Here is a 54,508-nt window from a genome sequence, read left to right as displayed (position 1 = left end):
AAACGAAAACTACGAAACCCTCCTAAACCTCCTCGAAAAAATACTCAAAACAAAAACCTAAACTAAAAACGTGGTAGATTTGTCAGCTACACAGTGGGCTCCAACAGCTTTTTGGACATCATCATGTGCACCCCTTTTTCGCGATTTACTGTCTGCGTGATCCGCAAATCCCCGGCAAGCGAACACAACATGTAAGCTTCTTCTCGGCTTATACCTGCCCGTTCAGACACCAGCGAGATCATTCGGCGCAAGGCAATTTCAACGCATCTGTCCAGATCGGCATGCATCCCCATCGTAAGCAGATGCTGCGCTGTCTCTGCCTGGGGATAGGTCAGGTCGAGATCACGGCGGACGGTCAGGCGAAAGCGTCCCTGCAACGCCGTTTCAATCGCAGTGACACAGACCTCGCCATCGCCTTGCGCCCCGTGCCCGTCGCCGCAGGAAAAGAGCGCCCCTTCGTTGAAAACAGGCAAATACAAGGTCGTTCCGGCAACCAGTTCCTTGTTGTCGAGATTTCCTCCGTGGGCGCGCGGCTCGATCGTCGAGATGCGGCCCCAGCCCGGCGGAGGAGCAACAGCCATCACGCCAAAGAATGGGGCAAGCGGTAACCTCAAACCCCAGGGCATAACCGCTTCGTTCCGGGCGGCATCCAATGGGATCGTGGTCGCATGTGTTTCCGGGAAATCCTGCGGCAATGTCCCCACAAGCGGGCGTATGACATTGTACCCCCAGTCCTGTCGCAATTGCACATCAAGGATGTCAACCTGCAAGACATCTCCCGGCATGGCACCGGCAACGGCAACCGGACCGGTCAGAAGATGCCCCGGCATCGCGGGCACGCCGGACGCATGAATTTCAAGCAGTTCGGGCGGCACATGGTATCCAGCACCCGGCAGGACCTGCGGTGGTCCTGAAACCGTGTTGATGGTAACTTCCTGCCCACTCTCGATTGTCATCACCGGCGTGAGCGCCGCGTCGAAAAAGCCCCAATGGCAAGTCGCAGGGCTGGCTTCGATGATCATGCCGGCATCCTTTCTTCGACAAGACTGACCCAGTAAGAGCATCCCGTCGGGATCACCTCATCGTTGAAATCATATGCCGGATGATGCAGTCCCGGCCCTTCGCCAATTCCAAGCTGGATGTAAGCGCCTGGACAGGCTTGCAACATATAGGCGAAATCCTCGCCACCGGTCGTGCGCGGCGCGTCTGTGATGCAGGTGCCCGCCACGGTTCGTGCGGCGGCCACACAATGCGCCGTTTCTGTCGCGTGATTGGCCATGACAGGATAGGGCTCTTCGTCAAAACCCAATTCGGCCTCAGCGCCGTAACTTGCGGCAGTAAGCTCTGCAACACTTCTGATCCTTTCGAGCGTCTGGGCGCGCACATCCATATCGAAACTGCGTACCGTTCCACGCAAAACGACATGTTCCGGGATCACGTTGAAAGCTTCGGATTCAGTGCGAAACGACGTTACCGAAACGACCAGTGGCTGCTGCGGATCGGTGTTGCGCGAGACGACGGACTGCAACGCCATGACGACGGCAGAGGCTGCCAAGGTCGTGTCCACCGTGTTATTGGGGCGCGCGGCATGCCCGCCTTTGCCGCGAAGGTTTATATGAAAACTGTCAACGGCTGCGTAAAAAGCACCGGGCCGGATGGCGAATTCGCCCAACGGCAGCAGGGGCGAATTATGCAAACCGTAAATCTCAGAGATGTCGAATTTCTCAATCAGACCATCTTTGATCATCGCTTCGGCCCCTGCCCCGCCTTCTTCCGCAGGCTGGAACACCACCGCCACGGTACCATCAAAATTGCGCGTCTCCGCCAGATACTGCGCGGCCCCAAGCAGCATTGCGGTATGCCCATCATGCCCACAGGCGTGCATCTTGCCGGGGATCGTTGAAGCGTGATCGGCACCTGTTGCCTCAAGGATTGGCAGCGCGTCCATATCAGCCCTCAAGCCGATCACCTTGCCCGATTCCGTGCGCTTGCCATGGATCAGCCCGACGACACCCGTTTGGCCAATGCCGGTAACAACCTCATCACACCCAAACGCGCGCAATTTTTCCGCCACGATCCCGGAGGTGCGCGGCAGATCGTATTGCAACTCCGGGTTCTGGTGCAGATCACGGCGCCAGGCGGTAATGTCAGCATGCAGCTCGGCAAAACGGTTTCGAATGGGCATGACGGGGCTCCTGTAGACTTGGTGCAGTTAAAACGGTGATTTCATGCGATGCGCGGATCAAGCACATCCCGCAGGACATCGCCAAAGATGTTCAGGCCTAAGACCGTTATGGCAACAGCCGCGCCGGGCACAAGCGCTGTCCAGGGCGCGATATCCAGGTAGTCGCGGCTGGCCTGTATCATGAGGCCCCAGCTGGCATCGGGCGGTTGCGTTCCCAGCCCGAGAAACGACAGCCCCGCTTCGGCAAGGATGGCAAAAGCAAGGCTGATCGTCGCCTGCACAATGATCGGCGGCATGATATTGGGCAGTATATGGCGCAGGATCATCTTGGTATGGGAGGTGCCCAGTGACCGCGCGGCTTCAACATAAGGCATTTGCGCCACGCGCAGCGCCTCCCCCCGGATGATCCGCGCCAGATAGGGCGTGAATGCTATCCCGATGGCGATGATCGTGTTGGTCAGGTTCGGCCCCAACACAGCGGAGATGGTCAGCGCCAAAAGCAGCGCAGGAAAGGCCAGTAGAGTATCGACAAGACGCATCAGCACGTTGTCAATCCAGCCGCCAAAATATCCCGAAATGACACCAAGCGGCAAACCAATCACGAGGCTCATGAGCACTGCCGTCCCGGCGATCATGATGGAGGTTTGCGCGCCCAGCAGCATCCGGTACATCAGGTCGCGACCCAATTGGTCGGTGCCAAGGGGGTGCGCAAATGTCGGCCCTGAAAGCCGGGCGCGCATATCCATCTGCGTCGCCCAGGTCTCGGGGACCAACAAAGGCGCAAAAAGCGCTGTGGCAATCACCAGCAGCAGGATGCTGCCGCCAAATACACCCTTGCCGGTCAGAAATCGCATCATGACAGTTTGATCCTTGGATCAACCAGCGTGTAGAGGAGATCTACGATCAGGTTGGTCAGCATCACCACCGCGGCAATCACGAAGACCGTGCTCTGGATCAGCGGAATGTCGCGGTTCAGCAGGGCCTGATAGGTCAGCCATCCCATTCCGGTGAAGTTGAACAGGCTTTCGATCACGATAATCGACCCAAAAAGATAACCCACTTGCAACCCGGCAACGGTCATCACCGGCCCGATGGCATTGGCCAGTGCGCAGCGCCAGATGACGGTGCGTTCGCGCAGCCCTTTGGCGCGGGCCATACGAATAAAATCCTGACCCAGCACAGACATCATGGTCGAACGGGTCATCCGGGTCAGATGCGCCATCAAGCCCAGACCAAGCGCCAGAGAGGGCAGGAAGGCATGACGCACGGCCCCGAGGAAATCATCCGCGGGATGCACGAAACCCGAAGACGGCAACCAGCCCAGATAGCGCGCAAAGAGCAGTATCAACATGATACCAAAGAAGAAATCCGGCAAGCTGACGCCAAAGAGTGCCGTGGTAGAAGCGGTATTGTCCTGCCATTTGTCACGATGAACAGCCGCCCACACACCCAAGGGGACCGCACAGGTCAGCGCGATCGCCATTGACATGATCACAATCAGGGACGACGCCACGACCTTATCCGCGATCAGCGGGCCGATGGCCTCCTTGAACACCAGTGAATTGCCCCAGTCCCCGGTCAGCAGCCCGATAATCCAACGCCCGTATTGTACGATCAGCGGATCATTGAGCCCCAGACTTTCGCGCAAGCCGGCCAGAGCCTCCGGGTTCGACTGCGTGCCCATGATCACCATCGCCACGTCACCGGGCAGGATGTTGGTGACCATGAAAGTGATCAACGAGATCAGCAGAAGTGTCAGCGCCACTGACAGTAATCTGTTGACAAGGTAGGTCATGGGCCCCTCCGAAAAGTTGGGTCCGGGGAGCGGCAAGCCCCCCGAACCGGGGTATCAGGACTTCAGCCAGACCTTGTGGAAATTCATCTCTGAACCATTCGGCTGCACCACTGAATCAAGACCCATGACGTTTGGCTGCGCGCCGATCGTGCCATTGCGGAACCACAGGATCACATCAAGCGTGTTTTCGTTGATGTATTTCTGCACGTCCTTGTAGATCGCCATGCGCGCGCCATTGTCCACGGTCACGCGCGCCTTTTCGAGCATTTCGTCCAGTGCCGGCTCCGAAATCTTGCGATAGTTGAACCCGCCCGTGGAGTGGTAAAGCGAATAGTAGAGGAAATCCGGCTCCCAAAGGGTGAAGAAGTTCATCATCGTCACCTGGAAATCCTTGTCTACCCAGACCTGACTGAGCCAGTCCGACCATGTGAGCTGCTCAATTGTCATGTCGACACCCCCGGCACGGAACCACTCCAGCATGATCTGCGCGCTGTCCACATGGTAGGGATAGTTGGTGGTGACCTTGAAGACGATTTTCAGGTCACCCGGGCCATAACCGGCCTCTTGCAGCAAGGCCTTCGCCTTCTCGAAATCCTGCGGACGTTGGCTGATCGCGTCATTGTAGGACGCAGATGTCGGGAAGCTTGGCGACGCGGATGTCGAACCTTGACCCCATAATGCGCCTAGCATCAGGGTTTCCTTGTCGATCATCAGATCGAAGGCTTCGCGCACGCGCGCGTCTTTGAAGGGCTCAAAAGTATGATTGAAGTTCACGAAATCCCAGTTGAGCGGGAACCAAGCGACAGTCTGGAAATCATCATTGCCTTCGAATTCGCTCATCCGGTCAAGCGGAATGTCATTGATCATGTGCAATTCGCCGGTACGCAAACCGGTCAGGCGCACTGTGGGCTCTGTGATTTCGCGCGAGATGACCTTGTCGAGATAGGCCGGGCCCCCGAAATAGTCGTCAAAGCGCTCCAGCTCCACCTCGTTGCCAAATTCGCGCCGGACGAATTTGAAAGGGCCTGCGCCAATCGGTGTCTCGCCCTGTATGTCACCGGTGCCAGCGGGCATCACCACCCCGGCACCGTTTTCAGCAAGGCGCGACAGGAAGGGTGCATTGACCGATCCTAATGTCACTACGACGGTCAGGTCATCCGGTGTCTCGATGCTTTTCACGGCGTTGAAAACCTCGAAATTCACCGCCCCGGTCTCGGGGTTCATAACCCGCTCGAAAGAATACTTCACATCAGCAGAGGTCATCTTTGACCCGTTGTGAAACACCACATCGTCACGAAGCGTGAAAGTATAGGTCAGCCCGTCATCAGATTGCGCAAAACTCGCGGCCAGATTGGGGATGATGTTGAAATCCGCATCCGCTGACACAATGCTCTCATGGACATTCTGCAGCAGACGCCCGGTAGAGGCCGTCCCGGTCTGGTGCATATCGAGGTTCTGGGTTGTCTCCGAATGCCCCCAGATCAGCGTGCCACCGCGCACCGGTTCCTCCGCCGCAACCGCAAGGGGGGCACCAGTCATAACAACCGCCCCCATGATCGCTGTTGTGGATTTCAAAAATTCTCTGCGTTTCATCTTGTTGTCTCCATGTCAGGCGCAGGGTCTGCGCGGTTTGCAAGTAAAACGGCCTGCTTTCTGCAGGTCTTCTTTATTCGGGAAAGCTCGGGCGCTCAGCCGCCACGCCAAGGGCCGCCTCCAGCGCCATGCCAAGGTTTAAAACTGGTCCCTCGTCGAACAGCTGCCCCCATAGGGATATCCCCTGCGGCACGCGGAAGGAACGTGCGCCTTCCGCTTCACCGGTAGTCAGCTTGCCCGCGCCCAAAGATGCAGCCGAACGGGTGGCGATCTGCTCAAATCCTGCGCGCAAGTGAAGACAGGGGTGCCCGGTGAAATTGCTCGCTACCAACATCGGTCCGGTCATAAAGGGGCCGATCAGCGCATCAACCCCGCCCATCATTTCACCCACAGCTTGCATGACTCGGTACCGCAAGCGATCAAGGTTCACATGATCAACCGCAGACAGGAAACGCGCTTTGCGCATGGTGTTGGGCCAGGCACCATCATCCTGCCATTTGAGCGTGTCATCGGCGTCGGTGAGTGTTAGCTCTTCGAAAGCGGCTGCCGCTTCGGCATAGACCACATTCATCAAAGCACCATAGGGTAGGTCTTCCAGGCTGACCTCTTTAACCTCGATGCCAAGGGTTTTAGCGGCCTCCAGCGCAGCCCGGTCGATATCGGTTGCGCCTTCTTCGAAGGCTTCGGGCAGGTATCCCAGCGTCATGCCGTCAATGCCGTGCGCGGCATCAAAGACGAAAGGCGCATCTATTGATCCGCGATCCATGGCGTCAGGGCCATTTAACACCGCCAAAACCAGGGCGGTGTCCTCTACCGAGCGACAAATCGGCCCGACCTTGTCCAGTGACCAACAGAGCGCCATGGCACCTGTCCGACTGACCCGCCCGAACGTCGGCCGCAGCCCGGTTGTGCCACAACGTTGTGACGGCGAGGTAATCGAACCGAGCGTTTCAGTGCCAATGGAAAATCCACACAGGCCCGCTGCCGTTGCAGAGGCAGACCCCGCGCTCGATCCGCTCGATCCTTCGTTCAGGTTCCAGGGGTTGCGGGTCCAGCCGCCATACCAAAGGTCATTGTAAGCCAGCGCGCCCAAGGTGGTTTTCCCCAACAAAACAGCGCCCGCGGCGCGCATTTTTCGGGTAACGGTGGAATCTGCGTCTGGCACCCGGTTTTGAAAAGGCTCCGCACCCCACCCCGTCGTTATTCCCTTGGTATCAAAGAGATCTTTGAGGCCATAGGGGATGCCGTGCAAGGGGCCAAGAGACACACCCGCCCGTGTGAGACTGTCCATCGCATCGGCCTCCGCAAGGGCAAGCTCGGCGGTAACGGTGGCAAAACACTCCAGCTTCGGGTTGAGCGCCGATATCCGCACAAGATAAATCTCTGTCAACCGGCGCGAGGTGATCTGCCCGTTTGCAACCCAATGAGAAAGACTGGTCAACGGCGCAAAGGCAATGTCCTCTTCCTCCTGGGGTAAACCGTCTGAGACGATCGACAGTCGAAGGTCACTGGCCCCATGCGGCATCGCGAACCCGGGCAAGCGTGGATCGAAACGACTTGCCATCGGTGTCGCATTGTCCAGCGCCACCTCTCGTCGGGCTTGCGCTGACAACAACTGTCCCTGCAGGTTGTCCAGCATCTGCGCACGTTCTTCTGTCGTGTAACTGACGCCCAGCAGTTTTTCAGCTGACGCAATGTCAGAGGGCGATATCTCGTTTGTCATGTCTCTGTCTCCGCTGCGAAGAAGGTGTTTCCTTCGGTCTTGACGGCTCTGTCTATCTCTCCGGCAAGGGCCTTGAAACGCGTCTCCAGATGATCCCGCATGGCCTGCCGTGCCGCATCTGCGTGTCCCAGACCAATGGCGTCAATGATGGCCAGATGTTCAGAATGGGTGACTTCCAGCGACGCCCCGTCCCGAGCCCGGGCCCGGATCGTCACCCAATCGGGATTGGAACGAATTTTGTCGAGCAAGGCATAGGCCGTCAGCAGCGGGCGGTTACGGGCACATTGTGCGATCAGGCGGTGCAATGCGCCATCCCATAGTTCGGTCGCCTGCGCATCTGTCGCTTCGAACTGACGCTGTGCCAGATGCCGCAGCCGCGCCACTTCATCCGACAACATCCGCACCGCGCACAATGCGGCCAGTTCCGGCTCGATGCACAAACGCGCCTCCATCACTTCCAGTGCATTCGTCTCACCGGTAATTTTTGCCGCCAGATCGCCCATGGGGTCCGCGGGCTGGCCAATGAAGGTGCCTTTCCCCTGACGACGCCACACCAGGCCTTCTGCTTCCAGGGCATCAAGGGCCTGACGCACATGTCTGCGACCGACGTCAAATCTTTCCGACAGTGCCCGTTCGGTTGGCAACTGACCATCGGCCCGCCATTCACCCGACTTGATCAGTGCCAAGAGCTGGCTCCGTACTTGCATCGATGTCTTGTTCAGCACCGTTTCGCCCTCACTTACCCAAATTCCACCGCATGTGATCTGCTGCCTCTGCCTTCCGCTTTGCGACGCGCCTCAGCCATCGCAATCTCTTCGTCAATCTGATGGCGCGTCGGCGTACCGGAAAATCGCGCCCTGTCCGGCATCGCATTGGCGAAATGAACGAAGCGTTCTTGCGCGACATCCCAGAGTCGAGAAAGCTCATTCAAAGGGTCGGCGTGGTCGTCCACGCGCAAGTCAAGCCAGGCATGGGGCTGGCCACGGTGTATGACGAGCCCCGCCGCCTGACGACCGCGCTTGTCTCCGCCTGCTGCTTCTCCGGCTTGCATTGCACCGATTAAACGTGCGGCAAAAGGCAAATCTGCGCCCGCCAGATAAGCGGCCGACGTGGCTTCAATCACGTCCGGACCCGCCAACATGTTCCCCGCAACCGAATGCTTTACTCCCAAAAGGTGGCCGGCCCAGTCTATGCATTCCGAACCTGTATGAGCCGCAAATTCCCCGTATTTATCCATCATGTGAGCTTGTCGAATGGCCTGTCCCCTGTCTCGACGCACAAAGTCGGTCAGAACTCCGGTCGAGGCCTCACCAACCGACAGGCGCAAGCGTCCTTCTGTCCCCCAAAGCGGGTTGCAAAACGCTTGGGTGGCCACGGCGGTTTCGGCATCCACATAGGGAACAACGGCACCGCAGGCGAAAAACTTGCTCGCCACGATCACTCCGATGCTGCCATCGACATCCTTTGCGATCAGCGACCAGGTCATCGACCCACCGCATAGGCCTGCATCAGACGCGGTGTTGCCGCCGCGCGCAGAAGACCGTCCTTTTCACGCATTGCCGCAGTCATCCGGCCCACCGTCCAAGGTTCAGCGACGGTCACCCTATGCCCGCGCGCCCTGAGATCCGCGATCACCTGTTCACCAACATTCGGTTCAATCATCATCTCACCCGTGCGCACCTCTCGGGGAAAGAAGGAGCCTTGAAAATGCATCGAGTGGAATAGCGGGGCATCCATGCATTCCTGCAAGCCCAGGCCGAAATGCACAAACCGCAAAAACCAGATAAGTTGCCATTGGTCCTGCTGATCGCCACCGGGCGTTCCAAAGACCAACCGCGCGCCATCCTTTTCCGCAAGACTGGGCGTAAGGGTCGTACGCGGTCGTCGGCCGGGGGCCAGTGAGGTTGGCAGACCCTCTTCCAGCCAGAACATCTGCGCCCGTGAATTGAGTGCAAATCCCAAACCGGGAATAATTGGACTGCTTTGCAGCCATCCCCCGGAGGGCGTCGCCGCGACCATGTTTCCCCACCGGTCGATCACATCCAAATGCACGGTATCGCCGCGTTTTTCGGTCAAGTGGGACATCGTGGGTTCCTGCGCCGCCACGGGGCCCACGTTGAAATCCCGCTGACTGCGTTCGATATAGGCATCTGCGAGATGCTCAAATCCCGGAACTCGCCCGGGACGTTGCTCCAGCGACGCCCTACTGGTAATCAATTTGCGCCGTGAAGCATTGTATTCATCGCTGAGCAACACATCCATGGGGATGTCACTTTGCGCGGGATCGCCATAGTAGGCCTCGCGATCTGCATATGCGAGTTTCATTGCTTCGATAACCGTATGGGTGAAATCCGCGCCCGTCGGATTCATCTTGGAGAGATCAAAACCTTTGAGGATCGCCAGCGCCTGCAGCATGACCGGTCCCTGGCTCCAGGCATGTGTCTTGTGCAGCCTCCAGCCATGGTAGTCGTAGCTGAGCGTTTCTTCGTAGCTTGCCCGCCAATCGGCCATGTCATCCGGTGCCAGAACGGCAGAATGCGGCGCGTCGGAGACATCCATCACATGCGCGTCCTTGAGATAATCAAAGATCGCCTCAGCCACGAAACCTTCGCGCCATTGACGCCGCGCCTCGTCGATTTGAGCTTCGCGCGTCGCGCCTTCGGAAGCGGCCAGCCGGTCGTAGGTCTCGGCCAGATCCGGGTTCACGAACAACGCATGAGGCTTCGGCGCTGCGCCGCCGGGCGTCCAGACTTCCGCAGAACTGGGCCATTCCTTCGCAAAGAAATCCGCAAGCCCCGCGATGGTATGCGCGACGCGTGGCAACACCGGATGCCCATTGCGCGCATAGTCAATCGCGGGCTGCATCACGTCACGCAGGGACATGGTCCCGTGATCACGCAACATCAACATCCAGCCATCAAAAGCACCGGGCACCACCGTTGCCAACAGTCCCGAGCCCGGCACCAGGGTCAGCCCCTGCTGCCTGTAGCTCTCGACCGTTGCCGCCGCCGGGGCCACCCCCTGCGCGCACAGCACTTCTGTCTGACCGGTTTTTGCGGAATGGAAAATCGCAGGCATGTCGCCAGCAGGCCCGTTCAGATGCGGCTCGACCACCTGCAAGGTCAACGCGCAGGCAACGGCCGCATCAAACGCGTTACCCCCCTTTTCAAGGATCGACATCCCGACGGCGGATGCGATCCAATGGGTCGATGTCGCCACGCCAAACGTCCCTCTGATCTCGGGTCTTGTGGTAAAATCGGACATATCTACTCCAGACTGATCAGTGTTCGCGGGGATCGAGCGCATCGCGCAAACCATCCCCAAGCAGGTTGAACCCCAGGACCACAAGAAAAATGGATACCCCCGGCCACATGGCCATCCAGGGGGCTTGATTCAGGAAGTTTTTCGCCGTGTTCAGCATCGATCCCCAACTGGGTGCCGGGGGTTGCTGGCCCAGACCCAGGAACGATAGCGAGGCCTCCGCAATGATCGCGGTTGCGATGGTCAACGTGGCCTGCACCAAGATTGGTGGCAGCACGTTGGGCAGAATATAGCGGCTGAGAATACGGTAGGTGGGCAGACCAATGGCGCGGGCGCTGTCCACATAATCTTCGGATTTGATGTTGATCACCTGACCGCGTGTCAGCCGAATGAAAATAGGGGTTGCCGAAATACCAATGGCAATCATGGCATTGGTGAGGGAAGGACCGAGAAAGGCGGCAAGAGCAATGGCGAGGATCAGAAATGGGGCGGCCAGCAAGGCTTCGGTACAGCGCGATATTACAGCATCCGTCCAACCACCGAAATAACCCGCCACAAGCCCTAAAGGCACACCCATCATCACCGCAATACCGACCGAAACCACACCTGCCAGCAATGATGCCTGCGCCCCCCAGATCATCCGTGCCAAAACATCACGCCCGATCTCATCCGTGCCCATCCAGTGATCCCAGCTGGGCGCCTTGCGCACCGCCCCCCAATCAGTTGCGGCAGGGTCTGGAATAGGAAGAATGGGTGCCGCAAGCGCGATCAGCACGAAAAACGCGACCAACACACCGCCCAGCAACGCGCTGCCATGCCCGCGGAACTTCTTCCAGACGCGGTTCTCAGGCGGCGCTGTCAACACCGGGTCGAGGGCAATGTCGGGCACGGCTGTGTCCTTCATTTCACTGCCCCCTCAAACGCGGATTCAGGACAAAATACATCATGTCTGCCAGCAGATTCATAAAGATGAAGCCCACGGCTGTAACGAGAACGATGCCTTGCACTACCGCGTAGTCACGATTGAAAACCGCATCGACGACGAGTTTGCCAAACCCTGGTATGGTGAAAATCTGCTCAGTCAGGACGGCGCCTGCAATCAGCTCACCAAAGAGCAGTGCGGTCAGGGTAACGATCGGGGTCAACGCATTGCGGAAACTGTGTTTCAGGATCACCACGCGTTCCGACAAGCCTTTGGCGCGCGCCGTGCGCACGTAATCGGCGCTCAATACCCCCAGCATCGCAGAGCGTGTGTGTCGCATCAATGTCGCGGCAAGTGCCGTGCCCAGGACGAACGCAGGCATCACCATCGTACGCAGCGATTGCCAGAAATCTTCGGACAGCGGGACATAACCAGATGCAGGCAGGAGTTGCCATTTCACCGACACCAGCAAAATCAGCATGATCCCCAACCAGAAATTCGGGATCGACAGGCCTGACAGTGCCACCACATTGGCGACGTAATCTGTCACCGTCCCCTTTTTGACGGCCGACAGAATGCCAGCAGGGATACCGATGACCAGCGCGAAGATCATCGACATAACCGCGAGCTGAATCGTAACGGGCAGCTTCTCTGCCATTAGCTCGGTCACCGGTTGATTGCTGCGCAGGGACGTGCCCAGATCCCCCTGCAACGCATTGCCGATCCACGCCAGATATTGCACCGGGATAGGGTCGTTAAGACGGTACTTCTCACGCAAGAACTCCAGCACTTCCGGATCACGTTCTTCGCCCGCAAGTACCAGCAAGGGGTCGCCCGGCAGCAGTTTCTGCAAGGCAAATACGAAGATCGAGATCAGAATGATGGTCGGCAGTGCGATCAGCACGCGCCGCATCAGGAAATGCAGCATGAAAGGCCCCCCAGGCAAAGGTGAAACCGCGCCACCAACCGGGGCGGCGCGGTCCGTGGGATCACTCTTCCCAGGTCACATTTTCCAAACGGATCATGCCGTCAGGATAGGGCGTGTAGCCCTTCATCTTGCTGTTGTAGGCCCAAATCCAGTTCTGGTGGTAGAGGAACAGGCGTGGCAGCTCGTCCAGCATAATGACTTTCGCCTCGTCATAGAGCGCCTTGCGCTCCTCCGTGGACGGTGCCACACGCGCAGCGTTCATCAGTTCATCCATCTTCGGGTCGGAGAATTTACTGTCGTTGATGCCGCCTCCGGTGGTGACGAACTGGTGGTTGTTACCATCCGGATCGACACGTCCCGACCAACCGATCTGACTGGCGGTGTAGTCGCCCGCGGATTGATCAGCGAGCAAGGTCGCGAACTCTTTGGAGGTCAAAGAGATATTGATCCCGGCTTCAGCGGCCATCGCCTGTACCACCTGCATCACTTGCAGCGGCACGGTTGTGTTGGGCACCTGAACTTCCAGATCAATGCCGCCTTCGAACCCGGCTTCGGCCAACAGTCCCTTTGCCTTTTCGACATCACGGGACTGCAACGGCAGGTCCTTGTTGTACCAGGGCGATGTGGGTGGGAAAGCTTGGTTGCCCGGCGCAAACGCCCCTTCGAACACAACCTGATTCAAGGCTTCCCGGTCGATGGCGTAGCTGAGGGCCTGACGCAGACGCTTGTCATTACCCCAAGGGTTGTCGCCTTTTTCACCGTTGTCGATATTGAAGGTTATGCCCTGATACCCCAAGGATACGGCACTATCCACGACGATATTCTGGTCCGCCTCGGCTTGTGCCAAATCGGTCGCGGCCAGCCGTTCCAGCATGTCGATATCACCAGACTGCAGGTTTGCCAGCCGCACGGTTGTGTCCGGGATCGGCAAGAAAGTGACACTGTCAAAATGGATTGCACCGGCATTCCAATAGTCATCGAATTTCTTCAGGACGATCTTGTCTTGCGCCACCCGTTCCTCGAAAGCAAAAGGACCGGAACACACCGGATTTAGTCCAAAGTCCGCCCCGGCGGCAGCCGCCGCCGTAGGTGATACCATCATCCCTGCCCGGTCAGCCAATTGCGCAATCAGCGTGGCATCCGGCCCCGCGAGCGTCAGGACAATCTCGTGTTCCCCAGTCACTTCGGTTGCGGTGATGGATTTCAACTCCGACTTGCGGCGCGATTCATCCAATGTCTGTGACCGCTCGATGTTGGCGGCAACGGCTTCGGCATTGAACGGTGCACCGTCATGGAAAACCACCCCTTCGCGCAGTTGCATGGTGACCTGCGTGCCATCAGATGACGTCTCCCATGAGGTCGCCAGTTGCGGAATGATCTCTAGGTCAGGTGTGATATCCACCAGCTTATCGCAGAGCGACGCGTAGACGATGCGCCCGACAAAAGTGCGCGACTGGTCAGGATCGAGCACATCGGCATCTGATTGCAGAGCAATCCGCAAGTCCTTGGCAAAGCCTGGCGCCGCACTCAGCGCGGTCGCGCCCATTACGGCCGTAATGATCGCAGTTTTGACGTGTTTCATCGGTCAGTTCCTCTCTGGTGGTTCTTGATTTTGGTGAATAACTGTGCCGCCGGTGGTGGCAGCCTTGTAAAGCGCGAAACGGGCTTCGACCGCATCCGTCTTGGGGCGCAGCGTTGTAGGTTTACGGGCCGCCGCGATGTCTTGCCAGAAGTGGCAGGAAACCTGATGCAATTGACCTTCCAATTTTGGGCTTTCTTGCTTGCACTGCGCCCGGGTATACGGGCAACGGGTATGAAAACGGCAGCCTGACGGCGGGTCTGATGGGCTGGGCATCTCTCCCAGAACGGCAAGCGCCTGGTGCTTTGACGGCACATCCATGGAAGGGATCGCAGATAAAAGAGCTTGAGTGTAAGGATGCAATGGCGTGGCAAATACTTCTTCGGCAGTACCCATTTCGACAATCCTGCCAAGATACATCACGGCCACGCGATCGCTCATGTGCCGGATCACGCCCAGATCGTGTGCGATGATCACCAGCGTCAGACCAAGGTCGCGGCTGAGGTCACCCAGAAGATTGATCACTTGTGCCTGCACCGAGACGTCGAGCGCCGAGACCGGCTCGTCTCCGATAATCAGTTTCGGACCGGCTGCCAACGCACGCGCGATGCCGATGCGCTGACGCTGGCCTCCGCTGAACTCGTGCGGATACCGTCCAGCATGCTCCGGGCGCAGACCGACTTTGCGCAACAGCTCGGCCACTTTTTCGCGACGTTCTTCTGCGCTGAGTTCAGGTGCGTGCACTTCCAGCGGCTCACCCACCAATTTGCCCACGCTCATCCGCGGATTGAGCGATGAAAACGGGTCTTGAAAGATGAATTGCATCTGCCCGCGCAGAGCTTTGAGTGCGCCGCCGCTTGCATGCGATACATCCACTCCGTCAAAGGAAACACGACCAGCCGTGGGCTCCAGCAAGCGCATCAAAAGGCGCGCCAGGGTGGATTTGCCGCAACCTGATTCCCCAACGATGGCGAATGTCTCCCCGCGTCGGATTTGCAGCGACACACCATCCACGGCCTGAACCGGCGACTTGTGCGATAACCATCCGCTACCAGCGCCAAAATGCTTGACCACCTCATCGGCCTCAAGGATCACCGGCGCGGTCATGCGCTCACCTTTACATGCGTTTCCAGCGGCGCAAAATGGCAGGCCACCTCGTGTTCTGAGGCGACATCCCTAAGCTTGGGGCGTTGCGCACACGCCGCCGTTGCAAAAGCGCATCGCGTTCGGAAACGGCATCCCTCAGGCATGTTCGAAATCGTGGGCACCGTACCGGGCACAATCGCCAATCGCTCGCCGGGTCTGTCTAACCTTGGCATCGCGCTCATGAGGCCAATGGTGTAGGGATGTTGCGGGTTGTTGAATATCTCCGCCACTGGCCCCTGCTCTACGACCTGGCCGCCATACATGACCGCCACGGTATCCGCGACTTCAGCAACCACACCCAAATCATGTGTAATCATCAAAGTACCCATTCCGGTCTCGTCACGTAGATCACGGATCAGATCGAGAATCTGCGCCTGAATGGTTACGTCAAGAGCAGTCGTTGGCTCATCAGCGATCAGGATCTGTGGATCATTGGCCAACGCCATTGCAATCATGACGCGTTGCCTCATACCACCGGATAATTGGTGCGGATAGGCACGCAGCCGCTGTTTTGGATTAGCAATGCCGACACGTTGCAGCATGACCTCTGCGCGCTCCAAAGCTTCGGTTCGACTGTTCCCACGACGACGCTGCACAGCCTCGGCAATTTGATCACCAATGCGAAAGCTTGGGTTTAACGAGGTCATCGGTTCCTGAAAGATCATCGCAATCTCTCGGCCTCGCACTTCAGTCGGCAAGCAATCCGTCGCCAAATCCCAGTCTTGTGCCAAAAAGGACAGTTTTCCAGAAGAAATCTGCGTGGCTTTGCCAGGTAGAAGCCCCATGATCGCCATCGAAGTCACGCTTTTTCCGCAACCCGATTCTCCGACCACGCACAGGACTTCGCCTTGCCGAACACGCAGGCTTACGGAATGGACAACATCGTTTGTTTGACCCTTGAAGCGCAATGTAAGATCTTTCAGGGTTAACAACGCATCAGCCGATGCCAAATCTTGTGATTTCGCCGTCCCCGAAACCGGCATTTAATCACTCCCCACAAGCGCATTGATTCGTCCAAGTTGAACCAATCATAAATTGGTTCCTCGATTTTAGCGAGAAGTTTACGCAATTGCTTGGCAACATCAAAAATCGACAATATTCCAACGTGCCGATCTGCGGCCCCGCCCCAAGCACCTAAACACCCCGGGATGAAACATGGTGTACCAAGTAGCTCCCGGTAACCTGACGTTTCAGAGGCCGACGTGGTTCTGGCCCTCAATGACAATCCCGGTGTCGCGAGAATTGCTGCCAAATGCATATTCGAGCGCAGAGGTCTCGGTGATCGAGATCCCCATGTTAGTCACATAGCCTGGCAAAAGTTTTCTCAATTTGGAACCAAGTTGTTGGTTGATCGAAGTTGATTGGAAACAATTTCACACGAAGATGCATTACGAATGACGGCGAGAGCCATCACACTGAAAGCACACTCATGACGGCGGTCTTGGAAATACAACTGTTCCCGGGGGACATTCTCTATCGCGAGGGCGATGGTAATGATTGCGCCTATGTTATTGAGTCTGGTGAGGTCATTCTTTACCGCGGGAGTTCAGGAGAGCGGACGGATGTTGAAAGGCGGGGCGCGGGCTCGATTGTTGGTGAGCTTTCAATTCTGACCGGGCAACCACGCGCCGTCACGGTCGAAGCACTGACGCAGTGCACGGTTTATCAAATATCGGCCGATCGTATTCAAAGCCGCTTTGAAAAAATTGACCCGATTCTGCGCGCTTGCATAGATACTTCCATTAACTTCACCGCCACATTTGCCAAACAGACGACCAACTCGTCAGAAAGTGTCGCCACGGCGGAGAGCACGTTGCGCAATTCCGCCGAGCTTATTGAACAGTTCCGGCTGGAGACAGATATCGCAAAGGGGCTAGAGAACCGAGAATTCGTCATGGTTTTCCAGCCAATTGTGCGCCTCGCGGACGGCAACATTATGGGCTTTGAAGCACTCATGCGCTGGCAGCACCCAAAATTGGGCAACGTTCCCCCGGAGCGTTTCATTGAAGTTGCAGAGGCGACGGGTTCCATCAAGCTTCTCACGGAATTTGCCATCATGGAAACCTGCGCCGCGATGCAGCGTTTTAAAGCACTTGAGGGCGTTTCAGAACAACTTTACGCATCGGTAAACGTTTCAGGGCAAGACATAGGCAGAAAGGGCTTTGTCGAGTTTCTGGCGTTCGTCTTAGAGGCGAACGATATACAACCAAAGTACATTAAACTCGAAGTGACCGAAACGGCATTGATCCCGGATCTGGAAGCCGCAGACCGGAATTTCAAACACCTTCAAGCGTTGGGTTGCGGTATTTCGATTGATGATTTCGGTACTGGGTATTCCAATTTGGCCTATTTGAAATCCTTACCGATCACATCATTGAAAATTGATCGCGCGTTTACAGAAGATGCGCGTACAAATTCCGTATCACGGAGCATCGTTAGACTACTGGTCCTGCTTGGAAAGGACTTGGGCGTAGATATCATCGCCGAGGGCATGGAGACCAAACACGGTGTCGAAATCATACATGATCTCGGATGCAGCTATGCCCAGGGGTTCTATTTTTACAAACCGATGCGCGAAGCTGAATTCGCGCTGTCGCTGGCAGGAGCACAACCAGACCGGGGCGTCGCCTGATCAGATTTTAGTCGATATTATTTGCATTTCTAGACGTGCAGTATCGTGATCAAAGCTGTCGCTGTGTCTTCAAGTTGGATAGTTCGTTTTGACACAAAGCGGCATTTGGCAGGCAGATCAGCTGCCAGGCAAGTTTCACTGATAAACTCTCAATCCAATATGACGATACGATCAGCAAATTCATGAATGCGTTTAGACTACGAATAAGCACATGTCGCGTAGGGAATTGCGATGGAGCTGCCGCACCATTCTGGTTCCCTACTTTGTGCCGAGATGTTCAGCCAGCAGATCGAACACCAATCGAATTCTGAGGTTTGTCTTCAGCTCCCGGTGCGCGACAAGCCAGGATTCTATCTTTAGAGGTTCGAAGTCCGGATAGGGATTCATAAGTTCGGGATAAGCCGCACCGACATCGACCGGCAAAATTCCGATCCCCAACCCTTTGCGTATGAGTTCTAGCGACATAGTCACACTTGCGGTGGAATAGTTGAAATTTGCAACGGTCAGATTGAGGCCCCGCGACGCCATCATCCCGAGCAGGCGCTCTGGATACTCACACCCAACGAATTGCAGCTTGGCAATATCCGAGGAATGTGACGGACGACCAACCGCATCGAGATATTCTGACGACGCAAAAAGATGCGCGGTTGTGTCCCTCAGGCGTTTGGCGAAGAGGTTTTCATCCTGCGGGCGCGCATGCCGGATCGCAATATCCGCTTCGCGCCGCCGCAGGTCACTCATCTCATTGGACGCGATAATTTCGATCTGAAGGTCTGGCGCGGTTTCTTGAAGTTTCCTGAGAATCTCCGGCAGGTAGAACGTTGCCATTCCATTCGTGCAGGCAATAGCCACATGTCCTGTCACCGCTTCGGATTGCCCTGTTGCCGCGATGGAAATCCGGTTTGCAGCCTCACCCATGCTTTGGAAATGCTCAAGCAATTGCGTCCCGGCCTGGGTCAGCAAGAGCGCTCGCGCAGTCCTTTCGAATAATGTCACACCGAGGGTGTTTTCGAGACTGGCGACCTGTCGGCTGAGCGTGGGCTGAGTGAGCCCAAGCGCCCTCGCGGCAGCGGACAGCGACCCTTCCTCGGCGGTGGCGAGAAACGCCCGCGCCTGGTTCCAGTCAAAAGCTGATCTTCGCCACTCCATGATTTTCGCATATCAGAACTACGTAAATATGCAATTTTATAATCCCATCGGGCAAAGTAGATGGGTGTGAGAAAGACGCATCAATCAAGGAACTAGCCCATATGCATATCCGCAGGCAATCGGATGACGCGGTGATTGATCCATCAAATCAGCAGACAATTCCCATGACCAATTATCGGTTTGGCTCATGGCAGGTTACCATCAATCGGCAACCGAGAGCCAAAGAGGATCTGGCCAGACAATACGATGCAGCCTCCCGCAATTGGCAGCAAAAGATACGGCGGTACGGGCTTGCGGCAGCATACCGAAGATCGCTGATGGCGTCCGGCGCAGTGACCGCACTTGGAAAAGTTGGATCGCAGGCGCGGGTGTTGGATTGCGGCGTCGGAAGCGGAGCGCTTTCGACTGCACTTAGCAGCATTCTCTCCCAATCCCTCAACTTCTGCGGCATCGATCTCTCAGCTGAGATGCTGGCCCGGGCTGATGTTGAGATGCGGCAGGCGGGTTTGGCACCAGACCTGAGACAGGCAGATATTCTGTCGATACCTTATAACGATGCCACCTTTGATGTCGTGATGGCCGCTCACGTGCTCGAGCACTTGCCAAATCCCCAACTCGCTTTGAACGAGATGATCCGCGTACTCAAGCCGGGCGGCATGCTCTTCGTGTGTCTGGTGCGGCGATCCGGCTTCGGCGCATTCATCCAGATGCGATGGCGAACATGGGCGATCACAGAACGGCAAGGCGTCGCTTGGCTACGCGCATGCCATCTGGAAAACATCGGTTGCCAGCCCATCCGCTTGGGGTCCTGCGCGGGCCAAGCCAGCACCGCATTCTGGGCGCGTCGATCGAGCGGACCGGGACGGCCTCCTGAAACCGCGTCGGCAACAGAGAAGCACGAGGGCGACGCTTGAAAATTTTGAGAAAATCCGAGTGGGCTATCCTTGTCCTCCTTTTCGTCTATTCGTTCATACCAACCTTTGGCGGCTTGTCCCGCGTGCTCGAACTGGCAGGCGGGCCGGCAATCGCCCCAGCAAACCCGCGGGCATCCTCAATGCCCCTCCCCATCGTTCTGCACATTCTTGGCAGTTTCTTGTTTTGTCTTCTTGGCGCAATCCAGTTCCTGCCAAGGATCAGACGGAAATATCCTGCAACCCACCGCATTTTTGGCCGAATTGTTGCGACGGCTGGCTGTCTTTCTGCCGGAAGCGGATTGTGGATGACCCATTTCTACAGCTTTCCGATCAGCCTTCAGGGGAACTTGCTGTATTGGGCTCGGATCACCCTGGGCTTTCTGATGATCTTCTTCATCGTTTGGGCTGTTCTTGCTATCAGGTCGCGGAATACCTCTAGGCACAGCACCTTTATGCTGCGTGCCTATGCAATTGCTCAGGGTGCGTCTACGCAAACCTTCATCGGCATTGGATGGCTAATCTTTTTCGGGACCGAGGCGACAGGCCCGTCGCGCGACGCCATTATGGTCTTCGCATGGGTAGTTAATCTGCTGATCGCCGAGGTTTTCATTTGGACGATGCTGACGCCAAAACAGCGGTCGGCAGCGTGTGCCTCGGACGAGAAATCAGCCAGAACTGGGCAATAAGATGATCGGCTATGTGACAATTGGGACGACTGATCTGGACAGGGCGATCAAGTTTTACGACACGTTGCTGGCGACGATTGGCATCCAAAGACTATGGCAGCATGGGGACATGGCGGCATGGGGACTGTCACGCGCCGAGACCGCCTTGTGTTTGGCGCGCCCGTTTAACGGCCGGGCAGCAAGCGCTGGAAACGGCGTCATGGTGGCATTCAAAGTCGACACCGCTAAGCAAGTCGATGCTTTTCACGCCAAAGGCGTTTTACTCGGCGGCAAGAATGAGGGCCGCCCAGGGCCACGCGGCGAGCATGGTGTTTACGCAGGCTATTTTCGGGACTTGGACGGGAACAAACTGAATGCGTACGTCCCTGAGCAAAGAAACTCACATTGACCTAGCAATACCATTGACCCTTGCTCACATCTTTGAGATGCGGAGCGATGTTGCCATTCGCTACGGCTGCCTTAATCTCCGCATCGCGACCTGACCTAGCACTCCGGACCGCGGAGGTTGTATCTGAACGTCAAATGCGCGTCATTCTCTGCACAAGGCTATCCCAATGTCCTCCACATCGCCAACCCTGCATCTGCTGTGCGGAAGAATTGCTTCAGGAAAATCAACGCTGGCTAAACGGCTTGGCAACGCGGAAAGAACAATCATCATCGGTGAAGACAATTGGTTGCGCGCGCTCTACTCAGAAGAGATGTCTTCGATATCCGATTATCGGCGTTGCACAGTGAAACTTCGGAAAATCATTGGTCCTCACGTGGCATCGTTGTTAAACGCCGGGGTCTCGGTCGTTTTGGATTTCCAAGCGAACACCACCGAAGCACGCAGCTGGATGCGGAGAATACTTGATCAGACAGACGCGGCTCACAAGCTTCATGTACTCGATGTTCCCAATGATATCTGCATTGAAAGACTGCGCGCTCGTAACATGCATGGCGATCATCCGTTTACTGTCACTGAGGAACAGTTCTGGCAGATTTCCAAGCATTTTGTTGTGCCATCTTCAGATGAAGGGTTCAACATAGAGCGGCACGAATCTAGCTACTACTCTCGATGAGGAGCACACGTTAACGATTGAGCGCAGCAACTGGGCTGGCTGGCAAACAGCGTCGTTGGAGAAATCACTAATTCGTTACAGATTTTGCATTCCTCAGATCACTACAAACTGCCTCATCATCCCACAATCCTCGTGCTCCAAGATGTGGCAATGATACATGTAGGGCGTGTTTGCCTTCGCCTCATAGTCGAACTGAACCAGCACATCAGGCCAAGTTTCTTCTACATGAACCATAGCTTTCAACCCATTAGTATAACGAGGCGGTTCGGCACCGTCTTGGCAAATAATGCGGAACCAACATCCGTGGATGTGGAATGGATGCAGCATATCATCGACCGAAATCTGCCCGATCTCGGTGTTGCCTTGTTCACGCCTTCGTCAATGCGATCCATGTGCATGGGCCACCTTTGAAGGCAGTTTCTGGGACAGGTGAGCGCATGTTTAGGACCTAATGCGATCGGACACGTTTGTATTGTTGGGGCCAAGTATCGATGACGGTCTGTTTTTGTGGTGTAGAACCATTCGGTATTCAGAACTTCACGGCGCAATGTGCCGTTAAAGCGTTCGTTGTAACCTTTTTACCATAGCGATCCCGGGTATATCTGGGTCGGCTTGATCCCCACCTTTCTCAGCCAATCTTGCAGTGCTGCCACGATGAACTCTGAACTATTGTCCGAACGAGCGCATTCTGGTTTCCCACGTTACAAAAACAAAGAGTAGAGCGTCCAAGAAGTCTGCGTTATTCATCTTCAACTTGACCGCGACGCATTGCGGCTCGCGGGCGTATTCATCAAGCAACGTCAGCATCTAATACGGGCGTTCGTTGCCAAGCTTGTCGTGAACAAAATCAACGCTCCATATGTGATTGACCGACCATCCTTCAATGCTCAGTAGCACTGTGAGTTTACCGTAGCGCCCATATTGTTTGGCCGACCGGATCAGCGCGAGGCGCAAAGCTTCATCATCCTTGGGGGCAACTCGATATATTTGCGTACTCCGCGCCATGCCCGTCATCCGGCACGTACGGCGTTCGAAAGCCGCCAGCTTTTGTCGGATATCCACCACGGCCTGACGAAGCTGCTTTGTCCTCAGGCCTTAGGCTTCAAATAATCGAGGCGTTCTTTGAGGATCAGCTTATCCAATTCTAAACTTGCAACGATCCGCTTCAATCGATCATTCTCCTTCTACAACCCCTTCACGTTGGCTATCTCGGATCGCCACATCCCAACAAACCGTATGCGCCAAGCTCAATAAGCCGCATCGCTCATTCCACCTTCGTACAAGCAGTCACCACATCCGAACCAGAGGCAAGTCTCAACTCAATCTCACGCAAAAGCCGAAGAAATTCTTCATCCGAATACCGTTTCTGCGCCATCAACCCCATCTCCAAAACTAAGACCAATTTGGCACGGTCCTAGGGGGCTAAAACAGCCATCTCAACGGACTATGAACTCAGCATGTAATGCGCCAGCCGCCTTTATGCTCTTGAGAATATCGATCATGTCGCGAGGTGAAACGCCAAGGGCATTTAGCCCTGCAATAACCTCGGACAATGACGTGCCACTGGGAATCTCTGCCAAACCTATTCCTGGTTCTTCCTCGATTTCCGCATTGGTCCGCGGCACAACTACCGTCTCTCCGTCAGCAAATGGGTTTGGTTGCACTGCTACCGGTGCTTCTTGAATTCTGAGGGTAAGATTGCCTTGAGATACCGCAACTCGCGAAATCCGCACATCCTCCCCCATCACAATTGTTCCTGATCTCTGATCAACGACGACTCTTGCTTTTCGCTCAGGTTGGACGGATATATTTTCGATCCTTCCCAAAGCGTGTGCTACGGAGGCCATTCTTGTTTGTGGAATGTCGAGACGTACCGTCCCGGAATCCAGCATGAACGCCACTGGGCGGCCAAAATCTGAATTGATGGCCTGTTCGATTCTCGCAGCCGTTGTGAAATCAGCATCACGCAGCGCCAAACGCAAATTTGTCAAACTAGCCAAATCGAATTCGATTTCTCGTTCGACTCTAGCTCCAGAGGGAATCACCCCCGAGGTCGGAACTCCTTGCGTTACATTCGCACCATCGCCTTCGGCGACCGCACCCCCGGCTATGATCGTACCTTGGGCGACAGCGTAAATTTGGCCATCAGCTGCATTCAATGGGGTCATAATCAAAGTGCCGCCTAAAAGGCTGTTTGCATCACCTATTGCAGAAACGGTGACATCTATTTGTCCACCTCCTCGAGCAAATGGTGGCAACGCGGCGGTTACAAGAACAGCGGCGACATTCTTTGGCCTGAACTGTTCGCCAGCAACATTCACACCGAGCCTTTCAAGGATATTCGACATGATTTCTTCGGTGAATGGCGCGTTTCGCAACCCGTCGCCGGTCCCGTTCAATCCCACGACCAACCCATAGCCTACCAGATCATTGCCTCGAACGCCGTCAAACTCAACGAGGTCCTTTATTCTCACCGGACCAGCGGAAGCCGAATCTACCATTGCGCATATCAATAAGATCGCCGCGACAAATTTTTTCATAGGAAATTCACCAAAGATAGCTGAGAGCTTCTTACAGTTACAGAGTAAAGGCTTTGCAAATGGAATTGTACGCTTTCCAATTCAGTCGCAGTTTCAAATGGATCGGCTGCCAATAAGGCATTCCTTGCGAACTCCAAGCTGGTTTCTTCGGCCTGATTCCGCGCGGAGATCATCTCTATCCGCTCCTCAGTGAAACCGATGTTTGCGCGCAGGCTAGTAATGCTATCTTGGTTTGATTGAAGGCCAATCCCAGTGATCCCAAACAGTTCGGATTGTTGGGTAACTGTTAGTGCGAGCGCCGGATCATCTGCAATCGCTGCAACCGTCGTGTGGAGCAGCAATTCCTTCAGTGCATCGTCGTTCGCTCTTACATCTAGGTTCACGCGTTCGGTGTCAGATAGGACAAATGGCGCGAGGGCCGTCGCAGATCCTGCGTAAGATACCGTGTCAAAGCCGGCGGGGTCTGAAAACCAGGTTTCAGCAGCGTTTACAATGTCCTCAGGCGTCGTTTGCCCGGTAACAACGGCGAGAACTTGAGCGATGAGCGTGTCTGCGTCAGGCAGCGGGGCTTGATCTGTGGTGGTGCCGGAAAACAGGCTGCGTCCCGCAATGTCATCATTAAGAGAATTGATTATACCCTGCAATTGGGTGCGGGCATTGTCGGAGGGATTTCCCGCAATGACGCCGATGGGCCCACCGCTGGCAAGCAACAGATCGAGCCCTAGGGCCCCGCCAAAATCCTGTACACGTTCCAGCGCGTCTTGCATCGCACCAGTGTAATATGTCGCCTCGGAGTTCGCGACAGAATAGCCTTCCAACACCTCCAGCGATCTTTCCAGCCCGGTCAAGTAGTTATGATTGCCGTCAAGAACCTCTCTGACATCGGAGACCTTGCCGCTCGACAATTCATCGGTCAGTCTCGTGAGATCTTGTCTCAACGCAACGCTCCGGCGCTGGAGCATGAAAGATTGTGCCAAGTCGCCTAGTGAAATCGTGCTCATAGCTTACAACCTCAATATAGTTTGCATCATTTCGTCAGCGGCTTCGATCATTCGAGCGTTGGCCGCGTAGGTTTGCTCAACGAGCAGAAGGCGTTGCAACTCCTGATCGGTATCAACACCCTCTGCGAGAACCAGTTGGGTTAACTCGTTAAACTGTGTCGACGTAAAACTCAGACTTTGATCAGCTTGTGCGCGATCAGCGCCCAACTGAGATGTCAAGGTCGCTGCAAGATTAATTGCCGAAAAAGCCCCGGCTCCAAAGTCACCGGATGCTGGCACCTTGTTGGCATTCAAAGCGGTCGTCAGCCCTTGCAGCAATCGCGAGTCACCCACATCACCCTGCACCAAAGCATTGATACCATCCCTGATACGCCAGGCTTCGCCGCCCTGCCGTTCATCAATCGCTGCATTGATGGACAGGCGGGCGGAAATGCCGACCTCGTTCAGCGGATCAAAAGCAGCACCGGCGTCTGTGAAAATGCCTGCGTCCCCTACAGCCAGAGTTGCGTCTACTGCGGGGTCTTGAAACCGTTCGATCAGATCTCGCGAAAGGGCATCTAGTTGGGTTTGTGCGTCCGTCCCCAGTTCATCCCTGATCTCAAACTGAGCACCCAGCGAGCCTCCACCTAGGGTGCCACGTTCGCTATCGGTCCGAACGCTGAACCCATTGATCGTCAGGCCTGACAACTGGCCTCCTGCAAGGGTCATGTAGGGTGTGACCTGATTGACGGGCGTGAATTCGATCTCGGCAATGCCGCCATCCAAAAGGATCGCACCCCCGGTGGAGTAAAGCGCAATCTGCCCGTTGTCGCGAGAAATCTGACGTACAGGGACAATTGCGCTGATTTCGTCAACCAAAGCCTGTCTGTTGTCCTGTAGCGCCGATGTATCACCGCCGAGAGCCAGGGTCTTGGTGATCTGAATGTTCAGTTCCTTCACCCCACCCAGCGCGGAACTCAACCGATCAACTTGTATCCCGATATTTCGATCTGCTTCGCTGCGAGCTTCCTGCACATTATCTGATGCCGAAGAGATGAGGGTCGCAAGATCGCGGGCCGCATTTACGACGCTGCCTAGTCTCTCGGGTGCGTCTGGGCGACTTGTAGCCGTGACAAGACTGCTTTCAAATTGTGCCAAACGTGCCGATAGCGAGTTGGGGTCATCTGGGGTGCCCAACGCATCTTCGTGACTGGTCAGAAACCGTGCTCTGTCAGAAGAGTTGGAAAAAGCTGCTTCCGCAAGGCCACGGTCAACCAAAAGCGCGGGGTCGACATTTCGAACGATGCCATCAATGCTCACGCCGCCAATCTGGGATGACGACAAGGCAACAGACCGAACGCCATAACCAGGTGTCATAGCGTTCGCGATATTGGCGGAAATCGTCTCAGAACTGCGCCCCGCGGCGCGCAGCCCTGTCATTGCGTTTGATAGTGCCCCTGAAATAGACATGTCAGGCCCTCGTTACTTGCGAAAAGAGATTATCGTTTGATGTTGGTCGTTTCCTGCAACATCTCGTCAACCGTTTGGATGACCTTGGCATTAGAAGAGTAAGCGCGCTGGGTCTTAATCATGTCGGTCAACTCCCCGGCGACATCCGTGGTAGATTCCTCTCTTGCGAAAGAGGCAATATCGCCAGTTGGCCCATCACCGGCATCCCACAGGAAGAAGGCGCCGCTTTGACGTGAGGGCAAATATGTCTGGCTATCAAAGGTTTGAAGCCCATTCGGATTTGCGACGTTGACGAGCGGAATTTGATAGACCGTACGAATTTCACCGGTGTCAAAGCTCGCACGGACAAAGCCGTTCGGGTCTACGTCCAGACCAATAAAGTTGCCAATCGCGGAGCCATCCTTGGTCACGGAAATTGGTGCAAAATTGTATGACAGTTGCGATAAACCTTCGGTGTCGCCAATCGTACCAATGTCAACGGAGATTGGACCCGCGGCCACGTTGACCGTCACCTGACCAGTTGCGGCATCGTACGCGGGGCTGGCACCTACTGGTGCCGTTGTCGCAATTGGCGTCACCGTTGCGAGCGTGCCGCCACCTGTACGCGCATCAGTAAATGTGAGCGTGTACCGGCCAATCTGGTCTCCGCCCTGCGCGGAATCAGTCATTGTCATCGTCCACTCGTTTGTGGCGGGGTCGCCCGCCGCCGCGGGTGCGGTCGGTTCAAAAGTAATGCTGATGCTTTGGGATGTCCCCAGATTATCAAAATACTCTACGGATAACTGTTCCGTAAGCGCCGCGGCTCCGAACTCTGTCTCTGTGGCGGGCAGGTTCACCCCAAGGCTCATCGAAAGAGTGGGATTCCCTGCGAGTTGGCTTGTATTGATCCTGATGGGTTCAAGGCCGTCTGCGGAATCACGAGGATAGTTTGGAATTGTACCATCCGCAGCAGCGGGCCACCCCATCAGGACAAGTCCGGACTGAGATGTCAGATATCCTTCGGCGTCTGTACGGAATGATCCGGTTGTGGACAGGAACATGGGCGCATCAGCGCCGGCAGTCTGTACTTGTGCCGCTTGTGCGACCGGCAACATGCCTTTGCCACGAACGGCAAGGTCAGTCGAATTTGACGTCGAAATCAGGGTGCCGCGCTGATCAATCAACCGCTGTGAGGCAGCCCTGACGCCACCGGCAGCATAGGAGCCGCCACCGGATGACAAAACCATGGATTCGAAATCTGTTTCCACCCGCTTATAGCCAAAGGTTGAGGAATTAGCGATGTTGTCCGAGATTGACGCCAGTCGCTGAGCATTTGTTTGAAGTCCTGCAACGCCTGCATTGAGCGAAGATGAAATTGTCATGGGCACGCCTTTCTGATGTGATCATCCATTGACCACCCAGATAGACACCCGGACTTAACACGGCGCTAACAGATAAAATGCGCCCTATTTATGCCCCAATTCACCGAAGCAGGATGATTTCCACCCGATTGTTGCGCGTTGCCAGGGGATTGCGGTGCACCAGCTCACGGTCAGCATGGCCGGTGACACGCTGAACACGGTCGGAATTCAAACCGTTCTTCTGCAGCAGCATCCGGGTCCGAGAAGCCCGTTGTGAAGACATGTCCCAGACAAGGTTCTGCGCCAGCACTACGGGCTTTGATCGAACATGGCCCCCAATTGCGACATCGTTGGTAACGCTTCTGCTGACGTCAGCGACCAAGGCCACAAGCGTTTCCATCAATTCGGTCGGATTGTCGGTCTCGTCTTCGAACAGCGGCAACCCATCAAGGGCGAACAGCTCGATGACTAAACCTTCATCGGTGATCCGGGTGACGATGTGTTTGAGCAGATTTTTCATGACGGTCGTTTCACCGCCTCGGCCCAGAAGCTCGTCAATCGCTTTTTGAAGCTCTTCGGCGGATTGATCCTGCTCTCCGTCATCGGACGCAGTGCCGGCTTCGCCGCGCGATTGTTCCTTCTGGGCAGCGTGTTTGGTCGTGGCACCTAAGCCATTCTGCGGAAGGGTTTCTTCCGAGAATATACTATCACCCGAAAAGGAACCGTCGCCCCCGCCGGAGACGCGATTAATCGGAATGGTCGGCGAAAAGTAATCCGCCAACCCCTGACGTTGTTGCTCGGTCGTTGCATTCAACAGCCACATCATCATGAAAAAAGCCATCATTGCGGTCACGAAGTCCGCATATGCGACCTTCCAGGCACCACCATGGTGACCACCGGCAATTATCTTTTTTCGTTTGATGATGACTGGTGCCAGATTGCTCTGCGCGCCCATATCTCCACCACTCTCATATTCACCCAAGCCAAGTCATACCGTGAAAGGTCTTTCCACGAGCTTAACGGATCACGGGAATGTTTGCTTGCGTCGCCGGGCCCGTTCGGGGCAGATACGCCAATGGAGGCGCAGATGCCGGTCACCGACAGCCCATATTCCTGGATCAGATTGCTTCTGACACTGGTGATCGCAATGATCGCCAATGTCGGCATGTGGGCAATCATCGTGATCATGCCAGCGGTGGAAGCTGAATTCGAAGCCGGTCGTGCATTGGCGTCAATGCCCTATACCCTCACGATGATTGGCTTTGCGACCGGCAATTTCGCGATTGGCAAGGCGATTGACCGATACGGTGTGACGGTGGCGCTAACCGGTGCTGCAAGCGGGATCGCCCTGGGGTTTGGGCTGGCGACGCTCAGCCAGTCCATCTGGGTTCTTTCCGCCGCTCAGTTGCTGATTGGCTTTTCGTCAGCTGTCGGGTTTGGCCCGCTCATCGCCGACATATCCCACTGGTTTGTACGCAGGCGTGGGATCGCCGTGGCGCTTGTCGCAAGTGGGAATTACCTTTCAGGGGCGATCTGGCCAATGGCGCTGGCAGGAATGCTTGAAGCGACAGGCTGGCGCAGCGTCTACGTGTTTTTGGCAGTTATCACATTGATCGGCGTGATCCCCCTGTCCTTCGCATTGCGGCGAAAACTGCCACAAGAAGCGCAGGTCGCGGCACAAACGCAATCCCTTCAGAATGCACAATCCTCTGGGCTGTCACCGCGCGCCTTGCAATACATCCTCGGGCTGGCAGGAATCGGCTGCTGCGTAGCGATGTCTATGCCGCAGGTTCACATCGTATCCTACTGCGTCGATTTGGGATATGGCCCTGCAGTCGGAGCCGAGATGCTCGCCCTGATGTTGTTGGGGGGCGTTGGGTCCCGCATTGTCTCGGGCCTCGTTGCCGATCAACTGGGGGGTGTCAAAACTCTGCTCATTGGATCGGCACTGCAATGCATTGCCCTGTTTCTATACCTACCGTCAGGCGGGCTCGTGTCCCTGTATGTCGTCAGTCTGATCTTTGGGCTGAGCCAGGGCGGGATCGTCCCCAGCTATGCATTGATCGTGCGCGAATACATGCCCGCCAAGGAAGCTGGAGCGCGCGTGGGGTTTGTGATGATGGCCACGATCATGGGTATGGCCCTGGGCGGATGGATGTCTGGGTGGATCTATGACGTCAGCGGCTCGTATCAGCTCGCCTTCATCAACGGCATTTTATGGAATGGCCTGAACATTGCGATCATGTTGTGGCTGCTGTCACGCAGCAAGCCGCGCGCGCCTTCTGTGGTGCACGCCTAGCTTCAGGAACCCGCACGGGCCTTGGCCAACATCATCTGCTTTTGCCGTTCCCGAAACCTGTTCTTGTCACTCTCGGTGGTTTCATTGAAACAGCGATGACAGCTCACACCGGCTTCATATTCCGGGCGCTTCACGTCTTCGGGCAGGATCGGACGGCGGCACCCATGACACAATGAATGCGGCCCCTCGCGCAACCCATGTTCCACGCTGACGCGGTTGTCGAAGACAAAACACGCGCCATTCCATTTGGTTTCGTCCTCTGGCACCTCTTCAAGATATTTCAATATGCCGCCCTTGAGGTGATAGACGTCTTCGACACCCTGACCCAGCAGGTAGTTGGTTGATTTTTCACAACGAATGCCCCCGGTGCAGAACATCGCGATTTTCTTGTTATGAAAACGCTCCTTGTTTGCCTTCCACCAGGCAGGAAATTCACCGAAACTTTCGGTTTTGGGATCGACCGCGCCGTCAAAGGTGCCAATGGCGACTTCATAGTCATTGCGCGTGTCGATAACCGCCACGTCCGGCGCCGAGATAAGCTCATTCCAGTCCTTGGCCTCAACATAGTGGCCGACGCGCGCGCGGGGATCGATATCCGGCTGCCCCATTGTCACGATCTCGCGTTTGACGCGGACTTTCATTTTACCAAAGGGGGCGTCCTGGCTTGTGGCTTCTTTCCATTCCAGATCTGCGCAGCCGGGCAAGGCACGCAAATACCGGATGACGGCATCGATGCCCGCCCGTGAGCCGGCGATCGTTCCGTTGATACCCTCACAGGCCAGCAGCAGCGTGCCCTGCACATTCTGGGCCCTGCAAAGCTCCTTGAGCGCCGGTTGCAGCGCCCCGGGGTCTTCGAAACGGGTGAAGTGATATAATGCGGCAATCGTGTACATGGCCGCTCAGATAATCTTCTGGCGCGGTGCAGGCAAGAGGTCAGTCGCGCGCTGGAGTGAACCGACCATTGACGCCGCACAACGCGCCCCTTACCCAAAAGGGTGGAAAAAGGAGTGGACGACATGACCCAGGCTCTGATCGTGATTGATGTGCAAAAGGATTTTTGCCCGGGTGGCGCTCTGGCGGTGCCTGAAGGGGACCGTATTGTCAGTGAAATCAACGCCCTGATGGGAGCAGCAGAGGTGGTGATCCTGACACAGGATTGGCATCCCGCCGGACATTCCTCCTTTGCAAGCTCTCATGAGGGCAAAGCGCCTTACGATATGATCGAGATGCCCTATGGGCCACAGGTTCTCTGGCCGGATCATTGCATCCAGGGTAGCATCGGCGCACAATTTCATCCCGAGTTACAGGCGGACCGTGCTGATCTGATCATCCGAAAGGGGTTCAACCCCGCAATAGACAGCTATTCCGCCTTTTTCGAGAACGACCACGACACACCCACCGGGCTGGAAGGCTACCTGCGCACCCGTGGGATCGATACTTTGGTCATGGTCGGGCTGGCTCTGGATTTCTGTGTTAATTTCTCGGCCGTCGATGCGGCGAAACTGGGCTTCAAAGTGACCGTTCGCGAAACATTATGCCGGGCCATTGATCTGAATGGCTCATTGGATGCCGCGCGCGACGGCATGGTGGCAGAAGGTGTTACACTGGAGGCCGCCAATGGTTGATATCGCCACCCGTGTCTGGAACCACAAATGGAAGATCGATCCGATCGTCAGATCGCTGATTGACACCGATTTCTACAAGCTTCTGATGTGCCAGTCGGTGTTTCGGAACAAGCGTACAACGAAAGTCACCTTCAGCCTGATCAATCGCTCCAAAGACGTGCCGCTGGCCGAACTTATTGACGAAGGCGAATTGCGCGAGCAGCTTGATCACATCCGGTCGCTGTCGCTGTCGCGCGGGGAGAGCACATGGCTGCGCGGGAACACGTTCTACGGCAAACGCCAGATGTTCCGACCGGATTTCATGGAGTGGTTCGAGAACTTGCGCCTTCCACCCTACCATCTGGAGCGCAAGGGGGACCAGTACGAGCTGACCTTCGAAGGAGACTGGCCTGAGGTGATGCTGTGGGAAATCCCGGCTCTTGCAGTCTTGATGGAGCTGCGTGGCCGCTCCGTACTCAACCGTATGGGAAAATTCGAACTGCAGGTTCTATATGCGCGCGCGATGACGCGCGTGTGGGAAAAGATCGAAAACATGCGGGACATTCCAGGACTGTCCATTGCGGATTTCGGAACGCGCCGTCGCCACAGCTATCTTTGGCAGGACTGGTGCGTCCAGGCGATGCGAGAAGGCCTGGGCAGCGCTTTTACCGGAACCTCAAACTGCAAGATCGCGATGACACGGGAGCTTGAAGCGATTGGTACGAACGCGCATGAATTGCCAATGGTCTATGCCGCGCTAGCTGAAACAGACGCGGAGCTGGCGCAGGCCCCTTATGACGTTCTGTCGGACTGGCATGATGAACATGAGGGCAATCTTCGGATCATCCTACCTGATACATTCGGCACCAAGGGGTTTTTGGACAAGGCGCCAGACTGGCTGGCGGGCTGGACAGGTATCCGTGTGGACAGCGGCGACCCGGCGACAGCGGCAGAAACGGCAATTGCCTGGTGGAAGGCGCGTGGCGAAGACCCAGGCAACAAGCGCATTATCTTCAGCGACGGGTTGGACGTGGATAAGATAAGAGCGCTCCACAGTCGTTTTGCCGATCAGGTCAACGTCTCATTTGGCTGGGGTACTTTGCTGACCAATGATTTCAGAAAGCTGGTCCCAGATGATCGGCTCGCACCCTTCTCACTGGTTTGCAAGGCGGTTGAGGCCAATGGCGCGCCAACGGTAAAACTCTCGGATAATCCCAACAAAGCCATGGGGCCGATTGCGGAAATAGAGCGCTACAAGCGTGTGTTTGGGGTTGGTGATCAAATCGCGCAGGAAGTGATCGTTTAAAGAGCGTCGGCAATCCAGTTACGAAATTTGTTGTTCGGCCATGCGAACGACACACGTATCGCTGCAACTGGATTTCAGTAGCCCCTCACCGGATCCACGATATTTTTGAGAGGCTCACCCTTTTGCCATCTCGTCAGGTTCTCACAAAACAGGTTCATTGACGCCGCATCCCACTCCGCGAAAACACTGGAGCAATGAGGGGATATCAATATGTTTGGCAATTCCCAGAACGCGCTGTCAGCTGGCAGGGGTTCGGTTTCAAACACATCCAGCGCCGCTCCGCTTATTTTCCCCTGCCGCAATGCATCTAGTAGGTCCTTTGAATTGATGACGCCGCCGCGGGAGACATCGACAAGAACCACGCCCGGTTTCATAACGTCGAACAAGCTTGCATCAACGAGGTTCCGGGTGCTGGCCACCAGCGGTGTGCTGACGAGGACGTAGTCGGCCTGCTGGCACAATCGGGGCAATTCACCGGGCGCGTATACCTCATCGACATTTGGCATTGGCGCGGGTCGCGCACGTGTTCCCAACGTCTTCATCCCAAAGGCTTTTCCAAGCTGAGCGACGGCGCTGCCGGTATGCCCTAACCCGATGATCAGAAGCGTCTTCCCCCGCAGAGGCGACATTAGGCGGGACGCCCAGACACGCCTCTCCTTGTCTCTTTGCAGCCCTGAAATATCCAGCGAGAAATGCAGAAAGCTACCGAACGCATATTCCGCCATCATCTCAGCGGCGACCCCCGCCGCGTTCGTGACCGTGGTTTTCGCGGGATCCCAATGCCCAAGGTGGTCAATGCCTGATCCACCCACAGCAATCCAATCTGGTCCGCCGGGCCCCAGCAATGCGTCTGCCGGATAGGTCGATGTACTGTCAAAACGGATGCTGTAAACGGCATCGGGGCTTTCCGTCTCAATCATCGCGGGCAGGTCAGTATATGTTTGGCAGGCAGAGATATGAATGTCAGGATGCGCGTCTCTCAACTGCGCGACAAGAGCTTCCGTCTCTTGCGCGTGAACGATAACTTTCATCATCTCTTCCTATTCCGAACGGGTTCTTAAAACTGTGTTCTGCATATCGAATAATTGACCAAATCCTGACCTCGCAGGGGTCAGATTGAGTTGGCTCAATGCCTGAAACATGATTGCTTGATTGGACGTGACCACAGGCTTTCCCGTCTCAATCTCCAACGCTTCGATCACTTCGACAGCGCGCATATCCGTACAGGACAGGACAATCGCCTTCGCCTTTTTGCTGTCCGCTTGCAACCCGAGATCAAAAACTTCTTCAGGCGACATGTTGCCCTGCCCCGCGTTATCCAGCGTCCCGGCAACGTCGGCCCGCGACACAGTCTCGATCCCGCAACTTCGAAGGAACGCAATCGCGTGATCATTCAATAAGGGAACGTATGGAGAGGCAAACGCAATACGCTCCGCTTCTAGCGCCTGCAAGGCGTGAACCAGGGCACCTGCGGCGGTTATCGTTCGAGCGTTGCCTTCGGACGCTATTCGAGCCGACAGTGAGGCGTCAAAATCCCGCCCATGTGCCAAGGTCGCTGAGGTGCATCCATAGATCATGATATCTGGCTCAATACCGGCCAGTAACCTTATGGGCTCGTCCATATTCATCGCACCCAAGCCCGCCATCTGTTGGGAATCAGGCACTTCGTTTGCGTCATACCCACCTAACCGGGTGACATGAACCGAGACATCTGCGGGGCACATCATCATCAAATCGGGTTCCAGATTGGTATTTGTGAAAGGCACGAACACACCCAGCCGCGCCCGTGATCGCTGGACCGTTCTCATATGGTATCTCCTTGATGACGCAGCGACTTCAAGATATTTATCACCCCCTGCATATGGTGTTCCGAGGAAATCGTCGCCCGCAGGCAATCCGGCAAACCGTATCCGCTCATCCCGCGCAAAATGAACCCGCCGTCGTATAGCCTTTGCTGCGCGAAGGCAGCTCTCTCTGCCGATGCAAAGGGAATCAGAATGAAGTTTGCGCAGCTTGGCGGTGGCGCGTAACCAAGCTGCATCAGGGATACTTGGAAGCGGTCGCGAATTTCTGACGTAAGTCGCGTTGTTTCGCGCATGTAAGCGTCGTCAAGAACCGCGGCGGTTGCGGCGGCCTGACTGGCCGAGCTGATATTGTTGGGATTAAGCACCTTGCGCAGATGGGCGCAAATAGGGGGACCGAAATACCCCCAACCAATGCGCATGGCTGCAAGACCATACGCCTTTGAGAAAGTGCGAAGCACCACCGTATTGCCGGTCTCAACCATGTCAAACGTTGGTGCGTCGAGCCCTTCGGTGAATTCCCCATAGGCTTCATCAATGACCAACAAGATGTCATGTGAAAGCGCCGCGCGCAGTGCGAGAAGGTCTCTGGTCGGTATCCGGGTGCCAGTCGGATTCCCCGGATTTGCCACAAACACAATGCGCGTTTGCGCGGTGACACTCTCAATCAAGCTCCGAATGTTCACGGTAAAGGCCGCTTCTTTAGCTTTCAGGAGACGTGACCCAACGCGCGCCGCAGCCGTTTCGAAGAAGGCATAAGAGTACTCCGAAGCCAATGCATGATGTTCACCATCCAAAAAGCACTGCGCAAGAGCAGCGATAAGCTCCATCGATCCTGCTCCACACAGGATATTATCAGCAGTTAAACCATGGCGTGATGCAAGTGCCGAACGAAGTTTGTTCCAATCAGGATCCGGGTATGCCGCACCATTCGATAGCGTATGGTTAGCGGCAGAGACCGCCAAAGGTGACGGCGCGCGTAGGCTCTCATTTTGCGCCAGTGAAACAAGTCTCGCGTCCTCCGCGTCGGTGACAGCAGCCAATGCATAGAGGTCCATTTCTGCGACATGGCGAAGCGGCTGGATCATTTGGCTCTCTCCTGACTCGCTTCGCTGCGCTGCTGATGCTTCACATCGCTCACTAACTCATCTTCCAGATCGCGGCGCAGCGCGTCTGTCGCTCGTAACGAAGGCGGGCCAAATCCACCCCCACCTGGTGTCTGGAAAATCAACGTCTCTCCGGCGGGAATGACGAATTGCCCCTTTCCGCCCAGAATGCTGTTCGCTTTCTTGAGCGAAATGTGGCCCGCAGCCCCGTCACCACCCCCGCTCCGACCTCGGGCGGCATTGTTAATCCGTTCCACCGACAGAAACAGCAATATGTCCTCGTCACCAGCAGCGCAAAGCTCAATATCCTGACCCAAGCCGCCTCGAAATTTACCAGCGCCACCGCTGTCCGGACGCAGCATGCGTTTTTTGATGATGACAGGGGCTGCCGCCTCGGTGGTCTCTACCTGACTGCCCCAAACACCGCTTGGAAACGCCGTGGCAGACAACCCATCTTTGCCGGGCCTTGCCCCGGTGCCCCCATTATAAACAAGCTCCAGCGCGAAGTCCTTGTCTGCACTGCCGGAAGTGGATGGCATGCTTCGAATTGGCAGATCATACATGCAGGAGGCTCCTTCGGCCGGAACGCTATCGGGCAGGGCCTGGGCCAGGCATCCAAACACCAGATCAGGGGTCATTTGCCCCAAGGTATGCCGCATGGCGACCGGGGCCGGCGGCTGGGCATTGAGAATACAGTTCTCCGGCGCGACCACCTGAAACGGATCAAGCGAGCCAGCATTGTTGGGAATATCCGGGCCGATGATGCAGCGTAACGCAAAAACCGAATATGCGGTCGCGTAGTTCAAAGGCACGTTGATCCCTTTGGCGGAACATGCATCGGTGCCCGCGAAATCCAGCAATACGCCACCCGGTGATATCGTCAATGTTGCGTGCAATTTGATCGGGCATTCGTACCCATCAACTGTCAGGCTGTTCCGATACGTGCCACGCGGAACATCGGCGATTGCCGAGAGCGTGCCTGCGCGAGAAGTGTCGATTATGTAGTTTGCCAACACCTCAAGGTCCGCGATACCGAATTCAGCCATCATTTTCACCAACCGGTCGGCACCTGTTTCGCAACAGGCGATCAAAGCATATATATCGCCTTCATTGGCAATTGGCTCGCGAGAATTTGCCTTGATAATGGACATCAACAAGCTGTTGATCTCACCCCTTTCCACCAGCTTACACGGCGGTATCAACAGCCCTTCATCAAAGATATCTGCCCCCTCCGGCCCCATCCCAAGACCACCCAGATCCACCAGATGAGAGGTACATGCGGAAAATCCGACAACCGTCCCGTTCGAAAATGCGGGCATCATCAACAGGAAATCATTCAAATGACCCGAAGCGATCCATGGATCGTTCGTCATGTAGATGTCGCCCAGCTGCATCTGGTCAGCGTCGAACAAACTGCACAGGGTTTTCACCGCTTCGGCCATCGTGTTGATATGTCCGGGTGTTCCCGTCACGGCCTGCGCCAGCATCCGACCATGGATGTCAAAAATACCCGCGGAAATGTCGCCACATTCGCGAACGATCGGACTGAACGCCGCACGTATAAGCGCCTGACCCTGCTCTTCAACAACCGCGAGGAGACGATTCCACATGACCTGCAACCGGGTTCTTGACAGCGCACTCATGGATTATCCTCCTGCTTCATTACGAGCCGAATGTTGCCAAACGCATCCAGTCTGGCTTCAAAATCCGCACTCACCAGGGTCGTGGTCTGAGGCTCCGTTATAAGCGCAGGCCCCGCGATATTGTCGCCAGCAACCAACATTGCCCGCTCGACGACCTGCGCTGTAGCTTCCTGACCGGTCAGGTCACAAATGATCTGGCGCGTAGAAATATTTCTGGAATGTTTGCTCACGACTGGAGCGGCCTTGGGATTTGAAGAAGGCAGCGTTGAAACGCTGAGACCCCAGTTAAGCACTTCGATAATCATTCCCGGCACAGCACGGGAAAACTGGCGCGCATAGTTGGCCTCGAAAGTTTTCCTCAGCCCTGGGATATCGTTCAGGTCGAATTGACGGTCGGGCAAATCAACCTCTATTTCATGGCCTTGTCCCTTGTAGCGCATGAAAGCCGTTCGCCTGCGGGTTTGTGGCTGACCTGGTGCCCCCTGCGCGACGATGGTTTCAGCTTCGACAAGCATCGCATCGAAAAGCGCATTGATCCCAACAATGTCGAACTGATCCAAGGTCGTGTAACGACTGCGAACGGTTTCAAAGCTTACGGGCGCAAACAGAAATCCAACCGCTGAGCCAACCCCGGGATCGGGTGGCACCAAAATTTCCTTCACGCCTGCGCGCCGGGCCACGCGTGTCGCATGTAGCGGCCCATTGCCGCCCAGTGCGATCATCGTGCGGTCACCGAGATTCTTGCCAGATTCCACCGCATGCATGCGGGCAGCACTTGCCATGTTTTCGTCCACAATATCACTGATGCCGATGGCGGCTTGCGCCGGATCAATATCTTCGCCGTCACAAATTGAACTGCGCAAGGCCGCCTCGGCGGCCTCCGTTTCGAGCCCAATCTTCCCTTCCGCAAAATTCACGGGGTCAAGATAGCCAAGGAGGAGGTCAGCATCGGTCACCGTCGCATCAGTACCGCCATTTCCGAAAGCCGCCGGACCCGGGTCGCTACCCGCACTCTTGGGCCCGATCTGGAGGCGCCCCAGGGTATCAACAGATGCGATTGAGCCACCCCCAGCACCAATTTCAATCATTTCCAGAACCGGAATGCGAACCGGCATGCCACTGCCCTTTATGAACCTCTCGGCTCGCGCGATTTCGAACTTGCGGGCTGATTGAGGGCGGAAGCCGTCGATGAGGCAGAGCTTAGCCGTCGTGCCCCCCATATCGAAAGACACGACCCTCTCCAAATCGCATTCACGTGCCGCCCGCGCTGCGAGAATGGCGCCCCCCGCTGGCCCTGATTCAACAAGCCGGATCGGGAAACTCCGGCTCGTTTCCAGTGTTGTCATGCCGCCGCTGGCCGTCATCATCAAGATTGGGCACGCCAAGCCGATGGCGTTGAAATACCTTTCAAAATCAGAAAGGTAACTTCCCATAAGGGGCTGGATGTAGGCATTTGCCACCGTCGTGCAAAGCCTGTCGAACTCTCGCGCTTCGGGACTGACTTCGCTTGACAGCGAAACAACGAGGTCGGGCAACCGGGTTTTGATCATCCGGCGAAGCTGTTGTTCGTGTTGGGCATTTGCATAAGAATGGAGCAGGCAAATCGCTACTGCCTCCGTCCTCGATGCAATCAGCGCCTCTATCGCGGCATGAACGGACTCCTGATCAAGTTGGACCAAAACCTCGCCATCAACCGAAACCCGTTCAACAACCGTGAAACTACGCGACCGAGGAACCAGTAGATCCGGTTTGTCGATATTGATGTCATATTGGCTGTAGCGGCGTTCATACCCGATTTCGAGAATGTCGCGAAACCCGTCCGTCGTGATTGTGGAGACGCGCGCGCCGCGCCGCTCGATCAATGCGTTGGTGGCCAGGGTGGTCCCGTGCACAAAGCCGGTAACATCCTCCATGCGGTGACTTGAAGCACGCAATACCTGATGTGCGCCAGCAGCGGCACCCTGCGTCGGATTTTTCTGTGTTGTCGCGGTCTTGGCTGATCCGATCAATCGCCCGTCACCGTCAGCAAGAACGGTATCGGTAAAAGTACCACCAATATCTATAGCAAGACGCAGCGCGGATGGGGAGGTCATTTGGTATTCGCTCAAGTGTCGTCAAAGCAGAAGGCACGCCGTGCGGCATGCCGATGGCAGCAATTAAATGAGCGCTATACGACCAGATCGCAGCCTGTTGCGCGGCGGCCATCTGTGAGTTGGTTCATGTCAGGATACATGTAGAGTTCCGCGAAGACGATGAATCATCCTCCGCCGGAATCCAAATTCTGTCAATTGAATAACGCAGGTGGAATTGACCATCCACCTGCGTGGGCTCACGTCAACTCACCCGAAATTTGCCATTGATTACGTTGCCGATTTTATCAGCATGGTCTCTGGGCGGGCGCACGGCCTGTTTGCGCGGGTAAACATTTTCCGCGCCTTTGGGCACCATAAGATGCAACACTTCTCGGCGTCGGTGGATGCCAACGCCGGATTTCTTGGCAACCTTATAAAGATTGATCAGAACGGTGGACTTGGACCAACCGGTCTCAGAAATAATCTGATCGATCGATGACCCCTGACCCAATGCATCAATCAGAAAGGCAGCAACCGTGCCCTCATCTGGTAGAACCACGTCGGACTTGTGGCGTGCCGGCTTAACCAGAATCCGGTCCGAATTTCGGTGCGACAAGGCAGCAATGCGGCCTGATCGGGCAAGTTGTAAAGTCATTCAAGAAACTCCTCGGAGAAATCGTTAAAAACAAACAGCTGGCGCTACTTTTCGTGCTGCGAGGTCGATTGAAGGTTTGGCGAACCAACAGATACCTTCAAAGTCGCATTTTCGAGAGGTCAGATAGAGCCTGATGACACTCTGTAACGGGCGTTTCCTTCTTTGCTTGCGCAATATGTTGTCTCTGAGGAACATCTAACCAAACTTCCTAATGACCCTGACAAGGGCGAACCAATGTTGGACCTCTTCGCCAAAACCCTGGCGCCAACCATGACAAAGTTATGCCACATTTCTGCTCGATTTCAAAAAATATCCAAGACCGTCTCCGCATCGGAAACACTCGCCGCGTTTAGTACGGATTAGTGGCAAACCCGATGGTTAACCACACACTTGATCCAACTGGAAACAGGTTTCTACGCATTGATATCAATACGTAATTTCAAAAATCTACTTGTAGGAAACCGATCTTCTATCTTGGATAGAAAGCGGAGCTGGCCTGCCGAATCATCTTGGCGAAATTGCTCGGAAGGGTCCGCTTTTTAGCGTGTGTTGCCTGAATACGAATTGTGTTCGAAACATGACAATTCCGGTCAGCATCATAACTTGCAAATTTCTACAGTTTACATCTGCTTCGGTCGCGCGTTGACGCTTTCAAGCATCGAGAGCAATTCCTCTTTCCAGTTGTCCTTGATGCGGCTTGCAAATTGCGAAAGTGGCCGATGAAGGGGTGTCAATATCGCGTATTCATACCGAACAGGTTTCTGCAGCGGCACAAAGGTGATCTGTCCCCGACCGATATCCAATTCCCTTTCCGTCACCACCGTCAAGGGGTCCACAATTGAGCAGCAATGCCCGGAACTGATGAAGGGCATCAAGGGTAAAAAAAACTGGCTTGCGTTTACGATATTAAACCTGGCGCCTGCGCTTTCGAACTCTCTGGCAAGCTTACGGGTCAAGGGCAGATTTGAGTGCAGGGACCCCATGGGTTCGTCGTCTAAATCCGAAATGGCGACCCTTGAATTTTGCGCGAGGGGATGGTCGCGATGCAGAGCACAGAAGCACTCTGCGCTGACAATATCGGGGTGATATTGCGGAGTCTTTCCAATCGGGGCGTCAAAATCAGCAAACCCAAAATCGATACTCTGCGTGCTGGCCAGTTCGCGGATTTGCGGTGAACTGCGCGACGAAAACGTGATCCGAATATCGGAGTTTTCAGACATGGTGTCACTGACAAACCTTGGGAAGATGAACGCTGAAGGTCCGGGCATCGCAGCGACGACCAGACTGCCCGAATGCGCGTTCCTCAAGCTTTTCATCGTTTCCGATACCGTAGACATTCTATCGAGAATTTCAGTGGCCTCAGCGAGCAGATACCGGGCCTCGGGAACAGGCAGCAGCCGCCGCCCGCTTCTTTCAAAAAGTTTGATATCAAGGCTCTTTTCGAGATTCTTGATTGCCAGCGTGATCGCTGGTTGCGTGCGGCCGAGCTTCTTGGCCGTTTGTGAAATGGAGCCAGACTCCATGACTTCGCGAAACACATTGAGCTGAATGAAATTCATTTTCATTATATAAGAATAACTTTGCAAAAGTGAAATATATTAAATTTGTATTTATGTAATTTCTTCTTAGGCTGGTCTTCAGAACAAATCGGACCAACCGATTCTGAAGTTTATCAACCGGGAGAACGACATGAAATTTCTACAGACTCTGGCTGGGATCGCATTGGCTGGTGCATTTGCGCTTCCTGCTGCTGCACAGGATCCCACCTTTTTCCGCATTGGTACCGGTGGCGCGGGTGGCACCTATTTCCCCATCGGTGGTACGATCGCAAATGGCATTTCAGCGCCTCCGGGCTCCCGTGCTTGCGATGAAGGCGGACAATGCGGTGTCCCTGGATTGATCGCAATCGCGCAATCCACCACAGCTTCTGTTTTCAACAACGCCGCGGTGCAGAATGGCGAACTTGAAGCCGGTCTTGCTGCGGCGGACGTGACGCGGTCGATGTATCTTGGTGAAGGAAAGTTCGAAGGCAAACCGCACCCAAAGCTGCGTATCGTCGCCAACCTCTTCCCGGAAGATTTGCACCTGGTTATGCCAAAGGGAAGCACCATTGCTGACCTTGGTGATCTGCAGGGCAAGCGCGTCGGGATCGCTCAGGCGGGATCAGGCACCCAGGTGGCGGTGCTGCAGATGCTTGATGCCTGGGGGGTCAATCGGGACAATATGGAAGAGGCCGAACTCAACAACAGCCAATCAGCCGAGCGTTTGGCAGATGGTCAGATTGACGCCTATTTCTATGCCGCCGGATGGCCGGTAGCCGCGATGGTGCAACTGGCATCGACCAAAGGTATGGCGCTCCATTCGTTCAGCGAAGAAGACCTGGCAAAGATCAATGAGATCATTCCAGCCTATATCCCGTCGAAAATTCCGGCCGGCGTCTATGAGGGTGTTGATGAGGACATTCTGACCCCTGCGGTCTCTGCAATGCTGGTTGTTTCATCCGATCTGAGCGATGAATTGGTCTATGGTCTCACCAAGGCGTTGTGGAATGATAATACCCGCAAGCTTCTTGATAACGGGCATGCCAAGGGCAAACAGATCACCGCAGAGACGGCGCTGGATGGCGTATCCGCTCTGGGTGTGCCGCTGCATCCCGGCGCGGAGAAGTTCTACAAAGAAGCCGGATTGCTGAAGTAATTACCCGACCCTTCCTGGTCAAACGCGAAGCTGCTGTCCCCAAACCGGGGGCACAGCACTCTTGAAATGCATGCATATCACGGGGGATCATGCTCATGTCAGATCAATCTCAATCAGATCAACACGAGCTGACCGAAGCGGAACTGGCTGCAATCGAGGAAAAGTACGACGAGGGTTCGGCAACCCGCGCCGTCGGGCCAACCACCGGTCAGATTCTCCGCGCGATATCACTGCTCTTTGCTCTTTATCACTTTATCACAGCCGGTTTCGGCCTGCCCGCCGATCACTGGCATATGGGGTGGCACCTTGCTGGTCTGTTCATACTGACATATGCGCTCTTCCCCATCATCGGGTCGAGAAGCCTGTTTGCCTACAAGGTTAGTGCGTTCCGAATAGGTAACATACCTCTCTATGACCTCGTCTTCATGGCGCTTGGCGTAGCCTCGGCACTCTATGTCGGTTTGGCCTGGCGCGGCATTCCTTCGCTAGGGATCGAGGAACAAACGTTCCGTATGGGCAACCCAAATAACTACGATGTCTTCTTTGGCGTTGTCATCATCCTGCTGGTGCTCGACATCGCGCGACGCACGCTGGGATGGGTGTTGCCTTTGATCATATGTGTGTTCATCTCTTACGCCTTGCTGGGCCAGTACTTTCCGGGACTTCTGAAACATCCCGGTGTGAACTTCAAAACCTTCGTGTCATCGATGTACTTTCCACAGGAAGGGATTTTTGGCGTGACCCTGTGGGTGGTCTCCACCATCGTTTTCCACTTCGTGCTCTTTGGGGTGATCGCGCAGCGGACCGGTCTGGGCCAGCTGTTCATCGACAATGCAACCATTCTTGCCGGTCGCTACACAGGTGGGCCTGCCAAGGTTTCTGTTGTGTCATCCGCGTTTTTTGGGACCATTTCAGGATCTTCGGTCGCCAACACCGTGTCGACCGGCGCGCTGACCATCCCAAATATGAAACGTCTTGGATACCCGGGCCACTTCGCCGGCGGGGTCGAAGCTGCCTCCTCCGCCGGGGGTCAGATTACGCCACCGATTATGGGCGCTGCGGCCTTCATCATGGCCGAGTTCCTTGAGCTCCCCTACACGACGATCGTGATCGCCGCGATCTTCCCGGCGCTGCTGCACTATGTCGGCGTTTTTACGGTTGTGCATCTGATGGCTCGCAAACTGGACCTCAAAGGGCTCACAAAAGAACAACTGCCGAAACTCGCCGCCGTCTGGCGGGAAGGCTGGGCGAATATCGTGCCGCTGATCGGGCTGCTGGTCGTCCTTTTCTCGGGATATACGCCCTTCATGTCGGCCTTCTGTGGCATCTCTTTGGCCGTCGTTGCGGGCATGTCCCGTCTTAGGGAGCCTCCGACCCTGATCTATGCGGCTGCCTTCATTGCCTTTGTGCTGTGGAAATTCTCGGATGGCGGTTTCGACCTGACGATGACTGCAATCCTCTGCGCGAGTGCGGCTGTTGCCACCTTGAATCCACAAACTCGCATTCGAATACCGGAAATGGCAGCCTCCATGGAACTGGGTGTCAAATACGCATTGGCGGTTGGCGCGGCCTCAGCTGCCGTTGGCATTGTTGTTGGTGTGATCAACACCACCGGTATCGGGTTCCGTATTGGTTTCATGGTCACGCAGGGTGCGGGTAATCTCGCCTCTGATCTCTATGGCTTCATGTCGCTGGGCGGGTTGTTTGAACTCTTCACGGTTCAGGATCTTCAACTCTTCATCTCGCTTGTCTTCATCGCAATTGCCTGCATTCTGATGGGGGCGGGCATTCCGACAACGGCGCTCTACATCATGCTGGTTTCCGTGGCCCAGCCGGCGCTTGCCCAACTTGGCGTGCCCCCCATCGCCAGCCATATGTTCGTACTTTACTATGGTGTCGTGTCCGAGATCACGCCACCGGTCTGCACCTCGGCCTATGCGGCGGCTGCGATTGCCAATTCCAACCCCTTCCGGACCGGGCTGTCAGCGTTCTCTCTAGGGTTGGGTAAGGTCGTGGCCCCTATGGCATTTGTCTACGCGCCGGTGCTGCTGTTCGTGTCTTCGACCGGCTTCGACCTCTGGGAGTTCACATATACCGCAAGTTCCTGCATCGCCGGGGTGATCGCCTTGTCGACCTCTGTTGTGGGATATTGGCTGACGCCAATGGGCCGTGCCTCGCGCATTCTGATGGCTGTATCCGGGTTGATCTTTGTTGCGCCTTCCCTGACCGCTGATCTCATCGCGCTGATCATTGCCTCGCCCGTCATCCTGTCTCAGCTCATCGCCCGACGCAGCATGGCTGAATCAACCTGACAAGATGGACCAGCCAATCACGATCATCGGGGCCGGAATCGTCGGCATTTGCTGCGCGTTGTCGTTGCAGGAGCGCGGCCAGCGCGTACGTCTGATCGACCGGGGCGCGCCGGGGCAAGAGGCATCCTTTGGCAATGCCGGTGTGATTTCTCCATGGTCAATTGTGCCGCAAGCGGTTCCGGGTATCTGGAGGGACATTCCCGGAATGCTGCTCAACCCATCCGGGCCGCTCACCGTACAACCGCGCGTTTGGGCAAAGATGATACCTTGGGGGTTGCGCTTTCTGAGCCACGCCAGTGAGAGGGCGACCCGTTCGACCGCTGACGCAATGGAAATCCTTTGCACGCCCTCGGTCACGTTGTTCCGTCGGCATCTGGAAGGGACGGGACACGAAAATCTGGTGGCAGACAGCTACTATGTGCATGCGTTTCGCGATGCTTCAAAGGCGCGTCTATCCGACCTCGGGTATGCCATACGGCGCGAGAAAGGGGCCGATATGGACCTGCTCGGGGCACAGGCGTTGCAGCAGTTGGAACCTGCCCTGTCGCCTGCATTCAAGGCGGCAATCATCATCAAGGGTCAGGCCCGCGCCCGATCACCGGGTCGCATCGCCCAGGTGTTGGCGGAAAAGGTCGCGGATCAGGGCGGAGAAATCCTTCGAACAGAGATCACCGCGATCACTCGCGCCGAAACCGGCGGTTGGCTCCTGCAAAGAGCCGGCGAAGATATCCCGGCGCGGCAGGTGATCCTTTCGGCAGGTGTCTGGAGTGCTGAGTTGTTGAAGCCACTTGGGCTATCTGTCCCTTTGCTGAGCGAACGCGGCTATCACGTTGAGTTCCCGAAAGCTGACCTAAGATTGCAGAATTCAATCATGGACGTGGATGCCAAGATTGTGGCCAGCGCCATGGAAGGGGGTATTCGGGTTGCCGGTTCGTCTGAATTTGCTGCGATAGATGCGCCGCCTAATCAGCGCAAGAAAACCCTATTGGCGCGTCAGGCCAAAGCCATGCTGCCTGATCTTGATGCCTCAGACATGCGTTTTTGGCTGGGGCGTCGCCCGTCCTTCCCAGACAGCCTGCCTGCTTTGGGAAAAATTGAGCAGGCGCCGGGCCTCTTTGCGGCTTTCGGCCATTCCCACTACGGGTTGATGATGGCGCCAAAAACCGGTGAGCTAGTGGCGGATATCGTCACGGATGTGGTCCCCAACCTCGATCTCGCTCCCTTCGATCCGCAGCGTTTTTAGCAACAACAAACTTCAGGAGTGACTTGTGACGATACATCCGGGTGGGCAGAATATCTGCGGGGCGACGATTGGCGTCCTGTGTCTTGAAAGCTATTTCCCAAAACCGCCGGGCCACATCAAGAACCCTTCCAGCCTGTCGTTCCCGGTTCTTTACGAGATGATCCAGGGTGTGACAGTTCCGGATTTGCTGAACAATCCCAGCTTGGATTTGCTGCAACCGTTCCTTGATGGCGCCAAGCGTTTGGAGCGCAATGGGGTGCGTGCGATCACCGGCAGTTGTGGATTTCTCGCGCTGTTCCAGAAAGAGCTTAGCGCAGCCGTTGATGTGCCGGTGTTCTCCTCCAGTCTGATCCAGGTTCCATTGGCCTTCCAGATGGCCGGCGGGTCGGCACCCGCCGGGATACTGACCGCAGATGCTAATGCCTTGACCCCCGATCATCTTAGGGCCGTCGGCGCCGAGCAGATCCCGGTGGTCGTTCAGGGACTGGAGGAAAGCGACGAATTTGCGGCGGTGATACTGCGAAATGAACGAACCTCAATGGATTTGGCCAAAGTGGAGCGAGAGGTTCTGGATGCCGCGCAAGCCCTGATCCGCAAATCGCCCAAGATGAAATCACTCGTGCTGGAATGCACGGATTTACCGCCCTATGCGGCGCGCATCCAAGAGACGCTCAAGCTGCCGGTTTTTGACCTCACAACGCTCGCGGAAATGGCTCACAACGTGGTCACAAGACACCGCTATACCGGGCTTATGCCCTGGTAACACAGGCACCGTGATGTCACGAACGCCCCGGTGGAACCGGGGCGCTCCTTGACTGTGGGTCGCCTGCAATCACCCAGGCTGGAAGCAGAACGCCAGCGGATAGGTTTCGCGCCGGACCGTTGTGCCGAAGGTATTGTTTGGCGCATTAAATCCTCCGACGATCGTCCGATCCCAGGCTGTGACTTCAACTGCATATCCGCATTCAATGGGAGGTTGCCCGCCCGTCGCTGCAATATGAGCCTGGGTGATGTTGAACTCAGACAAAAGCACGTTTGTCGCATTGCCCGGAACGGTTCCGCCCAGGCTGATTTCAGCACGATCCGAACCGTCGTTGTCAAACACGGCATCCAGCGGCTGAACGATGCCGCCACCGTCACGGTCATTTGGTGCAATGGGATGCCAGCCAACCGCGTTACCGCCTGCCCAACGCAGGGTGTAGCGCCAGAAATGCTGATCGCGCGCGCGCCCTAGCAGATCAAGAATGACATCGCTGGATCCAGCGGTGACGTCGCAATCGTTGACCTGAGCGTCAGATCCTGAAGCAACCGCAAGGTTCATCGACATGTCGCCGGTCAGTGGCATGTCTTTGCTGTTGGGCAGCTTGTAGTTGTTGTTGTCAATCCGGACAGTCTTAGGTGCAGAGACCGAGAAAGGTACGGCGCTGCCAACCTCTCGCATGACCAGCCGGAATCGCACCGTCACCGGTGGACTGCCTGCTTCGACAGTGGTCGCAACCGTATTGGAATTCCAAACCGCAAGGCTTGCGTCTTCCCCACATTCGTCAAAACGCCTGTAGTCCGCCAGATTGAACCACCCGTTGCTGTCAGGCTGATATAGCTGGCGAGGGTTGGTGACGGAGGGCACGCAATCAATGATCACAGAAGGGTTGCCGTCAAGTTGGCGTCGCCAGTTTGTTGGCACCGCAAGTGTGTTGGGGTCGCCAATTGCTGGAAAGCCGGAACCATCATCAATTTCAACACGAAACTCATACTGCGGCAGGATCGGGCACTCCAACCACGTGGGCATGGCACCCTGAATGCGCAAAGACCCGCCAAAAGGCCGATCGCTCAGGCCAGGTGTCTGCGCCAGGCCGCCGCTGATGTTGGTGATGTCGATGTTGCTGATTCGTGTGATTGAGGGGGCGCCACAAGCGATTTCCCCGGCTGTCTGATGTAGCGCATCGAGGCCCAGATCAAACGTCGCAGGAAGCAGGGATTTCAACAGAACTTCATTGCGGAACCGCAAGGTAGGCCCGGGTTGCAGCGCATCACCATCCGTCAAGATGCCATCGGCCCGCATATCGATTTCCGTCGACATCAACTCGGTTGGTCCGCCGGTCTGAGGATCGACACCAAACGTGTAGGCATCCAGTCCGAAATCAACCCCCTTGGACGGAATGCCCGCAGGTAGCGAGGGAAGAAGCGTCTGATTGGACCGGAAGATCGTGCCGCTCAATACCGATAGCAAATCACCATCTATGAAGCGCGGGCTCTTCACTGTTGGCGCCGTACCCTCGGTCGAGAAGAGTATGTCGATCTCAAAAGCACTCAGCAGTTCGAGAATTATCTCCGGTTGCTGCACAATCTCACGACGCGGAACGCCGTCCAGCTTTGCGATGAATTCACGCCACCCCTCCGGACGCCCCAACAGGCTCACTGCATCAAGTCCAATGTCGTGACGCAAATCAAATCGCTGCGTCAGGGCTGAATTGGGAATAACCAATCCAGTTGTAAAAATCAGATCACCTGCGCCAAACTGACCATTGGGATCGTCCAGTTCGGTTGAAAAGGCGATCACCTCCCGGTTACGATCGACGGCGGCCACCGCATCCAGCCCAAAATCCACACGCGGGATATCGAACCGCTCCAGAAGCTCTCTGTTTCGACGGCAGATCGTTGTTGTCCCGCCGTTAAATGCCAGAAGGTCACCATCCGAAACAATGGGGTTGCCATCGGGACCTTCAGATTGCTGCATGGTGAAGTCTTCAGAGGTCGAGAGCAACAAACCCTCGCACCCCGCGCTTTGCGCATGCGCAGTTGGTGCGGCAGCGATAGAAAACGTCAGGCAAACCAATATCGTTGGCGCAATACGCCTTGAAAATATATTCATGACAAAGTCTCCGAGCGAAATAAGTTTTTTGAAATAGAGACAGAATTCTACCACAGATTGCGCGATTTTTCAATTCGTCGACGATTCCCGCGCCATCTGTTGACAGCACGAGAGTACCCTCGGCCACTGGACTGATGTCGGTCCCGGCGGGACTAATTCTCGAACATCCGGTTGATCGTTTTACCTTTTTCCTGGCTCTGCATCTGGCCGGAAAACATAGATCGCTTGGCATTTTGACCAGTCAGAAAGTCGATCGCAAGTTTGGCTCTCGGGGCAAAAATTCACGTCAACCCCCAAGCAATTGGGCACATCAGGCCACAAAGGATTCTGGCGTGCCGCGCCATTATCGAGCACACTGAGTCGTGAGGGATTTTCAGTTATGGGGCAAAAGCGATATCGTTCGCGTCTTCCGTGACACGGTGAAGCCACTCCGGCTCGAGGCGGCCCTTGCCGAAATACAGCACTGAACTCAGCTTGCCCGACAGGCTACCCAGCCCTTGAGTGTCCCGAAGAATTTCTGCCGGGAGCGAGGTAGCACGGGCGAGCGCGCGCCGCATTTCTTCCCCAACGTCCTCAGTGAGGATAGAGATAGCCCGCGCCATCTCCAAATCGGCCCCCGCCAACGTCCCATCCGCGAGCGTCAACCGACCGTCTTTCCGGAAAACCCTGCGGCCATTGATCGTAAAACCACTGATCGCTGAACCGGCTGTCGCCATGGCATCGGTAACCAGAAAAATCCGATCAGACACGGCCTTTGCAGCAAGGGCATTCCGCATCGTCGTTGGGTGGACATGGATGCCATCAGCAATAAGACCGGCATAAACGTCGTCGCGGGCAAGCGTTGCCCCCACAAGACCGGGTTCGCGATTCCCCATCTGGCTCATCGCGTTGAAAAGGTGGGTGACGCATTTAACGCCCGCATCAAAGGCGGTCGTACAGGTATCGTGATCCGCATCCGTGTGTCCCAGCGAAAGTATTACCCCCGCATCTGTCAGTTTTTCCATCTGCGCCACGGTTGTGTTTTCGGGCGCAACGGTGACCATCACATTCGGTACTTGCTCCGCCGTTTCAATCAGCAGCCGCAAGTCTTGATCTTCCATGGGGCGGATAAGATCGGGGTCATGCGCGCCTTTTCGGCGTACCGACAGATGCGGCCCTTCCAGATGGATGCCCGCAATCCCCGGGACCCCTTCCGCGATGGCCTGTTTGACGGCCCTGATGGCCGCTTTCGTGCGTTCTGGCGTGTCAGTGATCAGCGTTGGGAGCAAGGCTGCGGTCCCGATGCCGGCATGGGCTTTCGCAATCGTCCTGAGCGCATCAACGGACTGGTCATCATTGAACATGACCCCGCCCCCGCCATTGACCTGTAAATCGACAAACCCCGGCGCGATCATGCCACCATCGAGCTTTTGCAGCTTGCACCCGGGCGGCAACGCATAATGCGGGCACAACGATGTGGCCCCTTGCTTGTCTACAACAAGGGCATGATTTTCATGCAGGCTATGACCGTCATGAATCTGTGCACCAACATATGCCTTGACGACATCGTTCATACCGTTTCAGTCACTTTCTTGAGGTGGCGCGGGGCGTCAGGGTTGATCCCGCGAGAAGCTGCAACCCGCTCGACCATCGCATAGAAACTGGCGATCAACGCAATTGGGTCGGTTAGCGGGTGATCGGTGCGCACGGTCTGCAGCTGCGTTGCCTGCGCGACCTTTCCACTTGTCGCGAACACCTTGGCACCTTTTAAGGCCATTTCATCTGCCACGGTGGCCAAGGCCTGTTCCGCCTCATCCCGGGCTGCCAGTGCAACAACCGGAAAGCCACCGTCTACGATTGAAACCGGGCCATGCAGGACTTCCGCGGAAGAGTAGGACTCCGCATGAAGTTGGCAGGTTTCTTTGAACTTCAACGCGGCTTCATTTGAGACCGCATATGCAGGTCCTCGACCGAGGCAGAATATGGAATTCCGATTACCAATTGCTGCTCGGGCTTCTGGCCAGTCGATCTGCACGGCTTGCTGGAGCTTCGAAGGCAAATTTTGAATGGATCGACGCAAGGCGTCATCCTCTGCCCATTCCGCTAACAACCAAATACCCACGACAGCCGAATTTACGAAGGTTTTTGTGGCCGCCACACTCAGCTCAGGCCCCGCGTGCAGGTTCAAGGTATGATCGGCAACCTGCGCCAAGGGGCTGGCTGGATCATTGGTCATAGCAATAGACAACGCGCCACCAGACCGGGCCATGCGCGCCATTTCAACGATATCAGGGCTCTTCCCGGATTGAGACACTGACAGGCAAGCACTGCCTTCCAGATTCAGTCTTTTGCCGTAGATCGAAGCAATTGAAGGCCCAATGGAAGCAATGGGTGTTCCCAAAAGGAGTTCGGATGCATATTTGAGATAGGTCGCCACATGGTCCGAAGAGCCACGCGCCACACTCACCAAATAAGCAGGGTTCTGAGACCGAAGCGCATCGGATGCACGCGCGATCTCGTCACGACCGTTTTTCAGCAGCCGCTCAACGGCAACGGGGATTTCCAGAACTTCCCGCCGCATTTGCGTTTGAGGATTTGTCATTGTGCAGACCTATTCTTTAGCAAGGCGAAGCTCAGCCACAAAATTGTAGGTGTCTCCGCGGTAGATCGATTGGGTGAATTCGACGACACGACCGTCGGCGAGATAGGAAGTACGCTCGATTCGCAGCCCTGCTTCACCAGGGGACACCTCGAGCAGGTTGGCGTTATCTTCAGCAAGATTTATCGCGGAAATCTTCTGCAACGCTCGGATCGGACGCAACCCCGCCTTCTCAAGAACTTCATACAGTGAAGTCTCGACAATCAGTGGGTTTGGCAGCATTTCCGTCGATAGCGAGGCCCGTTCAATTGCCATGGGCTTATTATCAGCGGTACGCAGGCGCGCAATACGGGACACGGATGCATCAGCAGTGAGCGCCAGCGCCAGTACCTCATCCGGTGACGGCATGAAGACACCGCGTTCCAGCCAGATGCTGGTGGATGCCATCCCGCGCCGGGACATGTCTTCGCTGAAAGATGTCAACCGCGACAAGGATTGTTCAAATTTGGGCGTGTCAGAGGCAACAAAGGAGCCCGACCCCTGCTTTTGAACGATAACCCCGTCCTCTGCGAGCGCCTGAATGGCTTTTCGGACGGTGACGCGGGACAGATTCGTAATGGCGGCAAGTTCACGCTCAGGAGGCAAGGAACTGCCGGCTTTCAGAATGCCCTGGTCAACCCCCTCGCTGAGCCGTTGGCGCAGTTGAAGGTAGCGGGGTCCGCCGTCTGATTGCAGCCACCCATTGGGCGACAGAAATTCCGGGATGCTCATCATGCGTCCTCCTGCAACGAGGTTGCCGCCGCTCGTGCCAAGGAAAATGCACCGTCTAATGCGGTGCCTTTTGAGGCGACACGCCCCGTCAGGCATTCATCGGGGAGATACGCGGCGTAATGGGGGCCGACGCCACCAGAAAGACACATCCTGTCTCCAGGCCGGAAGCCCAGCGCATCCAAACAACGGGTGAGATAATCCGCTCCTTTGCGCATAATGGCGCTCCCCCAAGGGTCGCCGTTGTTCGCCGCAGAAACGATCATCGGCGCAAGCGCGCCATAATCTCCGGGTTTGGCCGACATGCTAAATGCCACAATCGCATTGGGGTCGTCTTCAAACCGGGCAAACAATGTTCGGGTCAACTCGGTATGTTCAGCCAGACCGTCATGACAAAGAAGCGTTTGCTCCAGTGATGCCCGACCGAGCCACGCGCCTGATCCTTGGTCGGCGACGTGAAACCCCCAACCACCAATGTAACTGAACGTGCCGGATCGGTTTGCGGCAGAGATTGTTCCTGTTCCGACAGATAGCAGGTACCCGTCTTCGCCCCCCAATGCCCCGTTTACCGCAGTCGGTCGGTCATCTGTAACGAGAGATTTCTCAAATGGCAGCGCCATCGCGATTCGCTGAGCATCTTTCTGCGTCATCACACCGGCCAGACCAAGGTGGGCCACGGCATTCTTCAGTGCAGATTTCGGAATACCAGCTTTTTTTGCCGCAGCGTTCACTGCGATGAGAATATTTCTTATTGCCATATCTGGGTCTGTCGCCGCATTCGCCCTGCCGCCCTGCGCTTGCGCAAGGACGCCGTCAGCAAGCGTACCAACAGCGGTTCGGCACCCCGTACCGCCGCCATCTACGCCAACAAGGAATGTATGGGCTGAATGAGACATGCAATACCTTTATAATACCTATTTCTGAAATAAAAGACCTTTTTACCTAAATATGCCAATATTGGTTATGTTTTCATAATATTTTTCGAAGGTGTTAAAAAATGGTAGACAAAAGGTATTTAAAAGGTATTAGATTGCAGAGAGGAGATTCGAATGCCGCTGCCAACAACAGAATGCCTGCCTGATCATGAAGTCGTGGACGCGCTTCCTGCGCTTAAGGCCGCGGATGCCCTGCTTGATGGCCAAGTAGCGGCATTGTCGGCTGTACGCGCAGCGACACAAGACATATTGCAGGCGGCCGAGGCGATGGCCGAAGCGGTCCGGTCCGACAAAAGAATTACATATGCCGCTGCCGGGAGCTCCGGACTGATGGCGCTAGCCGATGCCTGCGAGTTGCCGGGTACATTTGGCGTATCAACAAAATCTGTAAGTATTCACATGGCGGGTGGGATACCGGCTGATGGCAATATGCCCGGACACACCGAAGATGATGACGGTGCCGCCGATGTTATTGCCGAGACGCTTCGCGATGGCGATGTGGTCATTGTGCTCAGCGCCAGCGGCACAACGCCCTATGCTCTCGCGGTGGCCGAGGCCGCGCGACACAAGGGCGCCAAGGTGATTGCGATCGCAAACAACCAGGGCTCAAAGCTGCTTGATCTCGCGCATATTCCGATTTGCCTGGCCACACCGCCAGAGGTCATCGCTGGATCTACGCGCCTCGGAGCGGGGACAGCGCAAAAGGTTGCGC

Annotated in this window: 48 protein-coding genes (1 of these 48 running past the window's edge); 13 read left to right on the top strand and 35 right to left on the bottom strand. The window is 55.9% G+C overall.

Going from position 1 to position 54,508, the window contains the following annotated elements; genetic code table 11:
- Positions 1–86: 86 nt before the first annotated feature.
- The 14 genes from Q0802_RS21260 to Q0802_RS21195 form a co-directional block, all read right to left on the bottom strand.
- On the bottom strand, positions 87–1,022 hold the full coding sequence (locus tag Q0802_RS21260) for an acetamidase/formamidase family protein (RefSeq protein ID WP_298921874.1): 936 nt from the start codon (positions 1,020–1,022) through the stop codon (positions 87–89).
- Positions 1,019–2,185, bottom strand: coding sequence for a M20 aminoacylase family protein (locus Q0802_RS21255; RefSeq protein WP_298921873.1), 1,167 nt, complete (start codon positions 2,183–2,185; stop codon positions 1,019–1,021). The genes Q0802_RS21260 and Q0802_RS21255 overlap by 4 nt, the downstream gene beginning before the upstream one ends.
- A gap of 41 nt (positions 2,186–2,226) precedes the next feature.
- Positions 2,227–3,042, bottom strand: a complete 816-nt coding sequence (locus Q0802_RS21250; RefSeq protein WP_298921872.1) for an ABC transporter permease — start codon at positions 3,040–3,042, stop codon at positions 2,227–2,229.
- Positions 3,039–3,980 carry an ABC transporter permease gene (locus Q0802_RS21245; protein ID WP_298921871.1) on the bottom strand — a complete coding sequence of 314 codons (942 nt, stop codon included), beginning with the start codon at positions 3,978–3,980 and terminating at the stop codon, positions 3,039–3,041. Before Q0802_RS21245 ends, Q0802_RS21250 begins: the two co-directional genes overlap by 4 nt.
- 54 nt (positions 3,981–4,034) lie before the next feature.
- Positions 4,035–5,573, bottom strand: coding sequence for an ABC transporter substrate-binding protein (locus Q0802_RS21240; RefSeq protein ID WP_298921869.1), 1,539 nt, complete (start codon positions 5,571–5,573; stop codon positions 4,035–4,037).
- 73 nt (positions 5,574–5,646) lie between these two features.
- Positions 5,647–7,296 carry an amidase gene (locus tag Q0802_RS21235; RefSeq protein WP_298921867.1) on the bottom strand — a complete coding sequence of 550 codons (1,650 nt, stop codon included), beginning with the start codon at positions 7,294–7,296 and terminating at the stop codon, positions 5,647–5,649.
- The gene (locus Q0802_RS21230) at positions 7,293–8,003 is read right to left on the bottom strand and encodes a GntR family transcriptional regulator (protein ID WP_298921881.1); all 711 of its coding nucleotides are present in this window, start codon (positions 8,001–8,003) and stop codon (positions 7,293–7,295) included. The genes Q0802_RS21235 and Q0802_RS21230 overlap by 4 nt, the downstream gene beginning before the upstream one ends.
- 32 nt (positions 8,004–8,035) lie before the next feature.
- Positions 8,036–8,782: a DUF1028 domain-containing protein gene (locus Q0802_RS21225; RefSeq protein ID WP_298921866.1), complete on the bottom strand. Its 747-nt coding sequence runs from the start codon at positions 8,780–8,782 to the stop codon at positions 8,036–8,038.
- Complete coding sequence (locus Q0802_RS21220) at positions 8,779–10,560, bottom strand: gamma-glutamyltransferase family protein (protein ID WP_298921865.1); 1,782 nt, start codon at positions 10,558–10,560, stop codon at positions 8,779–8,781. The genes Q0802_RS21225 and Q0802_RS21220 overlap by 4 nt, the downstream gene beginning before the upstream one ends.
- Before the next feature lie 16 nt (positions 10,561–10,576).
- Positions 10,577–11,461, bottom strand: coding sequence for an ABC transporter permease (locus Q0802_RS21215; protein ID WP_298921864.1), 885 nt, complete (start codon positions 11,459–11,461; stop codon positions 10,577–10,579).
- Between the two features lies 1 nt (position 11,462).
- Positions 11,463–12,407: an ABC transporter permease gene (locus Q0802_RS21210; RefSeq protein ID WP_298921862.1), complete on the bottom strand. Its 945-nt coding sequence runs from the start codon at positions 12,405–12,407 to the stop codon at positions 11,463–11,465.
- Between the two features lie 61 nt (positions 12,408–12,468).
- Entirely contained in the window at positions 12,469–13,989 is a 1,521-nt protein-coding gene (locus Q0802_RS21205) for an ABC transporter substrate-binding protein (protein WP_298921861.1), read from the bottom strand.
- A gap of 3 nt (positions 13,990–13,992) precedes the next feature.
- Positions 13,993–15,093: a dipeptide ABC transporter ATP-binding protein gene (locus Q0802_RS21200; RefSeq protein WP_298921860.1), complete on the bottom strand. Its 1,101-nt coding sequence runs from the start codon at positions 15,091–15,093 to the stop codon at positions 13,993–13,995.
- Positions 15,090–16,115 (bottom strand): ABC transporter ATP-binding protein, encoded by a 1,026-nt coding sequence (locus Q0802_RS21195; RefSeq protein ID WP_298921859.1) that lies wholly within the window; start codon positions 16,113–16,115, stop codon positions 15,090–15,092. Before Q0802_RS21195 ends, Q0802_RS21200 begins: the two co-directional genes overlap by 4 nt.
- Before the next feature lie 446 nt (positions 16,116–16,561).
- On the opposite strand from Q0802_RS21195, the gene Q0802_RS21190 reads away from it, so the two are divergent.
- A complete protein-coding gene (locus Q0802_RS21190) occupies positions 16,562–17,764 on the top strand; it encodes an EAL domain-containing protein (RefSeq protein WP_298921858.1) in 1,203 nt (400 codons plus the stop codon).
- A gap of 258 nt (positions 17,765–18,022) precedes the next feature.
- Here the strand turns inward: Q0802_RS21190 and Q0802_RS21185 are convergent, their stop codons facing one another.
- Positions 18,023–18,913 carry a LysR family transcriptional regulator gene (locus tag Q0802_RS21185; protein ID WP_298921857.1) on the bottom strand — a complete coding sequence of 297 codons (891 nt, stop codon included), beginning with the start codon at positions 18,911–18,913 and terminating at the stop codon, positions 18,023–18,025.
- 101 nt (positions 18,914–19,014) lie between these two features.
- Between Q0802_RS21185 and Q0802_RS21180 the strand changes: the two genes are divergently transcribed.
- The 4 genes from Q0802_RS21180 to Q0802_RS21165 all read left to right on the top strand — a co-directional run bounded on the left by Q0802_RS21180 (position 19,015) and on the right by Q0802_RS21165 (position 21,574).
- Positions 19,015–19,827, top strand: a complete 813-nt coding sequence (locus Q0802_RS21180) for a class I SAM-dependent methyltransferase (protein WP_298921856.1) — start codon at positions 19,015–19,017, stop codon at positions 19,825–19,827.
- Positions 19,828–19,967: 140 nt separating this feature from the next.
- Complete coding sequence (locus Q0802_RS21175) at positions 19,968–20,513, top strand: DUF2306 domain-containing protein (protein ID WP_298921855.1); 546 nt, start codon at positions 19,968–19,970, stop codon at positions 20,511–20,513.
- A gap of 1 nt (position 20,514) precedes the next feature.
- Positions 20,515–20,901 carry a VOC family protein gene (locus tag Q0802_RS21170; RefSeq protein ID WP_298921854.1) on the top strand — a complete coding sequence of 129 codons (387 nt, stop codon included), beginning with the start codon at positions 20,515–20,517 and terminating at the stop codon, positions 20,899–20,901.
- Positions 20,902–21,067: 166 nt separating this feature from the next.
- Positions 21,068–21,574 carry an ATP-binding protein gene (locus Q0802_RS21165; protein ID WP_298921853.1) on the top strand — a complete coding sequence of 169 codons (507 nt, stop codon included), beginning with the start codon at positions 21,068–21,070 and terminating at the stop codon, positions 21,572–21,574.
- Positions 21,575–21,667: 93 nt separating this feature from the next.
- Here Q0802_RS21165 and Q0802_RS24760 read toward each other — a convergent pair whose 3' ends face one another.
- The 7 genes from Q0802_RS24760 to Q0802_RS21135 all read right to left on the bottom strand — a co-directional run bounded on the left by Q0802_RS24760 (position 21,668) and on the right by Q0802_RS21135 (position 28,859).
- Entirely contained in the window at positions 21,668–21,901 is a 234-nt protein-coding gene (locus tag Q0802_RS24760; protein WP_366523347.1) for a multicopper oxidase domain-containing protein, read from the bottom strand.
- A gap of 480 nt (positions 21,902–22,381) precedes the next feature.
- Complete coding sequence (locus Q0802_RS21160; protein ID WP_298921851.1) at positions 22,382–22,579, bottom strand: hypothetical protein; 198 nt, start codon at positions 22,577–22,579, stop codon at positions 22,382–22,384.
- Positions 22,580–23,010: 431 nt separating this feature from the next.
- Positions 23,011–24,075, bottom strand: coding sequence for a flagellar basal body P-ring protein FlgI (locus Q0802_RS21155; protein WP_298921880.1), 1,065 nt, complete (start codon positions 24,073–24,075; stop codon positions 23,011–23,013).
- A 35-nt stretch (positions 24,076–24,110) separates the two neighbouring features.
- Complete coding sequence (locus Q0802_RS21150) at positions 24,111–25,115, bottom strand: flagellin (RefSeq protein ID WP_298921850.1); 1,005 nt, start codon at positions 25,113–25,115, stop codon at positions 24,111–24,113.
- Between the two features lie 3 nt (positions 25,116–25,118).
- Entirely contained in the window at positions 25,119–26,564 is a 1,446-nt protein-coding gene (flgK, locus tag Q0802_RS21145; RefSeq protein ID WP_298921849.1) for a flagellar hook-associated protein FlgK, read from the bottom strand.
- Between the two features lie 29 nt (positions 26,565–26,593).
- Complete coding sequence (locus Q0802_RS21140) at positions 26,594–27,925, bottom strand: flagellar hook-basal body complex protein (RefSeq protein WP_298921848.1); 1,332 nt, start codon at positions 27,923–27,925, stop codon at positions 26,594–26,596.
- 100 nt (positions 27,926–28,025) lie between these two features.
- Positions 28,026–28,859 carry a flagellar motor protein MotB gene (locus Q0802_RS21135; RefSeq protein ID WP_298921879.1) on the bottom strand — a complete coding sequence of 278 codons (834 nt, stop codon included), beginning with the start codon at positions 28,857–28,859 and terminating at the stop codon, positions 28,026–28,028.
- Between the two features lie 132 nt (positions 28,860–28,991).
- On the opposite strand from Q0802_RS21135, the gene Q0802_RS21130 reads away from it, so the two are divergent.
- Positions 28,992–30,203: an MFS transporter gene (locus tag Q0802_RS21130; RefSeq protein ID WP_298921847.1), complete on the top strand. Its 1,212-nt coding sequence runs from the start codon at positions 28,992–28,994 to the stop codon at positions 30,201–30,203.
- Positions 30,204–30,205: 2 nt separating this feature from the next.
- Here the strand turns inward: Q0802_RS21130 and Q0802_RS21125 are convergent, their stop codons facing one another.
- Complete coding sequence (locus Q0802_RS21125; RefSeq protein WP_298921846.1) at positions 30,206–31,096, bottom strand: rhodanese-related sulfurtransferase; 891 nt, start codon at positions 31,094–31,096, stop codon at positions 30,206–30,208.
- A 123-nt stretch (positions 31,097–31,219) separates the two neighbouring features.
- Between Q0802_RS21125 and pncA the strand changes: the two genes are divergently transcribed.
- Both pncA and pncB read left to right on the top strand, forming a co-directional pair.
- Positions 31,220–31,828: a bifunctional nicotinamidase/pyrazinamidase gene (gene pncA / locus Q0802_RS21120; protein ID WP_298921845.1), complete on the top strand. Its 609-nt coding sequence runs from the start codon at positions 31,220–31,222 to the stop codon at positions 31,826–31,828.
- The gene (pncB, locus tag Q0802_RS21115; RefSeq protein WP_298921844.1) at positions 31,821–33,113 is read left to right on the top strand and encodes a nicotinate phosphoribosyltransferase; all 1,293 of its coding nucleotides are present in this window, start codon (positions 31,821–31,823) and stop codon (positions 33,111–33,113) included. The genes pncA and pncB overlap by 8 nt, the downstream gene beginning before the upstream one ends.
- Positions 33,114–33,187: 74 nt before the next feature.
- Here the strand turns inward: pncB and Q0802_RS21110 are convergent, their stop codons facing one another.
- The 7 genes from Q0802_RS21110 to Q0802_RS21080 form a co-directional block, all read right to left on the bottom strand.
- Positions 33,188–34,144, bottom strand: a complete 957-nt coding sequence (locus Q0802_RS21110) for a D-2-hydroxyacid dehydrogenase (protein WP_298921843.1) — start codon at positions 34,142–34,144, stop codon at positions 33,188–33,190.
- A gap of 9 nt (positions 34,145–34,153) precedes the next feature.
- Positions 34,154–34,921: an Asp/Glu racemase gene (locus Q0802_RS21105; RefSeq protein WP_298921842.1), complete on the bottom strand. Its 768-nt coding sequence runs from the start codon at positions 34,919–34,921 to the stop codon at positions 34,154–34,156.
- Positions 34,918–35,973 (bottom strand): histidinol-phosphate transaminase, encoded by a 1,056-nt coding sequence (locus Q0802_RS21100; RefSeq protein ID WP_298921878.1) that lies wholly within the window; start codon positions 35,971–35,973, stop codon positions 34,918–34,920. Before Q0802_RS21100 ends, Q0802_RS21105 begins: the two co-directional genes overlap by 4 nt.
- A gap of 26 nt (positions 35,974–35,999) precedes the next feature.
- Positions 36,000–37,664 (bottom strand): hydantoinase B/oxoprolinase family protein, encoded by a 1,665-nt coding sequence (locus tag Q0802_RS21095; RefSeq protein ID WP_298921841.1) that lies wholly within the window; start codon positions 37,662–37,664, stop codon positions 36,000–36,002.
- Complete coding sequence (locus Q0802_RS21090; protein WP_298921840.1) at positions 37,661–39,757, bottom strand: hydantoinase/oxoprolinase family protein; 2,097 nt, start codon at positions 39,755–39,757, stop codon at positions 37,661–37,663. Before Q0802_RS21090 ends, Q0802_RS21095 begins: the two co-directional genes overlap by 4 nt.
- Before the next feature lie 241 nt (positions 39,758–39,998).
- Positions 39,999–40,391 (bottom strand): hypothetical protein, encoded by a 393-nt coding sequence (locus Q0802_RS21085; RefSeq protein WP_298921839.1) that lies wholly within the window; start codon positions 40,389–40,391, stop codon positions 39,999–40,001.
- A gap of 620 nt (positions 40,392–41,011) precedes the next feature.
- The gene (locus Q0802_RS21080) at positions 41,012–41,950 is read right to left on the bottom strand and encodes a LysR family transcriptional regulator (RefSeq protein WP_298921837.1); all 939 of its coding nucleotides are present in this window, start codon (positions 41,948–41,950) and stop codon (positions 41,012–41,014) included.
- Between the two features lie 130 nt (positions 41,951–42,080).
- Here Q0802_RS21080 and Q0802_RS21075 point away from each other — a divergent pair, with 130 nt between their 5' ends.
- The 4 genes from Q0802_RS21075 to Q0802_RS21060 all read left to right on the top strand — a co-directional run bounded on the left by Q0802_RS21075 (position 42,081) and on the right by Q0802_RS21060 (position 47,406).
- Entirely contained in the window at positions 42,081–43,088 is a 1,008-nt protein-coding gene (locus Q0802_RS21075; protein ID WP_298921836.1) for a TAXI family TRAP transporter solute-binding subunit, read from the top strand.
- A 95-nt stretch (positions 43,089–43,183) separates the two neighbouring features.
- On the top strand, positions 43,184–45,400 hold the full coding sequence (locus tag Q0802_RS21070; RefSeq protein ID WP_298921835.1) for a TRAP transporter fused permease subunit: 2,217 nt from the start codon (positions 43,184–43,186) through the stop codon (positions 45,398–45,400).
- Positions 45,401–45,404: 4 nt separating this feature from the next.
- Positions 45,405–46,643: an FAD-dependent oxidoreductase gene (locus Q0802_RS21065; RefSeq protein ID WP_298921834.1), complete on the top strand. Its 1,239-nt coding sequence runs from the start codon at positions 45,405–45,407 to the stop codon at positions 46,641–46,643.
- Positions 46,644–46,668: 25 nt separating this feature from the next.
- A complete protein-coding gene (locus tag Q0802_RS21060) occupies positions 46,669–47,406 on the top strand; it encodes an aspartate/glutamate racemase family protein (protein WP_298921833.1) in 738 nt (245 codons plus the stop codon).
- A gap of 69 nt (positions 47,407–47,475) precedes the next feature.
- Here the strand turns inward: Q0802_RS21060 and Q0802_RS21055 are convergent, their stop codons facing one another.
- The 5 genes from Q0802_RS21055 to Q0802_RS21035 all read right to left on the bottom strand — a co-directional run bounded on the left by Q0802_RS21055 (position 47,476) and on the right by Q0802_RS21035 (position 53,757).
- The gene (locus tag Q0802_RS21055) at positions 47,476–49,515 is read right to left on the bottom strand and encodes a hypothetical protein (protein ID WP_298921832.1); all 2,040 of its coding nucleotides are present in this window, start codon (positions 49,513–49,515) and stop codon (positions 47,476–47,478) included.
- Positions 49,516–49,892: 377 nt separating this feature from the next.
- The gene (nagA, locus tag Q0802_RS21050) at positions 49,893–51,068 is read right to left on the bottom strand and encodes an N-acetylglucosamine-6-phosphate deacetylase (RefSeq protein ID WP_298921830.1); all 1,176 of its coding nucleotides are present in this window, start codon (positions 51,066–51,068) and stop codon (positions 49,893–49,895) included.
- Positions 51,065–52,096 carry an SIS domain-containing protein gene (locus tag Q0802_RS21045; RefSeq protein WP_298921829.1) on the bottom strand — a complete coding sequence of 344 codons (1,032 nt, stop codon included), beginning with the start codon at positions 52,094–52,096 and terminating at the stop codon, positions 51,065–51,067. Before Q0802_RS21045 ends, nagA begins: the two co-directional genes overlap by 4 nt.
- 9 nt (positions 52,097–52,105) lie before the next feature.
- Complete coding sequence (locus Q0802_RS21040) at positions 52,106–52,864, bottom strand: GntR family transcriptional regulator (RefSeq protein WP_298921828.1); 759 nt, start codon at positions 52,862–52,864, stop codon at positions 52,106–52,108.
- Positions 52,864–53,757, bottom strand: coding sequence for a BadF/BadG/BcrA/BcrD ATPase family protein (locus tag Q0802_RS21035; protein WP_298921827.1), 894 nt, complete (start codon positions 53,755–53,757; stop codon positions 52,864–52,866). The genes Q0802_RS21040 and Q0802_RS21035 overlap by 1 nt, the downstream gene beginning before the upstream one ends.
- Positions 53,758–53,910: 153 nt before the next feature.
- Between Q0802_RS21035 and Q0802_RS21030 the strand changes: the two genes are divergently transcribed.
- Positions 53,911–54,508, top strand: partial view of an N-acetylmuramic acid 6-phosphate etherase gene (locus Q0802_RS21030; protein WP_298921826.1) — the 5' portion only. It continues 326 nt past the right edge of the window; only the first 598 of its 924 coding nucleotides appear in the window; the start codon lies at positions 53,911–53,913; its stop codon lies beyond the right edge, outside the window.

Source organism: uncultured Roseobacter sp. (genome assembly GCF_947495275.1).
Classification (GTDB): Bacteria; Pseudomonadota; Alphaproteobacteria; order Rhodobacterales; family Rhodobacteraceae; genus Roseobacter.
The sequence above is the reverse complement of the archived record's forward strand: the minus strand, read 5'-3'. Positions and strand labels throughout refer to the sequence as shown.

What these genes read in the sequence shown, in the direction of transcription:
- Q0802_RS21095 (WP_298921841.1), bottom strand. Translation starts at nt 37,664, where the DNA reads ATGAGTGCGCTGTCAAGAACCCGGTTGCAGGTCATGTGGAATCGTCTC.
- Q0802_RS21235 (WP_298921867.1), bottom strand. Translation starts at nt 7,296, where the DNA reads ATGACAAACGAGATATCGCCCTCTGACATTGCGTCAGCTGAAAAACTG.
- Q0802_RS21090 (WP_298921840.1), bottom strand. Translation starts at nt 39,757, where the DNA reads ATGACCTCCCCATCCGCGCTGCGTCTTGCTATAGATATTGGTGGTACT.
- Q0802_RS21190 (WP_298921858.1), top strand. Translation starts at nt 16,562, where the DNA reads ATGACGGCGGTCTTGGAAATACAACTGTTCCCGGGGGACATTCTCTAT.
- Q0802_RS21175 (WP_298921855.1), top strand. Translation starts at nt 19,968, where the DNA reads ATGCCCCTCCCCATCGTTCTGCACATTCTTGGCAGTTTCTTGTTTTGT.
- Q0802_RS21195 (WP_298921859.1), bottom strand. Translation starts at nt 16,115, where the DNA reads ATGCCGGTTTCGGGGACGGCGAAATCACAAGATTTGGCATCGGCTGAT.
- flgK (WP_298921849.1), bottom strand. Translation starts at nt 26,564, where the DNA reads ATGTCTATTTCAGGGGCACTATCAAACGCAATGACAGGGCTGCGCGCC.
- Q0802_RS21130 (WP_298921847.1), top strand. Translation starts at nt 28,992, where the DNA reads ATGCCGGTCACCGACAGCCCATATTCCTGGATCAGATTGCTTCTGACA.
- Q0802_RS21085 (WP_298921839.1), bottom strand. Translation starts at nt 40,391, where the DNA reads ATGACTTTACAACTTGCCCGATCAGGCCGCATTGCTGCCTTGTCGCAC.
- Q0802_RS21200 (WP_298921860.1), bottom strand. Translation starts at nt 15,093, where the DNA reads ATGACCGCGCCGGTGATCCTTGAGGCCGATGAGGTGGTCAAGCATTTT.
- Q0802_RS21075 (WP_298921836.1), top strand. Translation starts at nt 42,081, where the DNA reads ATGAAATTTCTACAGACTCTGGCTGGGATCGCATTGGCTGGTGCATTT.
- Q0802_RS21070 (WP_298921835.1), top strand. Translation starts at nt 43,184, where the DNA reads ATGTCAGATCAATCTCAATCAGATCAACACGAGCTGACCGAAGCGGAA.
- Q0802_RS21105 (WP_298921842.1), bottom strand. Translation starts at nt 34,921, where the DNA reads ATGAGAACGGTCCAGCGATCACGGGCGCGGCTGGGTGTGTTCGTGCCT.
- nagA (WP_298921830.1), bottom strand. Translation starts at nt 51,068, where the DNA reads ATGAACGATGTCGTCAAGGCATATGTTGGTGCACAGATTCATGACGGT.
- Q0802_RS21240 (WP_298921869.1), bottom strand. Translation starts at nt 5,573, where the DNA reads ATGAAACGCAGAGAATTTTTGAAATCCACAACAGCGATCATGGGGGCG.
- pncB (WP_298921844.1), top strand. Translation starts at nt 31,821, where the DNA reads ATGGTTGATATCGCCACCCGTGTCTGGAACCACAAATGGAAGATCGAT.
- Q0802_RS21210 (WP_298921862.1), bottom strand. Translation starts at nt 12,407, where the DNA reads ATGCTGCATTTCCTGATGCGGCGCGTGCTGATCGCACTGCCGACCATC.
- Q0802_RS21160 (WP_298921851.1), bottom strand. Translation starts at nt 22,579, where the DNA reads ATGGCGCGGAGTACGCAAATATATCGAGTTGCCCCCAAGGATGATGAA.
- Q0802_RS21245 (WP_298921871.1), bottom strand. Translation starts at nt 3,980, where the DNA reads ATGACCTACCTTGTCAACAGATTACTGTCAGTGGCGCTGACACTTCTG.
- Q0802_RS21220 (WP_298921865.1), bottom strand. Translation starts at nt 10,560, where the DNA reads ATGTCCGATTTTACCACAAGACCCGAGATCAGAGGGACGTTTGGCGTG.
- pncA (WP_298921845.1), top strand. Translation starts at nt 31,220, where the DNA reads ATGACCCAGGCTCTGATCGTGATTGATGTGCAAAAGGATTTTTGCCCG.
- Q0802_RS21040 (WP_298921828.1), bottom strand. Translation starts at nt 52,864, where the DNA reads ATGAGCATCCCGGAATTTCTGTCGCCCAATGGGTGGCTGCAATCAGAC.
- Q0802_RS21155 (WP_298921880.1), bottom strand. Translation starts at nt 24,075, where the DNA reads ATGGTAGATTCGGCTTCCGCTGGTCCGGTGAGAATAAAGGACCTCGTT.
- Q0802_RS21225 (WP_298921866.1), bottom strand. Translation starts at nt 8,782, where the DNA reads ATGACCTGGTCGCTGATCGCAAAGGATGTCGATGGCAGCATCGGAGTG.
- Q0802_RS21215 (WP_298921864.1), bottom strand. Translation starts at nt 11,461, where the DNA reads ATGAAGGACACAGCCGTGCCCGACATTGCCCTCGACCCGGTGTTGACA.
- Q0802_RS21045 (WP_298921829.1), bottom strand. Translation starts at nt 52,096, where the DNA reads ATGACAAATCCTCAAACGCAAATGCGGCGGGAAGTTCTGGAAATCCCC.
- Q0802_RS24760 (WP_366523347.1), bottom strand. Translation starts at nt 21,901, where the DNA reads ATGCTGCATCCATTCCACATCCACGGATGTTGGTTCCGCATTATTTGC.
- Q0802_RS21135 (WP_298921879.1), bottom strand. Translation starts at nt 28,859, where the DNA reads ATGGGCGCGCAGAGCAATCTGGCACCAGTCATCATCAAACGAAAAAAG.
- Q0802_RS21180 (WP_298921856.1), top strand. Translation starts at nt 19,015, where the DNA reads ATGCATATCCGCAGGCAATCGGATGACGCGGTGATTGATCCATCAAAT.
- Q0802_RS21230 (WP_298921881.1), bottom strand. Translation starts at nt 8,003, where the DNA reads ATGCAAGTACGGAGCCAGCTCTTGGCACTGATCAAGTCGGGTGAATGG.
- Q0802_RS21250 (WP_298921872.1), bottom strand. Translation starts at nt 3,042, where the DNA reads ATGATGCGATTTCTGACCGGCAAGGGTGTATTTGGCGGCAGCATCCTG.
- Q0802_RS21035 (WP_298921827.1), bottom strand. Translation starts at nt 53,757, where the DNA reads ATGTCTCATTCAGCCCATACATTCCTTGTTGGCGTAGATGGCGGCGGT.
- Q0802_RS21125 (WP_298921846.1), bottom strand. Translation starts at nt 31,096, where the DNA reads ATGTACACGATTGCCGCATTATATCACTTCACCCGTTTCGAAGACCCC.
- Q0802_RS21170 (WP_298921854.1), top strand. Translation starts at nt 20,515, where the DNA reads ATGATCGGCTATGTGACAATTGGGACGACTGATCTGGACAGGGCGATC.
- Q0802_RS21165 (WP_298921853.1), top strand. Translation starts at nt 21,068, where the DNA reads ATGTCCTCCACATCGCCAACCCTGCATCTGCTGTGCGGAAGAATTGCT.
- Q0802_RS21100 (WP_298921878.1), bottom strand. Translation starts at nt 35,973, where the DNA reads ATGGACCTCTATGCATTGGCTGCTGTCACCGACGCGGAGGACGCGAGA.
- Q0802_RS21150 (WP_298921850.1), bottom strand. Translation starts at nt 25,115, where the DNA reads ATGAGCACGATTTCACTAGGCGACTTGGCACAATCTTTCATGCTCCAG.
- Q0802_RS21260 (WP_298921874.1), bottom strand. Translation starts at nt 1,022, where the DNA reads ATGATCATCGAAGCCAGCCCTGCGACTTGCCATTGGGGCTTTTTCGAC.
- Q0802_RS21055 (WP_298921832.1), bottom strand. Translation starts at nt 49,515, where the DNA reads ATGAATATATTTTCAAGGCGTATTGCGCCAACGATATTGGTTTGCCTG.
- Q0802_RS21110 (WP_298921843.1), bottom strand. Translation starts at nt 34,144, where the DNA reads ATGAAAGTTATCGTTCACGCGCAAGAGACGGAAGCTCTTGTCGCGCAG.
- Q0802_RS21065 (WP_298921834.1), top strand. Translation starts at nt 45,405, where the DNA reads ATGGACCAGCCAATCACGATCATCGGGGCCGGAATCGTCGGCATTTGC.
- Q0802_RS21080 (WP_298921837.1), bottom strand. Translation starts at nt 41,950, where the DNA reads ATGAATTTCATTCAGCTCAATGTGTTTCGCGAAGTCATGGAGTCTGGC.
- Q0802_RS21255 (WP_298921873.1), bottom strand. Translation starts at nt 2,185, where the DNA reads ATGCCCATTCGAAACCGTTTTGCCGAGCTGCATGCTGACATTACCGCC.
- Q0802_RS21140 (WP_298921848.1), bottom strand. Translation starts at nt 27,925, where the DNA reads ATGACAATTTCATCTTCGCTCAATGCAGGCGTTGCAGGACTTCAAACA.
- Q0802_RS21185 (WP_298921857.1), bottom strand. Translation starts at nt 18,913, where the DNA reads ATGGAGTGGCGAAGATCAGCTTTTGACTGGAACCAGGCGCGGGCGTTT.
- Q0802_RS21205 (WP_298921861.1), bottom strand. Translation starts at nt 13,989, where the DNA reads ATGAAACACGTCAAAACTGCGATCATTACGGCCGTAATGGGCGCGACC.